This is a genomic window from Candidatus Sericytochromatia bacterium, assembly GCA_035285325.1.
In the GTDB taxonomy this organism is placed as follows: domain Bacteria; phylum Cyanobacteriota; class Sericytochromatia; order S15B-MN24; family JAQBPE01; genus JAYKJB01.
The window spans coordinates 1-56,705 of the sequence record JAYKJB010000084.1 but is presented as its reverse complement, the minus strand read 5'-3'; the positions used below and the strand labels follow the sequence as shown (position 1 = coordinate 56,705).

General features: G+C 68.7%; 35 protein-coding genes and 1 tRNA gene. 19 read left to right on the top strand and 17 right to left on the bottom strand.

The features are described 5' to 3' along the window. From VKP62_11125 to VKP62_11115, 3 genes are all read right to left on the bottom strand, one after another. A partial coding sequence (locus VKP62_11125) for a beta-ketoacyl synthase N-terminal-like domain-containing protein (protein MEB3197744.1) occupies window positions 1-7,925 on the bottom strand: 7,925 nt, incomplete at its 3' end. Between the two features lie 18 nt (window positions 7,926-7,943). Beyond that, window positions 7,944-15,083 (bottom strand): SDR family NAD(P)-dependent oxidoreductase, encoded by a 7,140-nt coding sequence (locus VKP62_11120; GenBank protein MEB3197743.1) that lies wholly within the window; start codon window positions 15,081-15,083, stop codon window positions 7,944-7,946. A gap of 27 nt (window positions 15,084-15,110) precedes the next feature. Continuing rightward, window positions 15,111-16,730, bottom strand: a complete 1,620-nt coding sequence (locus VKP62_11115; protein ID MEB3197742.1) for a PfaD family polyunsaturated fatty acid/polyketide biosynthesis protein — start codon at window positions 16,728-16,730, stop codon at window positions 15,111-15,113. A 213-nt stretch (window positions 16,731-16,943) separates the two neighbouring features. On the opposite strand from VKP62_11115, the gene VKP62_11110 reads away from it, so the two are divergent. Together VKP62_11110 and VKP62_11105 are read left to right on the top strand one after the other, a co-directional pair. Then, entirely contained in the window at window positions 16,944-17,933 is a 990-nt protein-coding gene (locus VKP62_11110; GenBank protein ID MEB3197741.1) for a hypothetical protein, read from the top strand. A gap of 29 nt (window positions 17,934-17,962) precedes the next feature. After that, complete coding sequence (locus VKP62_11105; GenBank protein MEB3197740.1) at window positions 17,963-18,700, top strand: lysophospholipid acyltransferase family protein; 738 nt, start codon at window positions 17,963-17,965, stop codon at window positions 18,698-18,700. A 24-nt stretch (window positions 18,701-18,724) separates the two neighbouring features. On the opposite strand, the gene VKP62_11100 is transcribed toward VKP62_11105, so the two are convergent. From VKP62_11100 to VKP62_11085, 4 genes are all read right to left on the bottom strand, one after another. Further along, window positions 18,725-19,699 (bottom strand): hypothetical protein, encoded by a 975-nt coding sequence (locus VKP62_11100; GenBank protein MEB3197739.1) that lies wholly within the window; start codon window positions 19,697-19,699, stop codon window positions 18,725-18,727. Between the two features lie 233 nt (window positions 19,700-19,932). Further along, window positions 19,933-21,636: a diguanylate cyclase gene (locus tag VKP62_11095; GenBank protein ID MEB3197738.1), complete on the bottom strand. Its 1,704-nt coding sequence runs from the start codon at window positions 21,634-21,636 to the stop codon at window positions 19,933-19,935. 13 nt (window positions 21,637-21,649) lie between these two features. Next, window positions 21,650-22,036, bottom strand: a complete 387-nt coding sequence (locus VKP62_11090; GenBank protein ID MEB3197737.1) for a hypothetical protein — start codon at window positions 22,034-22,036, stop codon at window positions 21,650-21,652. 16 nt (window positions 22,037-22,052) lie between these two features. Then, complete coding sequence (locus VKP62_11085) at window positions 22,053-22,541, bottom strand: hypothetical protein (protein ID MEB3197736.1); 489 nt, start codon at window positions 22,539-22,541, stop codon at window positions 22,053-22,055. A gap of 155 nt (window positions 22,542-22,696) precedes the next feature. Here VKP62_11085 and VKP62_11080 point away from each other — a divergent pair. The 5 genes from VKP62_11080 to VKP62_11060 all read left to right on the top strand — a co-directional run bounded on the left by VKP62_11080 (window position 22,697) and on the right by VKP62_11060 (window position 27,365). Next, window positions 22,697-22,770 (top strand) — tRNA-Val (locus VKP62_11080). 79 nt (window positions 22,771-22,849) lie between these two features. Further along, window positions 22,850-23,590 carry a hypothetical protein gene (locus tag VKP62_11075; protein MEB3197735.1) on the top strand — a complete coding sequence of 247 codons (741 nt, stop codon included), beginning with the start codon at window positions 22,850-22,852 and terminating at the stop codon, window positions 23,588-23,590. Further along, on the top strand, window positions 23,587-25,026 hold the full coding sequence (locus tag VKP62_11070) for a HAMP domain-containing sensor histidine kinase (protein MEB3197734.1): 1,440 nt from the start codon (window positions 23,587-23,589) through the stop codon (window positions 25,024-25,026). The genes VKP62_11075 and VKP62_11070 overlap by 4 nt, the downstream gene beginning before the upstream one ends. 27 nt (window positions 25,027-25,053) lie before the next feature. Then, a complete protein-coding gene (locus VKP62_11065) occupies window positions 25,054-25,509 on the top strand; it encodes a DUF4442 domain-containing protein (GenBank protein MEB3197733.1) in 456 nt (151 codons plus the stop codon). Window positions 25,510-25,649: 140 nt separating this feature from the next. Continuing rightward, the gene (locus tag VKP62_11060; protein ID MEB3197732.1) at window positions 25,650-27,365 is read left to right on the top strand and encodes a protein-arginine deiminase family protein; all 1,716 of its coding nucleotides are present in this window, start codon (window positions 25,650-25,652) and stop codon (window positions 27,363-27,365) included. 110 nt (window positions 27,366-27,475) lie between these two features. Here VKP62_11060 and VKP62_11055 read toward each other — a convergent pair whose 3' ends face one another. After that, window positions 27,476-28,729: a S8 family serine peptidase gene (locus tag VKP62_11055; GenBank protein ID MEB3197731.1), complete on the bottom strand. Its 1,254-nt coding sequence runs from the start codon at window positions 28,727-28,729 to the stop codon at window positions 27,476-27,478. 218 nt (window positions 28,730-28,947) lie between these two features. Between VKP62_11055 and VKP62_11050 the strand changes: the two genes are divergently transcribed. The 5 genes from VKP62_11050 to VKP62_11030 all read left to right on the top strand — a co-directional run bounded on the left by VKP62_11050 (window position 28,948) and on the right by VKP62_11030 (window position 35,021). Further along, complete coding sequence (locus VKP62_11050; GenBank protein ID MEB3197730.1) at window positions 28,948-29,571, top strand: hypothetical protein; 624 nt, start codon at window positions 28,948-28,950, stop codon at window positions 29,569-29,571. Window positions 29,572-29,573: 2 nt separating this feature from the next. Continuing rightward, a complete protein-coding gene (locus VKP62_11045; protein MEB3197729.1) occupies window positions 29,574-31,118 on the top strand; it encodes a deoxyribodipyrimidine photo-lyase in 1,545 nt (514 codons plus the stop codon). A gap of 133 nt (window positions 31,119-31,251) precedes the next feature. Then, window positions 31,252-32,646 (top strand): hypothetical protein, encoded by a 1,395-nt coding sequence (locus tag VKP62_11040; GenBank protein ID MEB3197728.1) that lies wholly within the window; start codon window positions 31,252-31,254, stop codon window positions 32,644-32,646. A 231-nt stretch (window positions 32,647-32,877) separates the two neighbouring features. Beyond that, on the top strand, window positions 32,878-33,474 hold the full coding sequence (locus tag VKP62_11035; GenBank protein MEB3197727.1) for a hypothetical protein: 597 nt from the start codon (window positions 32,878-32,880) through the stop codon (window positions 33,472-33,474). 242 nt (window positions 33,475-33,716) lie between these two features. After that, the gene (locus VKP62_11030; protein MEB3197726.1) at window positions 33,717-35,021 is read left to right on the top strand and encodes a hypothetical protein; all 1,305 of its coding nucleotides are present in this window, start codon (window positions 33,717-33,719) and stop codon (window positions 35,019-35,021) included. A gap of 55 nt (window positions 35,022-35,076) precedes the next feature. On the opposite strand, the gene VKP62_11025 is transcribed toward VKP62_11030, so the two are convergent. The 6 genes from VKP62_11025 to VKP62_11000 all read right to left on the bottom strand — a co-directional run bounded on the left by VKP62_11025 (window position 35,077) and on the right by VKP62_11000 (window position 41,141). Then, window positions 35,077-36,414: a clostripain-related cysteine peptidase gene (locus tag VKP62_11025; protein ID MEB3197725.1), complete on the bottom strand. Its 1,338-nt coding sequence runs from the start codon at window positions 36,412-36,414 to the stop codon at window positions 35,077-35,079. Between the two features lie 199 nt (window positions 36,415-36,613). Beyond that, entirely contained in the window at window positions 36,614-38,035 is a 1,422-nt protein-coding gene (gene purB, locus VKP62_11020) for an adenylosuccinate lyase (GenBank protein ID MEB3197724.1), read from the bottom strand. Beyond that, on the bottom strand, window positions 38,032-38,631 hold the full coding sequence (pyrE, locus tag VKP62_11015; GenBank protein ID MEB3197723.1) for an orotate phosphoribosyltransferase: 600 nt from the start codon (window positions 38,629-38,631) through the stop codon (window positions 38,032-38,034). Before pyrE ends, purB begins: the two co-directional genes overlap by 4 nt. After that, window positions 38,606-39,418 (bottom strand): orotidine-5'-phosphate decarboxylase, encoded by an 813-nt coding sequence (gene pyrF / locus VKP62_11010; protein MEB3197722.1) that lies wholly within the window; start codon window positions 39,416-39,418, stop codon window positions 38,606-38,608. Before pyrF ends, pyrE begins: the two co-directional genes overlap by 26 nt. Continuing rightward, window positions 39,412-40,350: a dihydroorotate dehydrogenase gene (locus VKP62_11005; GenBank protein MEB3197721.1), complete on the bottom strand. Its 939-nt coding sequence runs from the start codon at window positions 40,348-40,350 to the stop codon at window positions 39,412-39,414. Before VKP62_11005 ends, pyrF begins: the two co-directional genes overlap by 7 nt. Beyond that, a complete protein-coding gene (locus tag VKP62_11000; GenBank protein MEB3197720.1) occupies window positions 40,344-41,141 on the bottom strand; it encodes a dihydroorotate dehydrogenase electron transfer subunit in 798 nt (265 codons plus the stop codon). Before VKP62_11000 ends, VKP62_11005 begins: the two co-directional genes overlap by 7 nt. Window positions 41,142-41,586: 445 nt before the next feature. On the opposite strand from VKP62_11000, the gene VKP62_10995 reads away from it, so the two are divergent. The 4 genes from VKP62_10995 (at window position 41,587) to katG (ending at window position 47,465) form a co-directional block, all read left to right on the top strand. Continuing rightward, on the top strand, window positions 41,587-42,591 hold the full coding sequence (locus tag VKP62_10995; protein ID MEB3197719.1) for an amino acid--tRNA ligase-related protein: 1,005 nt from the start codon (window positions 41,587-41,589) through the stop codon (window positions 42,589-42,591). 353 nt (window positions 42,592-42,944) lie between these two features. Beyond that, window positions 42,945-43,514 (top strand): alkyl hydroperoxide reductase subunit C, encoded by a 570-nt coding sequence (gene ahpC, locus VKP62_10990; protein MEB3197718.1) that lies wholly within the window; start codon window positions 42,945-42,947, stop codon window positions 43,512-43,514. A gap of 73 nt (window positions 43,515-43,587) precedes the next feature. Further along, window positions 43,588-45,150 (top strand): alkyl hydroperoxide reductase subunit F, encoded by a 1,563-nt coding sequence (gene ahpF / locus VKP62_10985; GenBank protein MEB3197717.1) that lies wholly within the window; start codon window positions 43,588-43,590, stop codon window positions 45,148-45,150. A gap of 107 nt (window positions 45,151-45,257) precedes the next feature. Further along, window positions 45,258-47,465: a catalase/peroxidase HPI gene (gene katG, locus VKP62_10980; protein ID MEB3197716.1), complete on the top strand. Its 2,208-nt coding sequence runs from the start codon at window positions 45,258-45,260 to the stop codon at window positions 47,463-47,465. An 81-nt stretch (window positions 47,466-47,546) separates the two neighbouring features. Here the strand turns inward: katG and VKP62_10975 are convergent, their stop codons facing one another. Together VKP62_10975 and VKP62_10970 are read right to left on the bottom strand one after the other, a co-directional pair. Next, window positions 47,547-48,137, bottom strand: a complete 591-nt coding sequence (locus VKP62_10975; protein MEB3197715.1) for a M23 family metallopeptidase — start codon at window positions 48,135-48,137, stop codon at window positions 47,547-47,549. Between the two features lie 329 nt (window positions 48,138-48,466). Continuing rightward, window positions 48,467-50,173 (bottom strand): thrombospondin type 3 repeat-containing protein, encoded by a 1,707-nt coding sequence (locus VKP62_10970; protein ID MEB3197714.1) that lies wholly within the window; start codon window positions 50,171-50,173, stop codon window positions 48,467-48,469. 343 nt (window positions 50,174-50,516) lie between these two features. Here VKP62_10970 and VKP62_10965 point away from each other — a divergent pair, with 343 nt between their 5' ends. The 3 genes from VKP62_10965 to VKP62_10955 all read left to right on the top strand — a co-directional run bounded on the left by VKP62_10965 (window position 50,517) and on the right by VKP62_10955 (window position 54,262). Next, on the top strand, window positions 50,517-52,022 hold the full coding sequence (locus VKP62_10965; protein ID MEB3197713.1) for a DEAD/DEAH box helicase: 1,506 nt from the start codon (window positions 50,517-50,519) through the stop codon (window positions 52,020-52,022). 124 nt (window positions 52,023-52,146) lie between these two features. Further along, entirely contained in the window at window positions 52,147-53,211 is a 1,065-nt protein-coding gene (locus VKP62_10960; GenBank protein MEB3197712.1) for a hypothetical protein, read from the top strand. Window positions 53,212-53,314: 103 nt separating this feature from the next. Beyond that, complete coding sequence (locus VKP62_10955; GenBank protein ID MEB3197711.1) at window positions 53,315-54,262, top strand: NAD(P)-dependent alcohol dehydrogenase; 948 nt, start codon at window positions 53,315-53,317, stop codon at window positions 54,260-54,262. Window positions 54,263-54,374: 112 nt separating this feature from the next. Here the strand turns inward: VKP62_10955 and VKP62_10950 are convergent, their stop codons facing one another. Further along, on the bottom strand, window positions 54,375-56,291 hold the full coding sequence (locus tag VKP62_10950) for a hypothetical protein (protein ID MEB3197710.1): 1,917 nt from the start codon (window positions 56,289-56,291) through the stop codon (window positions 54,375-54,377). Between the last annotated feature and the right edge of the window lie 414 nt (window positions 56,292-56,705).

Genomic DNA, 56,705 nt, shown 5'->3' with positions numbered 1-56,705 from the left:
CCGTAGCTGCCCAGGGCCCAGCTTTCCATCACCTGGAAGACCGGTCCGTGGAACATCTCTCCATCCGCGTAGGGCAGGGTCTGCGGCTGCGCGTCATCGGGCGGCAGCCAGGCCGCCGGCGCCTCCAGCCAATCCTCGCCCATCTCGACCGTGGCCGTGGCCACCGGCTCGAACCGAGACAGCACCGGGTTGGGCGCGTCCCACCAGCGGGAGATCGTCACGGCCAAGGTGCCGTCATCCTGCGTCTCCACGGCCCGTCGCAAACGCAGCGTGCCCCCCGGCAACGCCACCCACTTCAGCACCTGGACATTGGTCAGACGCACGACGTGCGCCCGTGGGCGCAACGCCCTGGCCGCCCCGACAATGCGATCGAGCAGCGACATGAAAGGCAGCACCGGCAAGACGTAGGTCGGCTTGTGGTCCTGCAGCCAGGTGTCCCGCTCAGGGTCGAGTTCCTCGTCATCCGGCCCCATCGGGGGGGCGGTACTGACAGGCCCAGCGGATTCCTCTTCGGAATCCGAAGCTGGCTCAGACACGCCCGTGGCGCCTTCCGCGCTTGAGTCCGGGCCGCGCTGGCCGACCGCGAGATCAGTGGGCTCTGCCGCTGCCGCGTCTTCGGCGTAAAGCGACGCGGTGAGTTCCGGGTTCGTTCCCAGTTCCTCGGCAGGTCCGCCCTCTGCCTGGGGAGCATCGGCGGCGAGCCGGTTGCGAGCCACCCGGAAGGCGGCCTCGTCCACCCCGTCGCGCACGGGCGGGGGATCCCCCGCCACCACCCGCATGCCGAGGCCCGTAGCCCCGTAAATGCGCATGCCATCGACCCACAGCCAGCTGTCGGCCACGGCGTAGGCGCCCCGCTCGTCCTCGCCGATGCGGGTGAATTCCAACTCCACCACGACCGTGCGGGCCGTGGGCACGACCTGCCCCCGGTATTTCCAGGTCAGGGCCAGATCCACCCCGATCGACTCGAAGCGCGGGTGGCGCACGCCGGCAGCCAGACCTTTTTCGACCATGGCGATCTGCAACAACTGGATCATGGCCTCGAGCCCCAACGAGCCGGGTTGCACGGGGTCCTGGAAGAAGTGGGCCTTGAAGTACCAGTGGCCCGGATCGACATCCTTCTCGGCCCTGGCCCGGCCGAGGCCCGCCTGGCCCCCCTCCGGCCACCAGCCCGTCACACGGTCCAGCAGGCGCAAGCGGTCGGTGGCGATCGCCGGTGCCCGATAGCGACGGCTCTCGCGCAGCAGGTCCACCCGAAAATCCGACGGTTCGACGAGCACGGCGGCTTCCTCAGGCGTCGGGGGAATCCCCACCTGACTGGCCAGCGCCGCACCGGGGAAGAAACCGAAGACCGTGTTCATCTCGAACACCAGGGCATCATCCTGAGCCGGCAGGGTGCAGCGCACGTCGAAGCCGACGATCACCATGCCGGCGGATTGCGCCGACTTGGTCAAGGTGACCCGGGTGGCCAGGGTGCCATCGTCCGGCGCGAGTTCCCGGCGCAGGGTGCTGGTGCCGTCCAGGTTGCGGAAGAACAGTTCCTGCTCGGCCCGCAATGGCGTTCCCACGAATGACGCCAACCAGCCGCAGGGCTGCAAGGCCGCCTCCAGCAGCACCGCGAACGGCATGGTCGGATGGCCGTTCTCCTGGAAATACCAGGCATCGGACGGGATGTCGTATTCCGCCACGATGGTGGAGCCCAGGCGCGGTTCCCCCAGTTGCCCGTCGAGCGAGGCGATGCGGGTCATGAAATGGTACGGCGGCCCAGGCAGGCGCGGCAGCCGCTTGCCGGCATCGAAGCCTTTGAACTGCGGCCCGAACGCCATGCTCGGTTTGCCCCAGGCACACGCCCAGAGCGAGCGCTGCCCGAACGCGAAGCCGTCCTGCACGGCCACCGCACCGCGGTCGACGACCTCCATGCGGTCTTGTTCGGCCTCCATGGGGAAGCCTGGCACGAGCCGCAAGCCCATGCGACGACAGTGAAACGCCTTCAGGCCATCCACCGTCACCAGCAGGTCGGCCCAGAGCGTCGGGAATTCGCCATCGTGGAGTTCCTCGACGAAGACCTCGTAAACCAGATGCCGGGCAGCCGGCGTGACCTGACCGCGACAGCGCATGTGGTACGTGGCCTCCGGCACCGGTTCGAAGCGCCAGCCATCCTTGTCGAGGCCGAAGCCCAAGGCCGAGAGATACAAGGCCATCGTCTGAAGGGTACCCTCAAACATCAGGGTGCCCGGCATGCACGGATCGTTCTTGAAGTGCCCCTTGAAGAACCAGTCGTCCGGCGTCACGTCGGCCGTGGCGCGGAGATAGCCGCGGCCCCAGGGGCCGCCCTGCGGATCGAAATCGGTCACGGTGTCGAAGAAGCGCATGGCGCCGCCGGACATGCGCGGAGAGCGCACGTGAGAGAGCGCGGCTTCAAAGCCGGCACCGAAGGCTTCGAGCAAATTGCCGTCCGCAAAGGCCTCGATGTCGGCCAGTTCGAAACGACGCTTGCTGGAGAGCGCACGCGGGGCATCGACCCGGCCGCCCTCCGGCATGGCCTCGAGCGGGTCCCACAGGACCCCGCTGGAGCCCGCCAGCTCTTCATCCGTGAAGAAGCCGGCCTGTCCGTGTCGCACGGTCAGACGCGGATGTCCCCCGATGTTGCAGTCGTAATGGAAGAAGAACAGGCGCACGTCGCCTTGCTTGGCGTGACCATCCACGTGAATGTCGTACACCAGGGTTTCCCCCGGTTTGGGCAGGACCTCGTAGCCGGTTTCCGGCGAGGCGTGGTAGGTCAGCTCACATCCCAACAAGCGGTAGACCCGCTCCCCGCGATTGAGGAAGTCGGCACCCAGCCAGGAAATCATCAGCAGGTCGGCCTGACCCGACTCGACCATGATGCCGGCCGGCATGCGGCCCTGATGCAGGTACCAGGAATCCCAGCGCACATCGGTCTCGGTCCAGATGGTGCCGGTCTTCATCGAGCCGGCCTCCCCGCGGATGCCGGTGACCCGGTCGGCCAGCAACAGTGGGGGTTCCGGCATGCGCACCTGGCGATGGAAGCCGTCTTGCTGGGCGAACAAGGGCCCGAACACGTCGGAGATCTTGCCCGAGGCCAGCACTTCGAGCTGTTGCCGGTCGAAGCTCGGGCCGCTGGGCACGTCGCGCTCCGCGCGACCGGCCGGGAGCACCGAGCGAGGCGGGGCCGAGGGCGCCGGCATCGACGCCGAGGAGAGCGAGACGGCGGCCTCGGCGGTAGAGGCAGCCGCCACTGCGGGCTGAGCAGCCGCCGGCTGGGGGCGCACCACCGGGGCGTTGGGCAGGCCGGGGGTCGTGGCCACCCCGCTGGCGGACCCGACGGGCAGGCCCGCAGCAGGCTCGGCCGCAGGCGCGGCGGGAGGGGAGGCGATCGCCGTGGGCGCCACGGGGGCCCGCTCCTCGGGGGCCAACTCGGCGGGCGCCAACGCCGCCGGCTCCGGCGAGGAGACCGGACGGTCGACCGGCAGGGCGGGAGTGGCCGGTGCGTGCCACGCGCCGAGCGACGGTGAAGGGGCCGTCAGCGGCACGGACATCGGCGCAGAAACTGACATCTGGCCGGCCACACCGCCTCCCTGCAGGCGCCGCACCAGCGCCTGGAAGGCCAGGCTCGACTGGTTCAGGTACTGTTGGTGCACGGCGGCCTGCTGGGCCAGCAAGTGGGCATAGGCGACCTGGGCTTCGCGTTGCCGCGCCAGGAAATAAGCATAGGCGGCATCCTGAGCGGTCCCCGTGACGGGAGCCGCCGGGGGCGTGGCGGAGGCGGGAGTGGCGGAGGAAGTCGTTTGGGTCACGTGGGTTCGGGCCTGCATCGGAAGCGGGACGGGCGGGTTCAGGGGCACGGACAGACCTGGTTCAACCAGGCCTCCCGTGGGGCGGGTCGGGGGCGGTTCTCCCCGGCTCGGCGGAAGGTCTTTCGCCACTTGAGCAGCAGGCAAGGACGCGGGGGCCGAAGCGGCCTCCCGGGCGAGCGTTTCGGCTGAAGCGGGCGCCGGCGGGTCGACGGGTGGCACGGCGAGGGGTCGCCCGGCCGAGGCAGCGTCGACCCTGGGCAGTTCCCGGGGAGACCAGTGCCCCAGCACGCTAGGCAGAGCCGGCGCCTGCGGCATGTCGAGTCGGACGCGCCCCTCGCCAGCCGAACGCGGCAGCGCGGACCAGGCCAGCGGGGGGCGATGGGCCAGGAAGGTGATGGCAGGACCTGCAGGCGGCGTGGCGGCGACACCAGTTGGGGACCAGCGCCGGCACAAGGCCGGCCAATCCACCGGCACCCCCGCCGCCAGCAGCGCGGCACAGGCGTTGGCCAGCTGGCGCAGAGAGGGCTGGCTCTGCATATCGAGCGAGACCGCCAGATGCGGGCGGTCGCCCAGAATCTGCCGCACCAGCGGCGCCAGCCCGGCCTGTGGACCGTGCTCGACAAACACCCGCACGCCATCGGCATAGGCAGCTTCAACCAGGGCCGGAAAGTCAATCGTCTTGAGGGCCTGCCCGAGCAAGGCGTCGGCCGCGGAATCGGCCGTGGGTTCGTACCAGCGACCCGTGGCGTGGGTGTAAAACCTCACGCCCGGCACCGGGGAGGTCGGGCGGCGATGCAAGGCCCGCCAGGCATCGGCATAGTGGCGAACCTCTTCGCTGTGGACCGCGACATCGTACTCCAGCGGCAGCGCGACCACCCCACCGAGGGCCGTGATGAGACGACGACAGGCCTCGGGGAGGCCGCCGATGATGACGTCTTTGGGCCCCAGGATGGTCGTCAAGGAAACAAAGGGCACGTCAGGCAACAGGGCGCGCACCTCATCCGCCGTGGCCGAGACGCGCCAGTTGGCCCAGGCGGTATGGGAGAGGCCCATGCCTTGCCAGGCCGTCTGCAGGGTTTCGCAGGCTCCGCCGAGGTGACGGGTAAATACTTCGGCGGCCTCGAATTCCTGGCGCAGGGCTCCCATATCGTGCCAGGCTTCGAACGCGTACAGCGCATTGGTCTCGCCTGAACTCAACCCCAGCGTGGCCTGGAAGGGGATCCCCAACATCCGCCGCGTCACGACCGCATGTGCCTGGGCCAGGGCCGACGCGCCCCACAATTTCTCCAGAGGGGTGATGCCCGTGCGACGCTCATCGAACATCCAACCCGCCGCGTCCCCGACCCCCGGGAAAGCGCCCCGCAGTCCCTCGCCCAGTTCGGGCAAGGCCATGAACAACTCCCGCCCCATGCCGGCATAGGCGCTGGCCGCCCCGCCGAACAGGGCCGCCACCTCCCCGCCGAGGGGAGCCTGCGCGAAAGCGAGGCCTTCGGGCAGCGGCATGCGGGGGGCTGACAGATCCTCCTCGGCATCCAGCCAGGTCAGCGCGCGGGCCTGGCGCTGCGCGAATTCCCGCTCATCCGACGCCACCAGCACCAGACGCAAGGGACCGTCATCCGGCCCGACCGCGTCGGCGGAGGCCGGGGAACCAGCCGCCAAGGCCGCCCGCAAGGCCGCCCGGTGCTGGCCCGCAAAGGTGTACAGACGCGGCAGGGGACGCAGCACGACCGGTCGGGCCGTGGCCTGGGGAACGGCCGCGACCAGGCGCTGGACCCGGGAATCGGCCATGCCCGTCACGGTGACCTGAACCACCGGGTCCTTGGCCGCGAGCAGCGGCACCCCCGGCCCATCGGCCAGCGGGCGCACCCGATGGTGACAGGCGGCCACGGCCGCCGCGACGTGCAGCAGGCCCGACGCCGCGTGCGCGTGACCGAATCGCCGCGTCAGGGCACTCTCCGCCTCATCCAGGGCCAGGCTCCAATCCGGACGGGCCCGGGAAAGTCCATCCGGCAGCACGGCCCAGATGGTATCCCCGGCGGCTTCGGCATCCGCCAGGCGCTTCAGGACCAGCACCACCGCGGCATCACCGGGGCGATGGCGGTCGGGGGGGAGACACGCCTGCGCCGCCCGCGCCTGCACCGGGTCGGTGGCCATATCAACCGCCCCCACCACGGCCATATCCAGTTCGCGAGCCCGCAAGGCCCGACAGGCGAGGTCGAGACCCGCCAGCCCACTGAGTTCCTCGGCCGACACCGCAAAGCCGAGACCGCCCCAATCGAACTGACTGTTGAGCCGGTTGGCCACGACGTTGGGAAGCGTTCCGAGCACGCCGGCGGCCGTCAGAGACGGGCTCGCCTGATCCTTGGCCTCGAGCAGCCAGGCATCGGCGAAGGGCGCCACCTCCCCCCGCCGCACCCACTGGTCGAGCCAGCCTTTGAGCCGCCAACGCAATCCATAACGGGCGATCGCCGGGTCACACTGCATGCCGACGTAGGTGCCGACCCGCTCGCGAGCCACGGGTTGGACCTCGGCCACGGCCTCCTCCGCCGTGGCCAGGACCCACAGCTGTTGCGGCAGGGCAGCCAGCAGGTCCGCCGGAGGAAAGCGCAGCTGGCGGGCGGGCAGTTCAAGCGCCCGGGCCGTCGGGAGCGGTCCTGACTCGCCGAACAGGCCGTGCAAAAAGTCGTCGCGACCGTCGCCATCCCCGACGCGGGCCCCGAGCCCCACCACGGCGATCGCCCCCAGGGGCGGCTGCGGCGCCGGCGAGGGGGCGACGGCCGACTCGTCCGGCTCCCACGCCTCCACCAGCAGGTGGGCGTTGTTGCCCCCGAAGCCGAAGGCTGAGAGGGCAGCGCGTCGCGGAAGCCCGGCAGGCCACGGGTCAGGTTGCTGCAACAAGCGGAAGGGGGTGTCCGCCAGGGCCGGATTGGGGTCATCCACCGGAATTCCGGGCGGACGCAGGCCATGTTCGAAGGCCCCGAGAATCTTCAGCAGGCCGGCCAGACCCGCCACCGTGATGGGGTGACCCAGATTGCCCTTGATCGAGCCGATCGGCACGTCCTGACAACCGGCAAAGACCCGACTGAGCGTGGCCAGCTCGGTCGCATCGCCAATCGCCGTGCCGGTGGCGTGACACTCCACCATCCCGACCGTGCCCGGGGTCCAGCCGGCTTGCGCGTAGGCCGCGATCAGGGCCCGTTCCTGGCCGGCGCTGTCCGGCACGAGCAAGCCGGTGGCACGGCCGTCATTCGACAAGCCGACACCCCGCAAGACCCCAAAAATCCGGTCTCCGTCACGCTGGGCGTCTTCGAGCCGCTTCAAGGCCACAAAGGCCGCTCCCTCCGCGGGCAACAGGCCGTCCGCGGCGCGGTGGAAGGGGCGGCTGCGACCGGTCGGACTGAGCGCTTGCAGGGCCGTGAAGCCCATATGCAGGAACAGGTCATCGGCCCGGTTGACCGCGCCCGCCAGCATGACATCGGCCGTGCCGTCCGCCAGGCGATCACAGGCGAGCTTGATGGCGTAGAGCGAGGAGGCACAGGCGGCATCGAGCGCGATGGCCCCCGCCCCAAGCCCCAGCGCCTTGGCCAGGTAAAGGGCAGGGAAGCCGCTCATGAAACGGTCTTCGGCAGGCGGAGCCGGCAACTCGGCCAGTTCGGCCGCAGCCGGGAGTCCGATCGTGGCGGCCTGCTCTTCCAGCCAGACGCGCTCCGCGAAGGCCGTCAAGCCTTCAGACGGCAGCGACAGGTTGCCCAGCACCGCCCCGACCCGCTCGCGCTGGTCGGCCGCGCCCCGCACCTCACGCAGGGCCTCCCGCCCGGTGTGAAGCACCCAACGCGTCAAGGCGTCGAGGCCCTGCACCTCCGAGGCCGGCACCTCGAAGCCGTGCGGGTCGAAGACCGATTCGAAACCCGTGACATAGCCCCCACGGTCGTGATAACTGCGTTCCGGCGCATCCGAGGCCAGCACCTGTTCCGCCGGCAAGCGCCAGCGGCTGCGCGGGGCTGGTCCGGTCAGCACGCGACCGTGGCGCACGACGTCCCAGAGTCCCTCTGGATTCAACGCACCGGGTAGAACACACGCCCTACCCACAATGGCGATGGGCCGGAACAACATCGTCAGCGCCTCTGCCCTCTACGCCCCAACGGGCTCACCGGCAGCGGCCGAAACAGGCTGCTTGCGTTCCGGCAAGAAATGCATCTCGACCCCGCGCATGTCGGCCACGAGCGAGCCGTCGAGTGTGGCGAAACGGATGTCGGAGAGCGTGCGGTGCTTGGTGACGGATCGGCCGCGCAACTCGACGCGCAATGGCCCCTCGGTCGGCCCCGGTACGTAGCGCCGGAACTCCGCAATGGAGGTGGGCAGCGAGGGCCGCTTGGCCATGTGGTACCCCCAAAGACGCGCCAGTTGCAGCCCGCCGTCGAGCGCGGCCACATCGGTCTGGTAAGACCCTTCGGGCCAACCCTGCTCGGTCAGGCCGACCATGGTCGCCGCCATTCCGTCGCGAGAGACGCCCTCGATCGTCCGCAACACCTGAAACGAGGGACCGTGAAAGAGCATGGCCCCGTACATCTCGTCGTGGCTCCAGGTACAGGCCTCCAGTTCCAGCGGCAGCAACGGCGGAAGGGGCGCCAGGCGGTTGGCCGGGTTGGTCAGGATGGCCGTCCCGCGGTAGAAGGGAGGACCATCGTCGCTTCGGAGTTCCATCTCGATCTCGGTCAGCAAGGCCTGGCCCGCCTCGTTGCAGCGCACGGTGAAGCGATCGCCCCCCACGTGGTAGCGCTCCAGCGGCACGCCCTTCAGCACCTTCAGGTCCTTCAATGCGGAGAAGACCAGGTCCGGCCGCGTATCGACCGCCGCCCGGATGAACCAGTCAAGCACCTGCACCACCGGCAAGACGGGCGAGTCCTGGATCCGATGACCATCCATCTGGGGGTGGCTGCGGTGGTCGAGCAGCACCGAAAGATGGGTGGAGGGGTCCGGCGAGGCCCCCTCCGCCGGTCCGGCGAGCACGATCTCGACATCACCCGGTTCCGCCACGCGGAATTCGTCCACGAACATCTGGGCCCCCATGGCCAGCGGGATCAACGGGACCCCTTGCTTCTCGAAGTGGGCCTTCAATTCAGGCGTCACCATGCCGCCGGCCCAAGGTCCCCAGTTCAGCGACTTCACCAGGCAGTGATTGCCCCGGCGCGCGGCCTCGGCCTGGGCGACCTTGTTGAGCACCTCGTTGGCCATGGCGTAGGCCGCTTGACCGACATTGCCGGTGCGGGCCGCGATCGAACTGAACATGCAGATGGCGGTGATGGGGTCGTCGGCCGTGGCCGCGAGCAAGGCGCGCAGGCCGCCGACCTTGGTTTCGAAGACCCGGTCGAACTGATCGGGCGTGAGGTCGGCGATGAACTTGTCGGCCAGCACGCCCGCCCCGTGCACGATTGCCGTGATCGGGCCGTAAGCCTGGCGAATCGGCGCCAGGGCCGCCTCCACCTGGGTCTTGTCGCGCACGTCGAATTCCAGGTAGAGCGCCTCGGAGCCGGCCCGACGCAGGGCCTTGAGGGTATCGCGCACCTCACGCGCCGCCGTGATCTGGGAAACCTGACGTCCCAGTTCCGCCGGCGTCAGCGGACGCCCCTCCGCCCGGGCCAGTTCCAGCAAGGCCCGCTTCATTTCAGCACCCTCTTTCAGGCCCTTGACGGCCTCCGGTTCGTCGATCAGAGGAGAGCGTCCCAGCAGCACGATCTTGGGCTTGCACGCCCGCGCCAGCGCCTCCAGGGCCACGGCCGTCACGCCACGGGCCCCGCCGGAGGCCAGCACCACCGAGTTCTGATCGATCCAGGGGGCCACCGCGACCACATCGGCGTCGGCGTGGGCCAGGACCGGCACGAAGCGCTGGCCATCGCGTTGCAGGCCCACTTCCAGGTCCGGCCCACCCAGCAAGATCTCATCCACCAGACGCTCCGCCACGGCCTTCGGCGACGCACCGGGTTCCCACAGGTCGATCGCCTTGCAATGGGCTTCGGGCCACTCGTGAGCCGCCGTCTTGACCAGGCCCGTCAGGCCGGCCAACCAGGCCTGCTCCCCGATCTGGCCTCCGAGACCGAAATCGCCGCCCGTGTTCTGGACCGTCACGAAGACGCCCCCCTGCTTGGCGAAGCGAGGCGCCACGGCCCGGGCGATCGCCAGCACGTCACGGTGCAGGGCGGCGGCGGTCTCCGGCCCGGCCTGATCGGTCAGGGCCTGCAGGCAGATCACCAACCCGGTGTCCTCGCCCGGCTCCTCGCCCACCGAAGCCTCGATCCCCTGTCGACCGAGCGCCGCCACCAGGGCGTCGGCCAGCTCGCGGGGGGCCTGGCCGGGGGCGACCAGCGCCGTGCCGCTCACTTCGAGGCGATCGCCCCCCGGGGCCACGTCTTCGAGTCGCAGGACCTGCCGCAGGCCGCCCTGCCCCGCGCGAAAGGCCGAGCCGAAGGGCGAGGCATCACCTGCCCCGTGCGAGGCACGCTTGGCGCGCGACTTGGCAGCCTTGGGGGGGGACACCGAGGCAAGCGCCTGCGCCTCAGCAGGTTCCGAGGCTTCTTCGGCAGAGGGCCCCGACACAGGCGTGTCGGGGCTCTGGAGCGTGACGGCAGGCGGCGTGTCGGCGCCCCGCGGAGTCTGCTCGAGCGGTGGTAGGTCCGGGGGCGGCGCGAGCGCCTCCGGCGGAGAGACGCTCGCCTGAGGCACCAGGGTTCTGACCTCCGCGGGCGAGGCGAGGCCAACCGTCGCGTCCAGGGCGGCCGGCGTCAGCGCCGGCGCCGCGCTCCCGGAGCCCGGGCCGGGGTCCGGCGCCCCGCCGCCCAGCAGGCGCTCAATGTGGGAGACGATCTGTCCCAGGGTCTTGAGGGCCGCCATCTCTCCGGCATCGAATTCCGGCAGACCAGGCAGGCGCTCCTGGACCGCGCCCAGAATTTCCACGCGTTTGATCGAGTCGATGCCGAGGTCCGCCTCCAGGGCCATGTCGAGATTCAGCATCTCGACGGGGTAGCCGGTCTTTTCCGCCACCACCGCCAGCATCAAGGCGGCGATCGCCTCGGCGGAGTGCGCCGACGAGCCCGCGGCCGGGGCCGCGGAAACGGGCGGCGATGCGGGAGCGGACGCCACGGCCGCAGGGGCTGCCCCGCTGCCGGCCAGCCCGCGGCGCATGAAGGCCACGATCTCGCCCAGGGTCTTGAGGGCCGCCATCTCACCGGCGTCGAACTCCGGCAGCGAGGGGACCCGCTCCTGCACGGCCCCCAGAATCTCGACGCGTTTGATCGAGTCGATGCCGAGGTCCGCCTCCAGGGCCATTCCGAGTTCCAGCATTTCGACCGGGTAGCCCGTCTTCTCGGCCACCACCTGGAGCATCAGGCCTTCCAGGTCGGGGCCAGGGGCCGCCACTGCGGCGCCATCCGCAGCGGGCAGCGGGGCGGCGGGCAAGTCAGTGGTCACTTGCAAGCCCGCGACGGCGGCAGGCGCGACAGCCGGCGAGCCCCCCAGGCCCCGTCGCATGAAATCGACGATCTCCCCGAGGGTCTTCATGGCCGACATCTCGCCGGCGTCGAATTCAGGCAGACCCGGCACGCGCTCCTGCACGGCGCCGAGAATCTCGACGCGCTTGATCGAGTCGATGCCGAGATCGGCCTCGAGGGCCATTCCGAGTTCCAGCATCTCGACCGGGTAGCCGGTCTTGTCCGCCACCACGGCCAGCATCAGCCCTTCCAGGTCGGGCAAGGGCGCGGCCACCGGGGCAGCGGCCGCGGGCGCAGCAGCGGGGGGAGCAGCCGGCAGGGCCGGCGAAGGCGATACGGCAGCCACCGGCAGGGCAGGCGCGGCCACGGCCGGCGGCACGACCCGTTCCGGAGTGGGGGCGGGCGCCACCGCGGCCGGCGGGCTGGCGGGAGCCACCGCAGCGGCGGGCAAACTCGCCGCGACGCCGCCCGGCGACACCACCGAGGGCGAAGCCGCAACGGCCGGCGGGGCAACATGCGCGGCCCAGGCCTCGGGCGGCACGGGCGGCACGGCAAATGGCACCGCGGGCATGGCCGGCATGACCGGCAGACTGGGCGCCCAGTTGGCCGGTGCCACAGGTTGACCCCCGAAAGCCTGGAACGAGGCTTCGATCGAGCGCATGTAGGCGAGCTGGGTTTGCACCAAGGAGGCTTCCATCGCCCGCAGATACGCCTGGTGACTTTCCGCCAGCGCGTGCTGGTACATCGCGAAGGCGGTGAGGGCGGGATCTTGGGACGAAGGGGTATGCGTCATCGGGTCGCTCACACTGGGCGCCGCGGCTGGGGCGGACACCGGAGGGGAAACGGGAGTCGGAGGCGGGTCGAAACGTTCAGGTTGCTCCGGATTGGGAGGCGGCAACGCGGCGGCTCCGCCCGGCGGAGGATACACCTTGCCGTAGTTGGTGCCCGTGATGGGCAACGCGAAGGCAGGCTTTTTCCGCGCGCGGGGGTCGACCGGCACGGCAAAGCCTTCCCAAAGCGGCATGTAATCCATGGAGGAGCCCGCCACCGCCAGCTGACCCAAAGCATGCCACAGGGCCGTCACGCCGGAAAGGCCGCGGCGGTCCGTGGCGATCGCCTGGTGCGGGCGCCCCTTGAGAATCTCGGAGACCAGGCCCGTCAGAACCGCCCCGGGGCCAACCTCCAGGAAGACCCGCGCACCGGCCGCGTACATGGCGTCGATCATCTCCACGAAGCGAACGGACTGGGCCAGCTGCGACGCCAGCAGCGCCCGCTGCCCTTCGGGGTCGGCCTTCGGGTAGGCGGCCGCCTCGGCATTGCTCATCACCGGCAAGGAGGCGGGACGGAACTCGATGCCGGCCAGGAAATCGGCGAACGGCTTGGCGGAGGGGGCCACCAGCGGCGAATGAAAGGCCGTCGCCACAGGCAAGCGCCGGGCCCGCAAGCCAGCCGCCTTGAGCTTGGCCTCGGCCTGCACGATGGCCTCCTGGGGTCCGGAGAGCACCACCTGGCGGGGCCCGTTGTCATTGGCCACCACCACGGGCAAGCCCCAGACTTCGGTGTGCTGACGCAGTTCAGCCGCCGAGGCAACCACCGCCGTCATGGCCCCCGGGCTACCGCCCTCGGCGGCCGCCTTGGCCATCAGTTCCCCGCGCCGCCGCGCGATCCGCAGGGCGGCCCGTTCCTCGACCACACCAGCCGCCGCGAGCGCCGTGACTTCCCCGAAGGAGTGGCCGCCCACGCTGGCCGGCCGAAGCCCGGAGGCCCGCAGCAGCGCCAGCGTCGCGAGGCTGGCAGCGCCCAGCGCCGGCTGGGCCCATTCGGTGGCCGTCAAGCGCGCCTGCTGCGCCTCCCGATCGGCATCGTCGAACACGGGAATGGGGAAGGCCACGTCGTGCAAGCGCTGACTGGGCTTGCCCGTCAGGGGGTCCAGCATCTCGATCGCGGCCGCCTGATCCCAGACCATCCGCGCGCGGTCAAAGGCCATGGCCAGGTCAGCTCCCATGCCCACGTACTGGCTGCCCTGTCCGGGGAACAGGAAGGCCACAGGGCCTGCCGCGGCCCCCACCCCGTAGTAGACGCCTGCGGGATTCGCGAACGGGCTGTCGGGCGCCGCTTGAATGGTCTCTCTGGCCTGCGTCAGCTTGCCCTGGAGTTCCAAGGCATCCGCGGCGACCAGCGCCAGGCGGTAGGGCTTGTTCGCGTCGTAGGTGGCCTGCGTGCGATGCGCCAGAAAGCGCACGATGCCCTCTGCCTGAGCGGCCTCCACGGCCTCACCGGACAGCAAGGCCTCCGCCGCGCCCAGCAAGGCCGTCGCGGAATCCGCCGAGAGCAGTACCAGCTCGGTCGGCAGGGTGCGCATGCGCGGCGCGGATTCGGCTGAGCCGCGATATTCTTCGAAGGTGACGTGGAAGTTGCTGCCGCCGAAGCCGAAGGAACTGACGGACGCCCGGCGAGGATGGTCCTTGCCACGCACCCACGGCCGGGCTTGCGTGTTGATGTAGAAGGCCGTTTCAGGCAGGTTGAGCTTCGGGTTGGGGCGCTCCACCTTGATGGTGGGCGGCAGCACCTTGTGGTGCAGGGCCATGATGGTCTTGAAGAGACTGGCTGCACCCGCCGTCGCCTTGGTGTGCCCGATCTGACTTTTCACGGAGCCCAGCGCGCACCACTGCCGGTCGGCGCGGCGCGTTTCATCGAACACCATCTGCAGGCCGCCGAACTCAGCGGCGTCGCCGGCCTTGGTGCCGGTGCCGTGAGCCTCCACCAACTCGACGGTGTCGGGGCCGTACCCCGCGCTGTCATAGGCGCGGCGCAACGCCTTGGCCTGCCCTGCGGACAAGGGCGCGTACACGCTCAGCGCGCGGCCGTCGGAGGAACTCCCAAGCCCCTTGAGGACGGCGTAGATGCGGTCACCATCGCGTTCCGCGTCTTCGAGGCGCTTGAGCGCGATCATGGCCAAGCCTTCTCCCAAGATCGTGCCATCCGCCTGGTCCGAGAAGGGACGGCAGTCCCCGGTCGGCGAGAGCGCCGGCGTCTTGGAGAAACACATGTACATCGAGATGTCGTTGAAGGTGTCGACCCCGCCGGTGATGACCATGTCGGAGTGGCCCAGCACCAGTTCATTGATGCCCATCGCCAGGGCCGAGAGAGAACTGGCACAGGCCGCATCGGTGACACAATTGGTGCCACCGAGGTCGAACCGATTGGCGATCCGCCCTGCGACCACGTTGCCCAGCAAGCCCGGGAACGACGATTCCTGCCAGGGCACGTAGGAATCGGCCATCTTCTCCGCCAAGGCCTGCACCTGGCTTTCGGGCAATCCACCCTCCCGCATGGCCTTGACCCAGATCGGGCGTTGGAGGCGGCTGGCCATCTCGATGAAGAGTTCCTGTCCGCTGGTGACCCCGAGGATCACGCTGCAGCGCTCCTTGTCCATCGACGCGAACTGGCCGCGCGTGGCATCGTCCAGCACCTGCTTGGCCACCAGCAACGCCAGCAGCTGCGAGGTATCGGTGGCGGGCAGGATGCTCGGGGGGATGCCGAACTCGACCGGATCGAAATCGACGGCGGACAAGAAGCCCCCCCGCTTGCAGTACGTTTTGTCCTTGGCGCTGGGGTCCGGGTCGTAATAATCGTCGACCAGCCAGTGGGATTCCGGGACGTCCCCGATCAGGTCACGCGCCGCGAGAATGTCACGCCAGAACCCCTGGGCATCGGACGAGCCAGGGAACAGGGCGCTCACGCCGACAACGGCGATCGGGGGCATCGTTTGGGGAGACCGGGGCATGGGGGTGGTTCCTCGAGATCGAGACGGTCAGGCCGTCAACGGCCGGGGCCTGTAATGGAAAGCAGCGGGGGGCACCGGGGCCCCGAAGGTTCGAAGCTGTTGGGCCCGCGTCACCACGGCGGCCCCTTCGAGCAGGTTGAGTCCGATCTGGGCCACCGTCCGCGCGGCCGGGTCCTCCAGGAAGGTCCCCTTGACCCACGTGTTGAAGGCCCCCATCGCGGGGCCGCACCAGATCTGGTAATCGAGCTTGCGTTCGGGCAGACCGGCGATCGCCCAGCGACTCGACTGGCCCAGATACCAGCGAAAGACGAGCGCCATGCGGTGTTTGCTGTCGCGTTCGGCCCGGGTCAGCTGGACCGGATCACGCAGGGTGAAATAACGCTGACACTCCGCCCACACTTCCGCCAGGGTTTGCTGAAAGACATCTTTCTCCAGTTTGGCCCGCATCTCCGCGGGAATCGACTCCAGGCTATCGTGGGCGGTGTATAGCTCGTACAGACGCTGGGCCCGCGAGGCGAACATGGTTCCCTTCTTGAGTACCTGAACCTTGACGCCGAGTTCGAACATGTCGCCGGCCGGACACATGATCACGTCGGCCATGTCTGCCTGAGCCAGCAAGCGCCGGGCCATCTCGGACTGGCCTGCCTCGACCGCACTCTGATTGACCGAACCTGTCATCACGTAGGCGGCCCCGTATGAAAAGGCTGCGGCCACCGCAGAAGGCGTGCCGAGCCCCCCGGCCGCTCCGACCCGAATCGCGCGGGGATAACCCCGCTGAGCGGCCAGTTCATCCGCCAAGGCCCGGATGGTGGGGAAAAGGGCTCCCAAGGGGCGATTGTCGGTGTGCCCGCCGCTGTCGGACTCGGCCGTCAGATCCTCCGCCACCGGCAACTGCGCGGCGAGGGCGGCCTCCTCGGGTGACAGGGCGCCGCGCGCGACCAGGGCCTGCAGCATGGCGGAGGGCGCAGGCGAGGCGAAGGCCCGCGCGGTCTCGGCCCGAGAGATCTTGGCGAACACGTGATTGGGGCGCACGATCTGGCCCGTGGCGTCCACATGGATGCCGGTGTAGGCGTAGCGGACGATCGCCGGGGTCAACCCCATGAAGGCCGAGGCGGAGACCCGCTTGACCCCGTGCGCGAGAAAGATATCGACCGTGCGCTCTTCCAGCGCCGGTTCGTGCAAGGAATGGATCAGGTTGGCCCCCCAGGAGGGGCCGTCAGGGCCCAGTTCAGCGGCCAAGCGTTGCACCGATTCCTCGATGCGGGCAGGCGAAAGGCCAGCGGCCCCGAAGAATCCCAGCATGCCGGCCTTGGCCAGAGCGAGCACCATCTCCACCGAGGCGATGCCATTGGCCATTTCCCCGCCGATGTAAGGAAACCGAACGCCGTGGGCCTCGTTGAAGGCGCGATCGCCGATCCACTCCGGCCACAGCGGCGGCAAGGTGCCGAGCCAGGCGTGCTCCGTGCTACGTTCGCCGCTCAACTCGCCGCCAAAGGCGACCCCCACGGCGCCGGAAGACGCGTGTTTCAGCACGTGTAGCGGTTCGCGGATGCGGGTCACCGCCTGGGCCAGAGCGCCTGCATCGAACTGCGGCGATTCGGCGCCAGCGATCCAGCCAGGCGAGGTGTGAGGAGGAGAGATGATCATGGTCTTACACAGGATAGGGAATCGCGCGGCTTCTCTCAAGTCGGGCGCCCATCCGGGGCAAAAAGCGCGGTCACGCCTGCCTGCCGGGGGGAGCACGCCTCCCCGGGGGCACTCGCCCGGACTTAATTAAACATTGCTTAACCAAAAATAAAAATGAAATTTACCGTGCAGCTCGGGCTCGCTGGCGATAGGACAGGAAAAGGAGCGTGCCCAATGCCCCCATCCATCGCGTCTCGCGTGGCCCCTGTGCCAGCCCCCATCGTCGCTTCACGGCGTGTCAGCGGCCCGCCGCCCTCGTTCCCGCCGACACCCGATCAGCAGCCGGATCAACGGCCGCTCGGCGCGCCAGGGGCCGTCTCCGCAGACAAACCTTCGACGGCGGGGGCGAAACAGCAAGCATTGGCGGCCGTGATGGGAACAGCCTATCGCTTGATGGTCCACCTGCCTTGGCTGAACCGCTGGGTGGGAGAGGTCAGCGGGGCGATCGTGAAGGCGCGGTTCAATCCGCCTGCCGACAAGCCGGAGGGTCCCTCCCCCGCCCCGTTGGAAACCGCAACGATCGAGTCGGCGCGCCAGATCATGGCCAGCCACTTCAAACCTCGGGAGGGCAAGGTCGTGATTGGCATTTCGGGCGCCGGCCCGGAAACGGTTCACTGTTTCGTGGTCTCCGGAGTCAAGGCCGATGGGCGCGTGAGCATCACTCAGGCCCTCGCCCAGTATGGCGAGGTGGAGGCCTATCGGGGAGTCGGAGGGCTGGTCCGACGCGCCATGGACCGCCTGATGGGAAACCAGGCACGGGAGATGCGGGGCGTCGTGGAGGAAGACTGGAACGAGTACGCCCGCCGTTCCCAGCGCAATTCCGTGGTGCTGTTGGAGCTGGACGCCGACCCCGCCCGTGTTCAGGCCGTGTTGCAAGAACTCAAAGGCCTGGTCGGCCGTCCCTATGACCGCACCTTGCTGGCCGCGGCCCCAGCCACGCGTGCCTCGGAAGCCGCGATGTACTGCACGGAAGTCTCCTCCTGGTTCATCAACAAGTTGCGTCCCGGTACGGTCCGGATGTCGAAGGTCTCGGGTTACCCCGTCTTTCAGGTGACCGACCATATGAAGGCGACGGAACTCCACGGGGGCCCGTTGCGGGTCCTGTACAATGGCCAAGGTCGGCTGGACGTGGCTGCGCTCGACCCCTTTCCCAAGGACCGCTGACCAGGCGCGTCCTGCACCGGTTCCGCCCATTGCCCCTCATCTGTCGCCTCGCCGGCTCCCTGCGTATCTACTCGGTCCTGACGGCCCTGGCTCTGTTGGGCTTCCCGCCCATCATGCTGGTCATCAGCGTGTGGCCGCGCGCGCGCGCCTGGGGCTTCATTCAGGGCGTGTTCGGTCTGGCCCTGCGCCTGGCCGGCATCAAGGTGCGGATTGAGGGGCTGTCGCACCTCCCTCGCGATCGGGCGGCCCTGTACATGGGAAACCACGTCAATTGGCTGGATCACCTGATCCTGGCGACAGCCCTGCCGAGCCCGCTGGCTGGTTTTGAGAAGACGGAGAATTTCAAAATACCGATCTACGGGCCCATGATGCGTCGCTGGGGCAACGTGGAGGTTTCCCGCCGCAAGGACCCTGAGGAGGCCAGGAGGGTGGCCCAGGAGGCCAGCCGTCGTCTGGCCGAAGGCTGCAATTTTCTGGTCTTTCCGGAGGGCACGCGCACGCGCGACGGACAGCTGGGGGCATTCAAAAAGGGCGGTTTCCATATGGCCATCGACGCAGGCGCCCCGATCGTACCTTTTGCGTTTCAGGGGGCCGCCGCCATCATGGCGACCGGGCGCTGGTGGACCTTCCCGGGGACGGTGGTGTTGCATTTTGGAGCGCCGATTGACCCTGCGGACTACGGCAAAGACACCCTGGAGGCCCTGAGTCAGACCACCCGCCAGGCCATTGAAGCCTTGCTGGCCACGCCCTCCCATGCGACGGGCTAGATCCGTGATGTTCCGCGCCCGACCTCAGGGCACCGGCACGCTGGGCGGGGCCGCCTGCGGCGGGACCAGGCCCAGCGGGAGCACCTCAACCGTGCCGGGGGCCTCGAACGCAGCGGGCCACTGAACGGACAGGGTCCGATCGGTGGTTTCCGTCGGCAAGGTTTCGTAGGTCGTTTCTCCCTTTCGGAAGCGCAACATTACTTCGTCCCGCCGCTGCGGCATGGACTCCCCCTGCAACACCCCCTGGCGATTGCCGGTCGAGGCCCACGCCAACGATTGCGGCACCCCAAAGGCCGTGGTTCCGGCAATCAGGGCGTGGGTGGGCGAAGCATCCAGCCCGAGGGTCTGGACGGTGACGGTCTCGACCTGAATGCCACCCGGCGTTCGCCCATAGGCCGTCATGTTGGCCACCCCCGAAACGGACACGCCACGGCGGACGCCTTTCAGCGTGACGGACCAGAAACCATCCTCATCGGCACGCGCCGACCAGTTGCCCACCTCGGTGAGGGAGTCCACCAGCCGAACGGTTCCCCCCGGGAGCGCGGCCCCGCGCGGGTCCGTCACGATTCCCGCCAGCGCGATGTTTTCCTTCTCGCCTTCGCCAGTCAGGGCCAGGGGAATGAGCGGAAGATTGACTCGCCCCAGTCCGGTCAAGGGATTGGCGCGGAACGAGACCACCATCGGGTGGGCCTCGGGAGAACGAAGCGAGACGCGATGCAGCCCCGTGCCGACCCGCTCGAACCCGTAGTAGCCGGCCCCGTCGGTGACCGTCCTGATCCCCCCGTCGTCCAGCCAGACCTCTACCCCGGCGGCTGCCTGGAAACGCTGGCCGTCGAAACGTCCCACCTTGCCGACCAGTCGGCCTGGCGCGAGCAGTTCCCCCCGTCGCGCTGCCGCGTACTGGCCCTCCGGCGCGCTCAGCACCGTGGGCGTGAGAATGATGACGTTGTTACCCCGTCCGCTGCGACAGCCGGCGATGTGGAGGGCGACTGCAAGCACGCACAGGCCCACCCCGCCTGAACGGAGCGCGCGCAAAAGCCAGCTACAATCGAGGAGACGAGGGTCGGGCACGGGTCCTTCCGGCCAAATCAGGCAGCGTCACCGGGCGGCCACGGAAGGAAAACTTCTCGCGACCTGAACCGCCCCATCGACCTTATACCCAATCTCCTCCGGCGCCCTTCGCCCGCATCGCCCGCCGCCGGGACATCCGCCCACCGGGAGGCACGCTGCCGTCACGCCTCTGCGCCGGCCAGACTCAACTGGGACAAGGCCGGATCCTCCTGCAGCACCCGCAAGAAGAGGTTGACCAGTTCAGGGTCGAACTGGGTCCCCGCGCAACGGATCATTTCGGCCTGGGCATCCTCAGGCTTCCTGCCGTTCGAAAAGGTGTAATCTCCCCGCAGCATCGCATCGTAAGAGTCGCAGATGGAGAGAATCCTGGCCCCCAGTGGGATATCTGACCCCTGCAAGCCTTCCGGATAGCCCGTGCCATCCCAGCGCTCATGGTGGTACAGCACGGCCTCCAGCAAGCCGGAGAAGGTACTGAACTTGGCCAGCAAGGCCACGCCACGCGCCGGATGCTCGCGCATCGCGCGCCAGTCGTCCTCATCCAGAGCGCCCGACTTGAAGATGACCCGTTCCGGCACGCTCATCATGCCGACGTCGTGCAACAAGCCGGCAATCTGAAGGGCTTCTTGCTTCTCGGGAGGCAAGCCGATCACCTCGCCCATCCGTCGCGCCAAGACTCCCACCGTCTCGGAATGGCCATACATCAGGGGAATGCGGGCCTCAATGGCCGAGGCGAAGGCACGTGCCAGCGAATAAAACAGCTCGTGTGATCCCTGACGCGGGGCCCCGATCGCGTTGACGGCCTCCACGGCCGGCCCCTGCGCCAGCACGACCCGGTTGCGCCCCCCGTTCTTGGCGGCATACAGGGCCACATCCGCGCGTTTGATCAGGTCCTTGGGCATGACGTCCTGCTCCAGGCGGCAAGCCACCCCGATCGAAGCGGTGACCTTGATCGTGCGCGTCTCGCTGATGGCGAAGGGCATGCCCTCGAGTTGCTTGCGCAGGCGTTCGGCGAGATGGTAGGCCGCGTCTTCCTCCGTGTTGGGCAGGATGATGGCAAACTCCTCGCCCCCGTAACGCGCGACCAGGTCGTACTTGCGCACGCTGTCCTTGAGCATGGCGGCGGCCGCCTTCAGGACCGCATCCCCCGCCGGATGCCCGTGCGTGTCGTTGATGGACTTGAAATGGTCCAGGTCGAAAATCATGAAGCTGAGCGAGGTGCGATGGCGATCGCTGGCGGCCAATTCTTCGGCCAGCCGTTGCTGGAAGAAGTCGTGAGTGGCCAGCCCCGTCAAGCCATCCGTACGGGCACTCTGTGCCTCACTGCCCAGATTCTCCAGGGTCAGGCCCGACAGTTCCATCAGCATGTCGACCCGGTTGCGAGCGTCGAGGCTGTTCGCGCAGACGGTGGCGTGGCGAGTGAGCAACGCCAACAAGGAGGAGCCACTTTCCAGAGGGACCTCGTCGGGCGCGAACACGAGGGCGATCGCGAGACGCTCGCCCCCTGGCAGGCCAAAATGCGAGACCAGCGCGCCAGGAGCCTCGGTGATCACGCGCGGCGCGTGCGCGGCCCCCTCCCAAACGGCCGGGCTTTGCAGCGGAAAGTCACACGATTGCGGCATGAAAGGACTGGCACGCAACTTGCCCCGCTGATCGAACACCAGGCCGTCCTGAGCCGACAGCAAGCTCATGGCCTGATTCAGCAGGGTATTCCAGATGCCCCTCAGCGAGCGCTCTTCGCGGTCACGAAGCAACTCTTGCTCGGCGGCGGCGTCCAGCGCGTCGAAGGCGGCAGGGAGGCCCGTATGAGACCCACCGCTGGCGAGGCCCGGCGCTCCATTCGTGGCATCATCGGCATGCTGCGTCAAGGGGCTTCCTTCCTCAGACGGCCACGGTGACCACCGTCTTCGGCGCCAGATAGGTCAGCGCTTTCAGACTGGTTTGCTGCCACGTCACGCGGCTGCTGTAAACAAATTTGATCCGGTACTTCTGCTCCTCGTCCAGTTCGGTTTGGCGCATGATCCACTTGATCAGGCTCTTGATGCCGCTGGAATTGAGGAAGGAGAGTTCGGTGAAATCCGCGCTGACTTCTCGCACGCCAAGGGCCACGAGTTGAAGGTGGATCCCCTCCAGCGCCGGGTCCATGAACGCGCCCGGATCCGCATCATCGATTCGCCCTGAAAAGCGGACCAGCGGGTTATCTTCGGGGCTTTCCACCGTAATCTGCACCTTGTCGCTGCGATATCCCAAATTTGCAAATGCGTTCATGACTCACCTATGTCCCTCAAGCGGCCAGGGGAAATTCCACCCGCATCGTCACCACGTCGTCGTCGATGCGCATGTCGAGGTTGCAGCCCGTTTCATAGCGAATCCGGGCCAGACCGAGTTGACTCCCACCTGCTTGCGGGTTGTCGGCAATGCGCTGCATTTTCATCAGATAGGCCATCAGGGGATCCCCTTGGCTGATCTCTTGGTGCTGACTCCGCAGGGTTTCCAGTTGATCCCGCTGAGCCCGATTGCGGACCTCCAGCACGAAGGTCTGGCCTTCTAGGATCCGGAAATCCAGGGACACATTGTCTTCCTGCGACGCCGAATACTTGACGGCGTTTTCGAGCAACTCCTGCGCCGTCATGGAGACCTTGTCCGCAATGTCCTCGTTGCCAAGCTGCATGTTGCAGAAACTCGCCACCATGATGCGGGTCGAACTGACGTAGCTCCACAATTTGGGCGAGAAAGACACGGACACCCCGTAGGTTGCAGCCAGCTCCACCATCTTGGTCGACGATCCTCCTGAGCCACCCACGCGGCCGACAGGCCGTGCCGCTCGCAGCCAAACCGCGGGCATTATACCCAACCCGCCAGTTGCAGCACGAAACAGAGGCCGCCTTGTGGGACACCAACAGACCATGGTAAACAATGGGGAGATGCGGGCGTATAGCTCAGTTGGTTAGAGCGCCACGTTGACATCGTGGAGGCCACTGGTTCGAGTCCAGTTATGCCCACCTCCCCAAGCGGAACCTGTCCTAAAGAGATGGGGCCGCTTTTTTCATGGTCCGCTCGGCGGGGTATGATGCCGGTATCGTGGCGTCCAGGCAGATGTTGAAGCGTGTCGGTATTGTGGGCCTCATCCCATTCCTGGCGATGGGGGGTTGGGGCACGCCCGCCTTCGCTTCAGGCCCCTATCTCACGGACGATGCGTCCCTCACGACCGTTGACACCGCTCAGTTCGAGGCCTGGATGCGAGCGGGTCGAAATGGCTGGGAGACCTGGATTCTCCCCGCCACCAGGATCGCCCCCAATCTGGAACTCACGCTCGGCAGCGGAACGGAGCGCGGCGAAGACGGTGGGCTGGAAGCCGATTACGTGGCGCAATTGAAAACCCTGTTCCGCGAAACCCGCCCCAACGACTGGGGTATCGGTCTGGCGGCGGGGGGAACGGTCGGGGCCGACGGTCGTCCGGCAGGGGGGCCAGCAGGCGGGTTTTACGCTTACATTCCAGCCAGCCTCTCGCTTCTCGACGGCCGAGTACTGGGTCACCTCAACCTGGGCACGCTCTACGACTCCCGCCAGGCCAACCCGTGGAACGGGACCTGGAGCGTGCGGGCAGAGGGCGTCGCCCTGCCGGACCTGATCGAACTGAGCGCCGAGTGGCACGGGGATATGCTGAGCCTGCCCTACTACCAAGCCGGCGTGCGCTACTGGCTCGCGCCCCCTGGGACCCGCCTCGACCTCACGGTGCTGGGTCAAGCCAACCGTGACGTTCAGATTTCGCTGGGCATCAGCCTGTTTGAAGTGATTCAGCGCAAGGGCCCCCAACGGTGAACGAGTTGCAGTTGCTGACCTGCTTCAGCCTGGCCTGCCTGCTCGGCCTGCTGCCTGCTGCCGTCAAATTGGGCCAGAGCGCCTCGCGGAACCTCCATCCCTGGCTGGGCACCCTGCTCTGGGCCTACGGTGGAAAAGTGGCCCTGGTGCTCTGCCAGTTGTGGGTCAGTTTCCACGGCCGTGAAGACGGCATGTCGTATCTCGAGTTCATTCTGGCCGCCTGGGTGGCGTGGCTGTTGTTGCGCGCCTCGGAGCTGGTCCAGGGCACGACCACCTTTCGAATGGGACCCGTTTTTCTGGCTGCGGCAGCAGCCGGCGTGTCAGCGGCGTGGTTTTTCAAGGCCGTGCCGTTCACGGTGGCGTGCTTGCCGAGCCTGGGAATCTATCTGCTCGCGCACCTGGTCTTCGGCTGGCGCCTGGTTGCGGGGATGCGCCGTGGGGAAAGCCTTGCCCTCTCGCGGTGGGGCTGGGCCTTCTGGCTCTACGCGGCCTGGACCGGCGTGGCCCTGCCTGCGACCTTTCACACCCGCTGGTACCTGATCGGCTACGCGGGCGAGGCCTGGCTGCAAGCCGTGATCCTGGTCTGGCTGGTGGCGATCCTGCCAGACCTGACCCCCGGTCAAGCAGGCCGGGACCAGCGCAGCAAGCCCGGTGCCCCCGGTGAATGGCGCACGCTGGCTGCTCTGTTGGCGCAGGAACTGCGCACTCCGGTGGCGGCCATCAAAACCGGCGCCTATGTGGTCAGCAACACGGCTCGCACGCGCCTCAACAGCGAGGAAGCCGAGATGCTCGGCATGGTCCAGGCCCGCTCCGACTCGGTCCTGCGGATCCTCAGTGAAGCCCAGGACCTGATCAGAATCCTCGAGGATCAGGCCCGCTACGATCCGCGGCCGGAAAATCTGGTCACGGTGTTGCGCCAGGTGTGCAGCCAGGCCCAGAGCAACCTGCGGCGGCGTGGCATCTCCCTGGCCATCACCTTGCCCACCGTGCCCTTGTCGGTCGACCTGGATCGGGTGCGCATGCAACAGGTGCTGGAAACCCTGCTGGGGTGGTCCAGTCGCACGGCTCCGAACGGCGGCAACCTGTCCGTTCGACTCGGCTCGGTCGGTGAATTCGCGGTGCTGGAAATCGGCGATGCGGGTCCGTTCCTCACGAGCGAGCAGATTCGCTGGATGTATGAGGGGGGTCCGCTGCTGGAGGCCGGGGTGCTGGTCCCTGCCGACGGGGTGGCCTTTCGCGTCGCGCGTCACGTGGTGGAACAGGGCCACGGAGGCTTGCTTGGCATCGCCAGCGAGCCGGACTCCGGCACGACCTTCACCTTGACCCTTCCCCTGCTGATGGCGGTGCCGAACGCGGACGCCTTGCTCGCCTCTTCGGATGAGGCTGCCCCCAGCGAGACCACGGCCGGCCCGTGGCAGGAAGTGCTCGGCCGCTGAGGGTCAGGACGCGAAAGGAAGCCAGCGATGGCGGAATCGTGGCACAGCATCTGGTTGCGTTGGCGGTTCAACTGGTTTCCAGCTTACCGGGCAACCGGGGGGCGGATTCGCTACGTGGCAGCCGACTTCAGTGAGGTGCGCGTCGAGCTCGGTTTGAACCGACGAACCCGCAACTATCACGGCACGATCTTTGGCGGCAGCATGTACGGCGCCCTGGACCCGATTCACGCGATCATGCTGATCCAGCGCCTGGGACCCGACTACCGGGTCTGGGTCAAGAGCGCCCGCGTGGAGTTCCTCAAACCAGGCCGGGGCATGCTCCACGCGACGTGCCGGATACCCGACGGTGAATGTGATCGCCTGCGCGGCCTGCTGCAGGAGACGATCAGCGTCGAGCCCAGTTACGAAGCGGAGCTGAACGATGCCCAGGGCACGCCACACGCCCGCATCACGGTCACGCTGCACATTCGACGCGCCGGGTGAACAGGGCCGGCCCCAGGCCGCGGCTCACCATATTAATCATGCGTTAACCTTTTATTGATGTTTTGACGACCTTCCCCCCTCCCACAACCGTCCGAAAATGATTACGCTCGTGTGAGCATCGTCACGCGAAAGGTACCCTCGTGTTCGGCCGGATCTCCGAATTGAAGCGGATTTCCACCCTGGTGGCCTGTTTCGGGCTGCTCCTCGGCGGGTGCGCCGGGCGAGCGGGTTTCGCGGGGTCCGTCCTGCCCGTGGGCGCGTTTGCGGCCCTCCGCAGCGAGGGGCCGCTGGTACTCTGTGGCGACACCAACCGGGATGGCCAGATCGACGAGGCGGACCTGTCGGGACGTCACGCCTGGAACTGGTCCCAGGGAGGCGCCTTCGTGATCGCCAACCTGGATGACGACGACCGCGACGGTCGCCCCGACGCGGCAGACCTGCAGGTCAATGGCCGGGGGGACGAGAACGACCTGGCAAGGGTGGCCTTGCGCTGCCTCCCCCCCCCGGGCAAGCAGGGACTTCGGGTGACGGTGAGCCTGGCGGACGTCCCAGTCGACGGCCCCAGCATCCGTTTGTTTGCCCGCGAAGCCAACGGGTGGCGACCGCTGGACCCCCGCGAATCGCTGCCGGCCGGCAACTTCGAACTGGGGCTGGAAAGCACGCGTTTTGCCGCCCGCAACTGGAACGGTGAAGCGACGCTGCGCGCCGAATTGCAAAGCGAGACGGGGCAGGTGTTGGCCAGCGATCGCGTGCGCCTGCGCGTGGCGCCATTCCTGCTCTTGCCCAACACCGCCCGAACGCAAGCCCTGTACGTGTCGACCGGCCACCCTCGCTATGAGAACGCGGCCTTCCGGGAGGGATTGGCCAAGGTTTGCGGGGCCACGAACGTCCGCCTGGTCACCCACACCACCTCTTCCTGGAAGGAGATGTGGATGCAGGACACCATGGAGGTCGGCTACACCCAACTGCCAGGGCAGGCGCCGCAGCACGTCGTGCTGGGTGGCCTGCGCGGAGCCGACTCCTTCGGGCCCAGTCTGCTGGGGCCGGACACGGGCTACCTCCAGGTAGGCAGCTACCGGGGCATCCGTGACGGCATCGACGACTGGGCGGACTGGATGGGCAACCTGGAGGTGTCACCACCGGTGCCGGGCTACCCGTTTGGACGCGTCTTCTATGGCAAGAACACGGATACTGGAACCACCTTGCATCCAGAGGTCGTGGCATTTCTGGAAGCCCAGCAACTGCAAGCCCCCTTCTGGCTGGATACGGGCTTCCTGACCATCAAACACGTGGATGAGATCGCCAACTTCCTGCCCGGACCGGACGGCCGCCCGCGTTTGCTGCTCGCGGACACGCGACGCGCCGAGCAATTGCTGCCAGGCGAATCTTGGCCCTCGAATGCGTCGAACCAATCGCGCCTGGACAAGGTGCTGCGGGGAGGTAGCTATCCGGATGGAACGCGTGCGCGCGGGTTACTGACTGAATTGAACCTGTCGGAAGACCAGGTGGTGCGCCTGCCCGTCAGTTACGAGGGAGGCCACAACGTCTGGTCGAACCCCGTCAATTCCATTTACCTGAACGGCGTGGCGGTGACCGGCGCCCATCGTGTGCCGGAGCGAATCGCCGAGGACATCGCCGCCTCGCTCAAGCAGGCCGGAGCTCGCAGCGTGCAGTTCGTGGACGACCATCGATACCAGGACAACTACGGCAACGTCCACTGTGCCACCAACACCCACCGCGCCCCGCTGGTGAAGGACTTCGCCACCTGGCTGCCGCGCTGGCAGGCCAACCGGGGTCTTGCGGGCGGGCCCGTTCCCCCAGGCACGGCTCAACCACGCCAGCGACCAGAGCAATAAACGCGACCGTCCTGCGGCCGGGGCAAGCCCGTCCGGAGCGGTGAGATGAAGGCAGACATACCCTGGGCGTCCGAACGAGCCAGCCGCCAGGCGAAGGCTCGATGGATGACCTAGCGGCTCAGGCCAAGCGCGCCGAGCAGATCGACGCGACCGCGACCGGCATAGGGATCCATCCCGGTCTGAACGATGTCTTTGGCCGTGACATACAGCCGTTCGATCACCTGCTCACGCGACCAGCTGGGATGCTGGCTGCGCAACAGGGCCGCCGCGGCGGTGACGTGGGGGGCTGCCATCGAAGTGCCCCGCATGATCCGATACCCGTTGCCGAGCGCCAGCGGGTAGGTTGAAAGAACCCCTTCTCCGGGAGCAGCCAGATCGACCCAGTCCCCGAAGGTTGAAAAACTGGCCCAACCGTCGATGTCGTTGCTGGCGGCCACGCCGACCGCGAGGGGCTCGGCGCCTGGATACTTGGGCTCGTTGTTGCCGGAGTTGCCGGCCGCCGCCACCACGATCACATCCTTGTCGGCCGCGTAGGCCAGCGCGTCGGTCATGGCCTGGCTTTGCATCGGACTGCCCCAGCTGGCGTTGATGACCTTGGCCCCGTGGTCCACCGCCCAGACGATCGCCGCGGCACTGGCCCCTGAAGTGGAGTGACCGAAGTTGTTGAAGATCCGGACCGGAAGGAGCTTACAGCCTGGCGCCAGGCCAGCGATTCCGACGCCGTTGTTCACCCTGGCCCCGATCACCCCCGCGACGTGGGTGCCATGGCCGTAGCCGTCCACCAGGCCGCCCGGACCCGCCACCTTGCCCGTCAGGTCCCAGCCCTCGAACGCCTGCCCCATCAGGTCGGGATGGCTGACATCGATGCCGGAATCGATCACCGCCACCAGCACCTCGGGCCGACCGGGCTGGGCCCGCCAGGTGCGGTCCGCCCCGAGCAAGCGCCAGGCGTACTGGGCCGGCAGCAGAGGGTCATCGGGTCCATCCGCCCGGCTGGTCAAAGGCGCCTGGGGCGACGTCACGTGACGCCCGGACGAGGGAGGCAAGCGCAAGGAGGACTCAGGTTCCAGCCAGGCGACCTGCGCGTCACGGGCCAGCGAGGCCAGCTCCCCCCCGCCCATGCGATGCATGTTCAAGCCCAGAGCAGCCAGGTGGCGAACGCCGTGCCGGCGGGCCCACGCCTGCGGCGACTGCCCGGCCTTCAAGCGAACCAGGAAGGTCCCATCTTGCGAGCGGGCGGCCAGCGCCGAGGAATGCGGCGGAACAGCCACTCCCGGCGCGTGTGCACAGCCCGCCCCCGCCAGCATCACGGTTGCGACAAGCGAAGCCAGCAGGGAACGCTGTTTGGTCCGAACGAGCGACATATTCACCCCAGGCGGCGCTAAAAATTTGGTTAAGGCAAGTTAATCATAGCACGAAGATCTCAATAGACCGGCGTGAGCGCAAGCCTCCGCTCGGAGGTGCCAGACTTGCCCTGCGTGGAACGGAGTCCGAGGTCTCAACGGCGCCGAATGACATCGGCCCTGCATCAAAGCGAATGAGCACGGGTATGCGACCAACAGGTTCATCACAGGGCCCCCCCATGCGCATTGACCGCCCCGACGCCCCAAGCCACGTGCCCTCTTCCGCCCCCAGTTCCGCTGCGATGCGCGACGAGGCGGGGCCGTCCGTGGCGTCCGACAGCCTGACCCTGGGGGAGGCCTTCGAGCAGGTGGCTCCGGAGCGCAAAGTCCGTGCCGCCGGTGCCGCCGACACCCTGACGGGCGCTGCCGTGCGGGCGGCCCAGGGCAAGGCCGTTCGTCCCGGCCTCATCACGGCGGTATTGAATAGTCGGATCAGCCAGGCGCTGGCCTCCAGCTTGACCTGGCTCGGACCCGGCAGCCGTCTCGCCAGTTCGCTCGCGAATTTCGCCACGCGCCTGCGGGTCATCCCCGTGGTGTCGGCCGTGACGGGCACCGTGTTCGCCACCCACGACACTCAGACGGCGCTGCGCGAGCAGCACAGCCCCCAGGTTTCGCTGACCGGGAAAACCCTCAACTGGGCGCGAGTCGCCGCGGGTTGGGGCGGCGTCGGGCTGGGCGTGGTGTCCGTCGGTGCGGGCCTGCTGGGGGCCGCTCCCGCCCTGGTGGCCGGCACGGCGATCGCCGCGGGGGTGGTGGGCTTGCTGGGGCTGGCGGCCGGGCTTGCGCGGGCCCGGCTGGGGTAACGGTGCAGCTCGTCTGGTTCAAACGCGACCTGCGCATCCTGGATCACGCGCCGCTGGCGGAGGCCGCCCGACAGGGCCCCTGCCTCGGGCTGTTCGTGTTCGAGCCGTCCGTCTGGCGTCAGCCCACCATGGACCGGGCCCACTTCGACTTCGTCCTCGCCTCACTGATCGAGCTGCGGACCCGCCTGGAAGCGCTGGGCGGGCAGCTGGTGCTACGCCTCGGCGAGATGGTCGAGGTGCTGGAGCAGTTGCAGGCGACCCAGCCGATCACGGCCCTCTACAGCCACCAGGAAACCGGCGATGCCGTGACGTTCGCCCGCGATCGGGCGGTGGCCGCCTGGGCGCAGCGGACGGGCATTCCCTGGCACGAATTTCGACAGAGCGGGGTGATTCGCCGCCTGCCGAGCCGCGACGGCTGGGCCGAACGTTGGGAATCGTTCATGCGCAGCCCGGTCATCCCGGCGCCCCGCGAGCTGAAACCGCCGAGCGGGTTCGAATTGGAGCGAACCGACTTCCTGCGAAGGCTGGGAGAGGCGGCCCCGATCGCGCCTGACGACCTCGGCGTGGCCGGCGCCTCCCGCCCACTCGCTCAGGACGGCGGGATGCTGGCGGCACAGGCGCTGGTGCGCAGCTTCCTGCAGAGCCGAGGGCGAGACTACCGCCAGCGGATGGGCCAACCCGAGCCTGCCGCCGAGGCCTGCAGTCGCTTGTCGCCCCACCTGGCTTGGGGCACGATCTCGGCGCGCCAGGCCTACCACGCCGCCCGGGCCCGCCTGGCGGAACTGGAGTCGCTGCCCCGCAGCGAGGAAAATCGAGCCTGGCAGGCTTCGCTGGCGAGTTTCGAAGCGCGGCTCGCCTGGCGCTGCCACTTCATGCAGAAGCTGGAAGACGAACCGGCGATCGAACACCACAACATGTGCCGGGCCTATGACGGACTGCGGGAAGGTCACTTCGACGAAGATGCCTTCGAAGCCTGGAAAGCGGGGCAAACAGGATATCCCCTGGTGGATGCCTGCATGCGCGCCGTGGCCGCCACCGGCTGGTTGCCCTTCCGGATGCGCGCCATGGTGACGGCCTTCGCCGCCTACGACCTCTGGCTGCCCTGGCAACGGCCTGCGGCGCATCTGGCGCGCATGTTTCTGGACTACGAGACCGGCATCCACTACGCCCAGATCCAGATGCAGTCAGGCACCACCGGCATCAACGCGCTGCGCATGTACGATGTGACCAAGCAGGCGCGCGACTGTGATCCGGACGGCCACTTCATCCGGCGCTGGGTCCCGGAGCTGGCTGAGCTGCCGTTGGAGCACCTGCACGCCCCCTGGGAATTGCCACCGCTGACGCGCCTGCTGGTGGGGGGTGGCCCCGCCTATCCCGCGCCGATCGTGGATCGCCGCGCGGCCGTCCAGCGGGCGCGAGCGGGCTTCGCAGCGGTGAGAGCCCGACCGGAGACTGCGGCGGCGGCGGCGGCTGTGCTCGAACGACACGGCAGCCGCCGCTCCGGGGATTCCCGCGTGTTTCAGCCCGGCAACCGGCCAAAAACCTGAGGCCTCTCTTTCTCGTGGGTCGAAGGCCTTGGCGTGAGAGCTGTCGGGCGGGTGACGGGACCATCACGTCCTCGGTCGAATTTTCGGGTACAGAATACTTGGTGGCCCGCTGCCCCTGCTGAAGGTTTTACACGTGACCCATTCCTCCTCCCCGTCAGGCGCCTCAGGCCCCTCCCCCGCGCGCCAGCCCGGAAGACCAGGCGCAGCGGACCCGAAGGTCGCGCGAGACCTGGCGTCGGCCGGGCGCGGCCTGGAAGCCTTCGGGCGGGGCGCCGACCACTTCGTCCGCTCGACGCTGGCGCAGGGCGAGAAGCTGGCCGGTGAGCACGAGGCGGCGCGTTTTGCCTCGGGGGTGGCCCACGCGCTCACCACGGTGGTCACGGGCACGCTGGAACTGGCGGGCGCAAGTCTGCAGCTGGCCGAGGAGAAGACGCGTCAAGCGGCTGGGCAGGCCATCCAGGCCATCGTGGACAATCCGGTCGCGGTGGCCCAGCAGGTCTGGAGCGAATTCCAGGGCGCCTTTCAGCGCGACCCGGCCCGCATGTCCGGCGAGGTGGTGGGCAGCCTGCTGCCGATTGGCGCGACCTTGAAAGCGGCCGGAAAAATCGGGCGTCTCGGGCGCGTCGGCCAAGCCGCGCGCAAGGCTGACCAGGTCGCCGATGGCCTGCGCGGGATCGAGGCGGCGAGCCGCGCGGCGGACGCGGGGCAGGCCGCACGGATGGCGAGCCCCTCGCAGGGTGTGGCCGCGGCCGCCCGGTCGGCCCGCGGGGCAGAGGACGCGGCTCGGCTCGCCAGGGTCCCCGCCCCAGGCCCTCGCATCCTGACGCAAGAAGCCTTGGATACGCTCAACCGGGGCGTCCAACCCCTGACGGACCTCGGCGCGATGACGGCGCGGGACAAGGCCTTTGCGGCGCTCTATCGCGACCCGGACCTGCAGCGCGCCACCAGCGAGGCGGTCACGCAGTGGGTGATGGGTGGCAAGGACCAGCTGCCCCTGCGCGAGGCCTTCGCGGCGCTGAAACAAGGCGGTGACCACCCCCTGCGCGACACCCTGCAAAAACTGATGGACACGCGCGAAGCCCGCTGGGACCGGCTGGCGGCGCGACACGGCATCGAGCGGCCCAGCCATTTCCGTTTGTATCGCGGCGTCCAGAGCGAAAACGCCATGGAAGAGCTGGTGCGGGCCTGGGAAACGCCGGGCAAGAAGGGCCTGCAACTTCAGCACCACAGCGTGAATTCCTGGTCCACCAACCCGTCCGTGGCCCGGGATATGTTCGCGTCCGGCGGGGAGGTGGCGGTGGTGTATGACGCCGACGTGCCCTTCCGTCGAACCATCGCCGACAAATGGGTGGATGGGTCCGGCTTCCTGCAATGGACCCCTGATCAGGACGAGGTGATGGTGGCAACCCACGGCCTGACGGTGCCGGCCAACCGGGTCCAGGCCGTCTACCAGGGGCAGCGTTACGGCTATGAGCAACGAGAGGCGCTGATCGCGGCCTGGCGCGCCACCCATCCGCGTCAGCCCTGATCGCCCAGCGCCCCGGCACGCTCGTGGCAAGTTGGTTCTCGTCCGACTCCCTGCCTGGCGTCACGTGACGCAGCTGCCTCGCTCCTGTGACGCGGCCGCGCGTGAGCGGCCGCCCAGCATCCTGAAACCGGCTGGCAAGGGGGCTCACGCCTGCCAATTCTGCTTGGTTTGAAACCGGTTTGGAACCCCGCCCCCCGACAGGTGAAATATCCCCCTGATGAGGATTCTCGCTTGCCCTCCATTGCGCCTGTGCCCGCGATCCCAGCACTCCCGCCCACACCACCCGCCCCCCCCCTCGCGGCCTGGCCCCAACCGCCCATTGCGCCCCCCCTTGCGCCATCGCCCCAGCCAAGGTCGCTTCAGGGGGGCGATGCCTGGTCGCCCAGCTTCGCCCCTTACCCCGCCGTGCCCGTGTCGCACGTGGCCCACACGGCACCTGAGGCCTGGTTCTGGGTGCGGGCACTTCGTGATTTTGCGCCCGTCACGGCGGGCGCAGGCTTGCTCGTGGGCGGCCTGATCGGTCTCGTGGCGGGGGCTCCGGCCCTGGGGGCCGCCTGGGGCGCGTGCATTCTGACGGGCATTCCGGGCGTGGCGCTCGCCGCCGAGCGGATCCGCCATTCGCTCGGGCACCTGTTGCGAGGCGATGGCCTGGGACCGCGCCCCTGGGAGGGCGTCGTCTTTGTCGCGAGCGTGTTGATGCCGACGGCTGCCGTCGCGCTCGGCACTGCCATGGCGGTCGGAACCGCCGGGGCCGCCTTCGGCGGTTTCGCGGCGGCCGGCGTGCTGGCATTGGGCGGACAGCTCTACGTCCGCTTGAAGTACCGCTGAACCGTCCAGCCGCAGTGGCGAGCTGGGCTGCCACACCTACCGGCTCGACACCCAGACGTTCGATACCCTCCCGTTCTGCGGCCGGGGGCTGCCGGGAGGCTCCCCAGGCATCGCAGGCTCGGAGCTGGGAATCGCCCCTCCGTCCCCTTGAGAGTGAACGCGATGGAAGGGGCATCGCGGGCCGAAAGCCCCACGTGGTCAACGGGTATGAGGGAGGGCAGCCCCGTTGAGAGGTGCGAGCCATGTGGAACCCAACCGTCCGCCTTGCTGCGGCCTGCGCACTGGTGGCCAGTTGCAGCCCTGTGCGCGAGCTGCCCGGCCCTGCGCCCGTCTCGCCCCAGACCCTCGCTTCGGAGGCTCTCCTGCTGGTTCAGCCCCCCAAGGGCCCCCATCGGGTGCTTCAGGGCAGCGTGCGACTGGATGCTCGTTATGCCGTGGCACAGGCTGGGGCCCGTCTGATAGGAGATGCGACGGGTTCCTATGTCCAGGTCGGCGGCTCGGTCGTGTCGAACGGCTCCGGCAATCTGATCGCCAACCACGGCGCAGGCATCATTTCCGACGCTGGCCAGCGCTACCGGCTGACGGCTCAAGTCGCGGGCGCAGACGTACTGCCCCTGCCGGGAGAGCTGTTGCCTGGGGCGGGCGTCACGGTCTCCGTGCGCTCGCTCCTGACGGGGGCCCCGATGGCGTTGGGCAGCACGCCGGACGATTTGCCCGTGAAGGCATTGTGGACCGACCCCAAGGGACAGTTCACGCTCTACCTACCTCCTCACGAGGGAGGCATCGTGGTGGAGGCGCGCGTGCAGGAGGCAAGCGGCAAGCGGTCGACGGATCCGGGCCTGACCTATGACCTGTGTCCCCCTCATGGGGCGTCCAGCGTCGCCGTGGATGAGGACAGCGCCGCCGTCTGTCGCTTGCTGTGGCTCTCGCTGTATCACGTCCTGCGAGACGCCCTCAGCGATGCCCCGGATGGCCTGCACCGGCGCGGCGTGCTGAAGGGAGCTCCAGCATTCGAGCGCCTGGCGATGACGGCACGCGGCGCCGGCCTCGTCAGCGCCAGGGAAGACGAACGTGACGCTGTCGCCGCCCGTTGCGCGGAAGCCCTGGTGGGCGGGACCGATCCCTGGCGCGTCCCCGTGACGGAAGCGGGGGGAACGCCGGCCATGGAGGCCCTGCTCGGCCTCATTCGCGACACGCGCGAGGCAGCCACGGAACGGTGGCGACGCGATCCGGCGGTATTCTCGACCTGGCCGACCTTGGCGTCGGCCAACGCCGCCAGAGAGAAGGGCACGCCCAACTGGGAGATGCTCAAGCCCGCCGACCTGAATCGTTTCCTGACCGACACCTACCTGGCACGCCAGTTGCCTCGCCCGGACCTGGCGCCGCTCTTGGGCAGGGAAACGGGAGCCGATGCCACCTGGCGACAGGCTTTGGATGCGTTGCTGCGGTCTTATGCCCGTGACATCGAAGCGGATCATCACCAGCAGGGAAGCCGGTTACGCCAGCTGATCGAGAGCTGGCGCGCATGGGAGAAGACAGCCCCCTGAGGGAGAACGACGCGAGCGAGCAGGGCGACCGCAAGGTCGCCAAGGCGGCCCGCGATCAGCGGTAAGCCTTCAGGAAGGTCCGCCAGGCCCGATCCGCGAAGCGCACGCGCGCCGGCTGATCATACATGACGTTGTAGCGCTGGGCGGGCGTCGGGAAGTAAAGCACCGCGCCGGTGGCGCCATCGAAATTCGGCGTCGTGTGATGCTCCCGCAGCACCGCCTGCCCGAGGGCTTCGCGGGTCACGGCAGCCGCCTGGGACACCTCAGGGTCCTTCACGTCACGTTGCACGCGCTGCAGGAAGTCACCCAGATCGGCGCAATCCTGATTGTAGAAGCGCCGGGTGCGCTGACGAGCCTGCTGGAAGGCTTGTTTCTGCGCCGGCATTGCCCGCAGCGCCGCCGCCACGAAGGCGTCCAGGGCCGGCAGCACGGTGCCGTTGAAGCGCGGCACATCGATGACGGACAGGGTGACCTCCTTGCGGTCAAGCTGGTAAGAGCGCGCAAAGGCGTCAACCAGGGCGTTCGAGACCGCCAGTGGGCTGCGGTCAGCCAGGCGCGCCCAGCGCTCGAACCAGCCCTCGTAATCCCAACCGGTGCCCGGGATGAGGTGTTCGGAGGCGATGTAGAGGCCGGCCAGACCCTCCAGCTGGTAAACCAGCTCCCCGTGGCCCATGAGGCAGGCATCGAAGCTCACGATCTCGGCCGCCCGCCCGCGCGCCGCCTTGAAGGCGGCACAGAGTCCGCTCAGGTCGGCGGTTTCCAGGTTGCTCCCATCATCGTCCCAGCCGAAGCCGAGGGTCAGCGGGTTGCCGCCCCGCCGAAACAGGCCGCTGCCGTGGTCCCAGAAGGTGATCATGGTTCGCGGCCCACGGGCCGCGCGGGCCCCCCATTCCAGAAAGCGCTGCACGGTCGCGCGATCGCCGCTGTTGATCTCGCCGGAAGGCGGCACGATGGCCGGCAGGTCCAGCTTCTCCGAGACGATCGTGTCGTTGTAACCGCCGGGGTCTCGCCGGATGCGATAGACGGCCGAGTCGCCGATCTCCATCCCGTCGAACAGCACCAGCACCTCCAGCGAGCCATCGCTGGGCAGGGCGGCCTCCATCTCGTTCAGGTCGCCCACGCCGAAATCGTAGAGGTCGTTATCGGCGGCCAGATGCACCAGCAGGGTCCAGGCCGGGCTGCCGCTCTGAGACCGCAGCGCGCCCTCTCCAGACACGATGGGGAGGCGGCCCGGCGCGCGACGCGCGTCGGCGGAGCGAGGCGCCTGGGCGGCTGCGAGCCCCTGCGGCGATCGCCCGGCCGGCAGAGGCTGCACGGCGCGCCCGCAGGCAGCGGCCGAAAGCCCCAGGCCGAGAGCCATCAGCCACGAAAGACAGCGAGACGAACGAAACACGATGCCACCCTTTGCGCGACCGCAATTGATTAAGAATCAGTAAAGCGAGCGTCTCATTCTAACCCTGCCCTCGCCAGGTGGGCGACGTTCCAGGCCCGTCAAAGATTAACAGGAGGTTAAGCCAGGCTTCCACTGACCCCCATCTGTGGGATCGGGCAAGGGAAGGGCAGGCCAAGCCGAGCCAGCACCAGGCGGCGCCTCAAGCGCCGACGGCCGTCTCCGCCAGCCAGGCCTCGGCCTCGGCGATCGCCAGGGCCGCCAGGCGCGGCGCCTCGCCCACGAAGGTGTCCGGCGTGAGCGCCCGCAGCCGTTCCTGCAACGCGGGCGACGCCCCACTGCGGACCAGAAATTCGTGCAGGTCGGCCAGCGTGATGCGGCTGCCGCGGGTGAGGTCTTTGAGCGCCTCGTAGGCCTCGGCCTGCCCCTCGGCGCGCAGGGCCACCTGGTAGGCCTCGGCCAGCACCTCCGGGTGCGCCTGCAAGGCGGCCGCCAGAGCCTCCGGGGCCGGCGCGAGCTTGCTCAGGCCGCGCTGGGTCATGCGCACCCCCAGCAACAGGTGCCCCCAGGCCACGCCCATCGCGCGTTGCACGGTGCTGTCCGAGAGGTCCCGCTGCAGGCGACTGACCGGCAGCTTGCGGGCGCCGTGTTCGAACAGGGCGATCGCCAGGCCCAGGTTGCCCTCGCTGTTCTCGAAGTCGATCGGGTTGACCTTGTGCGGCATCGCACTGGAGCCGGTCTCCCCGGCCACCGCGCGCTGCACCAGCCAGCCGTCGGAGACGTAGCGCCAGAGGTCCTGGTCCAGGTCCAGCAACACACTGGCCAGGCGCTTGGCGGCATCGAACCAGGCCGCCAGACCATCATGCGGCTCGATCTGGGTCACCACCGGCACCGGCGTCAGCCCCAGGCTGCGCACGAAGGCGTCCGAAAAGGCGGGCCAGTCGACCGCCGGGTAGGCCACCGCCACGGCCCCGAAGGTGCCGGTGGCGCCGGCCAGCTTAGCGGTCGCGGGCACCGCGGCGAGGGCGCGGGCGGCCCGCACCAGACGCCCGAGAAAGACCCCGAATTCCTTGCCCAGGGTGGTGGGCGTGGCCGGTTGCCCGTGCGTGCGGGCCAGCATCGGCAGCGCGGCCGTCGTGCACGCGAGTTCACGCAAGCTCGCCACCAGATCGCGCAGGGCAGGCTGGATCACCTCCAGCAGGGCACGCCGGGTGAGCAGCGCCCAGGCCAGGTTGTTGACGTCCTCGCTGGTCAGGCCCAGATGCACCCAGCCGACCCGCGCCCGCAAGGTCGGGTGGGCTTCCAGACGCTGGCGCAGGTACAGTTCGACCGCCTTCACGTCGTGGTTGGTCTCGCGTTCGATCGCCTTGACCGCCGCCGCTTCGGCCTCCCCGAACTGGCCCGGCAAGGCCGCCAGCCAGGCCTGCTCAGCCGGGCTCAGCGTCTCACCCAACGCCCCCAGCAGCGCCTCCAGATAGGCCACCTCCACCGCCACGCGGGCCTGGATCAGGGCCGCCTCGGAGAAGCAGGCCCGCAGGGGCGCAACCAGCTGGCGGTAGCGCCCGTCCAGCGGCGACAGCGCGAACAGCTCGGCGGCCGGGAGCGCACCCGGGGCCCCACTCATCGCGCCGGCTCCACGCTGGCCTGCGGACGACTGCCGGGCTTGATGACCGGCTCCCCGGCCCGACAGGCCGGGCAATCGGCCGGCGCGAAGGTCGGCACCGACAGCGCCAGCAGCGCCTGGCAGGGCGCATCCAGGCCCCCCGCTCCACCGCGATCGACCAGGCAGGCATAACCGACCACCTCGGCCCCGAGCGCCCGCACGCAGGCCGCCGCCTCGGCCGCCGACCCCCCGGTGGTGATGACGTCCTCCACGATCAGCACGCGCTCCCCGGGGGCCAGGGTGAAGCCGCGGCGAAGCATCATGGCGCCCTCCACCCGCTCCGTGAAGAGCGCCCGCACCTGGAGGGCGCGCGCCAACTCGTGGGCGATGATCACGCCACCGAGCGCCGGTCCGACCACCACGTCGCAGGGGGTTTCCATCTGACGGGCCAGCGCCTCGGCGGCCCAGGCGGCCTGCGGTGGGTGCTGCAGCAGGCGCGCGCACTGCACGTAGCGGGGGCTGTGCAGGCCGGAACTGAGCGCGAAATGGCCCTCCAGCAGGGCCTCCGTCTGTAGCAGGCGCTGCGTCAGTTCAGCAGCGAACGGAGAAGATGGCATCTTGCAGCCTCCTGGCAGCGGCCTCGGCCGCTTCGGCAAAGTCGGTGCCCGAGGAAGCATACAACACCTCGCGGGACACATTGAACAGGACCCGCTCGCCCAAAATAGGCGCCAGCGCGGCCAGGTCTCCGCCCTGAGCGCCAATGCCCGGCACCAGCAGCCACTGCCCGGGCACCCGCGCCCGGATCGCCGGCACCACCTCCGGGCGGGTGGCACCGACCACCAGCCCGACCGCGCCCGGCTGACCATCCAGCTCGCGGGCCAGCTCGGCCACACGCAGATAGAGCGGCACGCCCGCGGCGTCCTGGCGATCCTGCAGGAACGCCGCGCCGGGGTTCGAGGTGGCCGTCAGCACGAAGGTCAGCCGGTCGGCATAGGCGACAAACGGCTGCAGGCTGTCCGGCCCCATGTAGGGCGAGACGGTGACGGCATCGCCGCCCAGCTCCTCGAACAGGGCCCGGGCGTACATGCGAGCCGTGTTGCCGATGTCGCCGCGCTTGGCATCCAGGATCACCGGGATTTCAGCCGGAATGGCAGCCAGCGTGGCCTGCAACGCCTGCCAGCCGGCAGCGCCCCAGACCTCGTAAAAGGCCAGGTTGGGCTTGTAGGCCGCGGCCCGCGAACGGGTCGCGGCGATGATGGCGCGGTTGAAGGCCACGATCGCCTCCACGCCGCTCCCGAGCCCTGGCGGCAGGCGTTCCGGATCGGGGTCAAGGCCGATGCACAGACCCGCCCGCACCTGGGCCAGCCGGGCATCGAGTTTTTCCAGGGTCGAGGGCCTCACCATGTCGGAACCTCCTCGGGGAAACAGGCTTCCAGGCGATCGCCGCCCCCAGCCCGCAGCCAGTCCGCCAGCTCCTGGGCCAGGCGCCCGGCCAGACCGGGCTCCACGAAGCTGCCCGTGCCAACCTGAACGGCCCGCGCCCCCACCGCGAAGAAGGCCAGCACGTCCTCCAGGCTCGCCACCCCCCCGATGCCGATGATCGGCAAGCGGCAGGCCCGGCGGGCCTCCGCCACGCAGCGCAGGGCCAGCGGGCGCAGGGCCGGGCCCGACAGCCCGCCGCGCAGCAACTCCGCCGTGAGGCGCCCGTCAACCAGGCGCGGGGTCACGGCCAGCCCCGGCAAGGTGTTGATGGCCGACAAGACGTCCGCCCCAGCCGCCTCGGCCGCGCGGGCAAACTCACCCACGTCGTCGGCACGCGGGGCCAGCTTGACCACCAACGGCAGGCGCGTGCGCCGCCGCACGGCCCGCACCAGGCCTTCCAGCACCTGCGGGTCGCGGCCGAATTCGATGCCCCCGTGCGTCACGTTCGGGCACGAGACGTTCAGTTCCAGGCCCAACAGGCCGGGGGCCTCGTCGAGGCGCTCGGCCATGGCCTCGTATTCGATCAGGCTGGCGCCCGCGAGGTTGGCGATCGCCGGCAGATCGGCGGCCTGCAGGGCCGGCAGCTTCTCGGCCAGGAAGGCCTCAAGGCCCACATTTTGCAACCCGATGCGGTTGAGCATGCCCGCCTCGACCTCGGCCCCGCGCAGTCCGGCATGCCCGGGCCGCGGCAGCGGGCTCAGGCCCTTGGTGAAGACCGCCCCGACCCGCTTGAGATCGAGAAAGGGAGCCAGCTCCAGGCCATAGCCGCAGGTGCCGGAGGCCAGCGTGAGCGGGGAGCGCAGGCGCAAGGGGCCGAGCGTCACCGCCAGGTCGGGCTGCAGCGCCGTCACCATGCCAGCCGCTCCGCGTCGAAGACCGGTCCCTCGCAGCAAACCCGCTCGTAGAAAGGCCCCTCCCCCTCGCCTCGCACCGGCACGACACACAGCAGACAGACGCCTATACCGCAGCCCATGGGGCGCTCCAGCGACACCTCACAGGGCACGCCGGCCGCGGCCGCCGCCTCGGCCACTGCCCGCATCAGGCCATCCGGGCCGCACGTCAGCACCCGCTGCGGCGCAAAATCGCGCAGGATCGTCGGCAGATCATCCACCACGCGCCCCCGCCGGCCCTGGCTGCCGTCCTCGGTGTAAAGCGTCAGGTCGACCCCCCAGGCGGCCAGCGGCGCGTCGTTCACCGCCTGGTCGGCGCTGCGGAAGCCGAACAGGGCCCGCAGGCCGAGCCCGGCCTGCGCCGCGTGTGTTTCAGCAAAATGCACCAGCGGCGCCACCCCGACGCCACCGCCCACCAGCAGCACGCGCCCTGGCCCCGATGGTGCCGAATACGGCCGGCCGAGCGGACCCAGCCAATCCAGGCGACTCCCCGGCGCCAGACCCGCCAGCCAGCGCGTGCCCCGCCCTTTGGCGCGCACCAGCAGGGCCAGCTGGTCACCCGCGACCCGGTAAATGCTGAACGGACGCCGCAGGTAGCCGTCGCCGACCCGCAGATGCACGAACTGACCGGGTTGTGCCTGCGCCAGGCCCGGTGCCTGCAGCCAGATCACGAACACGTCCGGGCCGTGAAAGGTCAGGCGCATGACCTGCGCCGAGCCTTGGGCGGGAGCCAGGGACAGGGCGGCGGGGCACATAGCCGGGGATTGTCCGGGGCGCGGTCGCGATCCGTCAAGCCGAAGCCTGGGCCGCTCCACCCGAACGTGGGACGAGGATTTTGAGACGGTCGCGTCGCATCCACGCGCCTGCCGCCCCGAGCGTCGCCCAGAGGGGTCCGAGAATCGCCCCGATCCGTTGGTCATCAGCGCCTTTCAGGCACCCCGCACGGAGCAACCGTTTACAAGTGATGACGCCCTGCGGTAGGCTGCCGTCGATGCAGCCGACGGGATCCAGCTCCAGCGCTAAACAGCCTTCACCAGCCCCCTTAAGCGGGGATTGGCGAGGGCCGTTCCTGGCCGAGATGCCCCGTCGGGGGCTCAGTTCCCCGTTTCCCATGGCCTTTGGCCCCTGAATTCCGAACCCTTTGGGGGTTCGGCTTTTTTTTGCCCGGATTTCGTGTCTGAGCGCTTGAAAGGAGTCGCCGTGACCGCCACCCTTCCCTTGCCTGTCGCCCGCCCTGAAAACTCGCTGGAGCCCTGCTCGCCGCGCCGCGCCGCCCTGATCCGCATCTGGGCCGCGATGTTCCGTGGGGCCCGTCGCTACGTCGAATCGCAGGGTTTCATCGGCGTCCACAACGTGCCTGAAATCGTCGGTGTGACCGGCGCCTGCGAGAATGTCGACACCCTCTTCAAGGTCGATTATTTCGGCAAACCGGCCTACCTGGCACAGAGCGACCAGCTCTACCTGGAACTGATCACGCCGGTGCTGGGCAAGGTCTACGCGGAAATCCAGAGCTTCCGGATGGAGCCCGAGGCCGATGACCGCCACCTGTGCCAGTTCGCCCTGTTCGAGATCGAGCACCTGGGCAACCTCGACGAGCTGATCGGCCACCTGACGGGCATCGTCCAGGCAGCAGTGGGCGAAGTCCTCGCCACCTGCGAACAGGAATTGCGCAGCCATTTCGGGCGCGACACGGCAGCCCTGCGCGCCCTGGCGTTTCAGCGCATCACCTACACGGAGGCGGTCGAGGCCCTGCAGGCGGACTTTCCGGGGCTGGCCTGGGGCGATGACCTGAAAGCGAACCACGAGCGCCGCCTGACCGAAATCTACGGGCCCTGCTTCCTGACCCACTACCCGCTGCCGATCAAGTTCTTCAATATGAAGCAGAACGCCGAGGATCCGCGCGTGGTGAACTCGACCGACATGCTGTTGCCCTTCTCGGGCGAATCGGCCGGGGCCGCGGAGCGCGAGCACGATCACGCCACGATCGAGCGGCGCCTGAAGACGAGCGCCATGTATGAGCGGCTGATCGCGCTGGGTGGCAAGGACGAGGACTTCGCCTGGTACCTGGACGCGCACAAGGACCGCGAGATTCCGCTTCACAGCGGCGCGGGCGTGGGCATGGCCCGCGTGGCCCAGTTCATCTTGGGCGTCTCGGACATCCGCGAGGCGGTGCCCTTCCTGATCAACCGCGACAACCTGCTCTGAAGGCGAGCGCCGCCGCTTCCCGGAAGGTCGCTCACCGAGCGCGGCAACAGCCTTCAGAGACGAACGTCGACCCCATTCAATGAAAACGCCGCCGTGCCTGACACGGCGGCGTTTTCTGATGGCACCATCTGGAATCCGAGAGGCAGCTGGCGCATCGTCGAGGGGTGGCCTGCCCCGGCAGCGGGCCGAGGCGCAGGCAACAGAGATTTGCCAGGAATTTAACGTTCCGGCCGGCCCTCCGCCGCGAATTTCCCCTTGACAGGCACCCTCCTTGTGACTACTCTACATTTAAAATGATTCTAAATCATTAGCCTTTCTGTCGTTGCCCCTTACCCTAGCAAGGAGAACCTGTCATGAACAAGACTCCCATCAACACCGAGGTGTTGCCCTTCCGGGCGCAGGCCTATCACAACGGCGCCTTCGTCGAGGTGACGGAAGCCAACCTGAAGGGCAAGTGGTCGGTGGTGTTCTTCTATCCCGCCGACTTCACCTTCGTCTGCCCCACCGAGCTGGGCGACCTGGCCGACCGCTATGCCGAGTTCCAGAAGCTGGGCGTGGAGATCTACGGCGTCTCGACCGACACCCATTTCACGCACAAGGCCTGGCACGACGCCTCGGAAACCATCCGCAAGATCAAGTATCCGCTGGTCGGTGACCCGACCGGCACGATCACGCGCAACTTCGGCGTCATGATCGAGGAGGCCGGGCTGGCCGAGCGCGGCACCTTCGTGATCGACCCCGCGGGCAAGATCCAGATGGTCGAGATCAGCGCGGGCGGCGTCGGCCGCGATGCCGGTGAGCTGCTGCGCAAGATCAAGGCGGCGCAGTACGTCGCCTCGCATCCGGGCGAGGTCTGCCCCGCCAAGTGGCAGGAAGGCCAGGCCACGCTGGCGCCCTCGCTCGACCTGGTTGGCAAGATCTGACGACCCGCCGGCCTCCCGGCAGCCTGCCGGGAGGCCGACCGCCGTCCGCACGAGACCGGAAGGAGGTCCCGTCATGCTGGATGCCGCCCTGCAGGCCCAACTCGCGGCCTACCTGGAAAAGCTGCGTCACCCGATCGAATTGCTCGCCGCGCTGGATGACAGCGCCACGGCTCAGGAATTGCGGGCGATGCTGACCACCATCGCCGGCCTCTCCCCTCAGGTGAGCTGGCGCGAGCAGACGGGCGCAGTGCGGCAGCCGGGTTTCTCGGTGGCCCGCCCCGGCGAGGCCCCGCGCATCCACTTTGCGGGCCTGCCCACTGGACACGAATTCACCTCGCTGGTGCTGGCCCTGCTGCACACCGGGGGCCACCCGCCCAAGCTAAGCGACGACCAGGTGGCGCGCATCCAGAGGCTGGCCGGGCCCAAGCAATTTGAGGTGTTCATCGCGCTGTCCTGCCACAATTGTCCCGACGTGGTGCAGGCGCTCAACACGATGGCGGCCCTGAACCCGGAGATCCAGGTGACCATGGTCGACGGCGGCCTGCACCGCGAGGAGGTGGCAGCCCGCGACATCATGGGCGTGCCGGCGGTGTTCCTGAACGGGCAGCCCTTCAGTCAGGGGCGTACCTCCCTGGAAGAAATCCTCGACAAGCTGGACGGCGGCGCCGCGGAGCAGGAAGCCGCCCGGCTGTCGCAGGAAGCCCCCTTCGACGTGCTGGTGGTGGGTGGCGGTCCGGCCGGCGCCGCTGCCGCCATCTATGCGGCCCGCAAGGGGATTCGCACCGGGGTGGTGGCCGACCGCTTCGGCGGGCAGTTGCTCGACACGGTCGGCATCGAAAATTTCATCTCGGTCAAGCACACCGAAGGCGAGCGCCTGGCCCGCTCGCTGGAAGAGCACGTCCGCACCTACGACGTGCCGGTCTTCACGGCCCAGCGCGCCGAGGCCCTGGAACCCGGTCAAGGGCTGCACACGGTGCGTCTGGCCAGTGGCGCGGCCCTGCGCGCCAAAACGGTGATTCTGGCCACCGGGGCGCGCTGGCGCGAATTGCAAGTGCCGGGCGAGAGCACCTATCGCACCAAGGGCGTGACCTTCTGCCCCCACTGCGATGGCCCGGTCTTCCAGGGCAAGCGGGTGGCCGTGGTGGGGGGCGGTAACTCTGGGGTGGAGGCGGCGATCGATCTGGCCGGCCTCGTGGCCCACGTGACCCTGCTAGAATTCGGCGAGGCGCTGCGGGCCGACGCGGTGCTGCAGCAAAAGCTGCACAGCCTGCCCAATGTGACCGTGTTGCTCAACGCCCAGACGACCGAGGTGGTGGGTGATGGCCAGCGCGTGACGGGGCTGGTCTACACCGACCGCAGCCAGGGGGTGAGCCACCGCTTGGAGCTTGAAGGCGTGTTCGTGCAGATTGGCCTGGTGCCCAACACGGCCTGGCTGAAGGACACGCTGCAGTTGAGTCGCCACGGGGAGATCGAGGTGGATGCCCGCGGGCAGACCTCCGTCCCCGGCGTGTTCGCGGCCGGGGACTGCACCACCGTGCCCTACAAGCAGATCATCATCGCGATGGGCGAGGGCACCAAGGCCAGCCTGTCGGCCTTCGACCATCTGATCCGGACCTCGCTGCCGCAGGCGTCGTGACGCCCTCGCCGGCGTGGGCCTTTCCGCGCAACCAATCTGGCACCCACAACGGTGTGGATCCAACCAGGCTGTGGTAAACCACGGAAGTGAAGAGGAGGAATCATTCGATGGTCAGACGAACGCTGTTGGCAGTGGCCATTCTGGCCGGCACGGTCAGCCCGCTGGCGCTGACGCCCCCGGCCCTGGCCCGCACCATGACGGTGCAGGACTGGTGGCCTGAACGCCTGGATCTGGCGCCCTTGCGTCAGCATTCGGCCGAGTCGAACCCGCTGGGAGAAAATTTCGATTACGCCAAGGAGTTCAAGAGCCTCGACCTCGCGGCCGTGAAAAAGGATCTGCGTGCGCTGATGACCCGCTCGCAGGACTGGTGGCCGGCCGACTACGGCCACTATGGCCCGTTCTTCGTGCGCATGGCCTGGCACGCGGCCGGCACCTACCGCAGCGGGGACGGGCGTGGCGGCGCCGACGGCGGCCAGCTGCGCTTCGAGGCCCAGAACAGCTGGCCCGACAACACCAACCTGGACAAGGCGCGCCGCTTGCTCTGGCCGATCAAGCAGAAGTACGGCCGCAAGATCAGCTGGGCCGACCTGATGGTGCTGACGGGCAACGTGGCGATGGAGTCGATGGGCTTCAAGACCTTCGGCTTCGCCGGGGGCCGGATCGACCAGTGGGAACCCGACATGGTGTACTGGGGCCCCGAGAAGGAGTTCCTGGCGGACCAGCGCCACAAGGGCGATCGCCAGCTCGAAAAGCCGCTCGGCGCGGTCCAGATGGGCCTGATCTACGTGAACCCGGAAGGCCCCAACGGCAACGGCGACCCGCTGTCGGCGGCCCGGGACATCCGCGAAACCTTCGGCCGGATGGCCATGAACGACGAGGAAACGGTGGCGCTGATTGCGGGCGGCCACACCTTCGGCAAGGCCCACGGCGCGCATGCCCCGGCCGGCAACGTCGGCCCTGAACCGGCCGCCGCGCCGGTCGAGGCGCAGGGCTTCGGCTGGCACAACCGGCGTGGCAAGGGCAACGCCGAAGACACCGTCACCAGCGGCCTGGAAGGCGCCTGGACGGCCGCCCCGACCCAGTTCACGATGATGTACCTGAACAACCTGTTCGGTTTCGACTGGGTCAAGACGCGCAGCCCGGCCGGCGCGCTGCAGTGGATTCCGGCCAACGGCCAGGCGGCCGGCACGGTGCCGGACGCCCACGTGGCCAACCGGCGCCATGCCCCGGTCATGCTGACCACGGACCTGGCCCTGAAGGAGGACCCCAGCTACCGCGTGATCGCCCAGCGCTTCCAGAAGGATCCGAAGGCCTTCGAACTGGCCTTCGCCAAGGCCTGGTTCAAGCTGACGCACCGCGACATGGGGCCGCGCACCCGCTACCTGGGCCCCGAAGCGCCCAAGGAAGTGCTGAACTGGCAGGACCCGGTGCCGGCCGTGAAGCACCCGCTGGTGACGGCGCAGGACGTGGCCCAGTTGAAGGCCAAGATCCTGAAGTCGGGCCTGACCACCGCCCAGCTGGTCAAGGCGGCCTGGGCCTCGGCCTCGACCTTCCGCGACACCGACTTCCGCGGCGGCGCCAACGGGGGTCGGGTGCGGCTCGATCCGCAGCGCGGCTGGGAGGTCAACGACCCGCAGGAGCTGGCCACCGTGCTGAAGCGCCTGGAGAGCATCCAGAGCGCCTTCAACAAGGCCCACGCCGGCAAGCAGCAGATCTCCATGGCCGACATGGTGGTGCTGGGCGGGGCCACGGCGATCGAACAGGCCGCCAAGAAGGGCGGCGTGACGGTCCAGGTGCCCTTCAAGCCCGGTCGCGGGGACGCGGTCCAAACCCAGACGGACGTGCGCACCTTCGCCTACCTGAAGCCCACGGCGGACGGCTTCCGCAACTACTACACCAAGGACAGCCGCCTGTCGCCGGCCGAGATGCTGGTGGACAAGGCCGACACGCTCTCCCTGACGGTTCCCGAAACCACCGTGCTGGTGGGCGGTCTGCGGGTGCTGGGCGCCAACAGCGGCAACAGCGCCCACGGCGTCTTCACCGCCCGGCCCGGCACGCTCTCCAACGACTTCTTCGTGAACCTGCTCGATATGTCCACGAAGTGGTCGAAGTCGGCCAGCGAAGGCCTCTACGAAGGGCACGACCGCAAGTCGGGCAAGCGTCGCTGGACCGCGACGCCGGTCGACCTGATCTTCGGCTCGAACTCCGAACTGCGGGCCGTGTCCGAGGTCTATGCCGCCAACGACGGGCGCGAGAAGTTCGTACGGGACTTCGTGGCGGCCTGGTCCAAGGTGATGGAACTCGACCGGAACTGACCCCCGGAACCCGGACAACCGGTGCCGCAGGCCCCCTTGCCCAGACAGGGCGAGGGGGCCTTGGTTCGTTCCTCTGACGGGCTATTGATCGGCCAGTGAGTTCAGCAGCTCAGGCCGGTTGGACTCGAAGTGCAGGTGCGGGCCGGTGGTCCAGCTGCCGGTGTTGCCGCACGCGCCGATCTGGTCGCCTCGCTTGTAGGCGCCGCCCGGACGCGCCGCGCTGAGGTGACTGTAGCTGGTTACCAGACCATCCGCGCGTCGGAGTTCGAAGGTGATGCCGTGGGTGTGGCTGGTGCGGGCACCGCCCTGCCCGTCGTGGGCCGCCCGCACGGGAGTGCCGACGTTGCAGGCGATGTCGAGGGCGGGGTGGCCTGGGCGCACGCCCTGCGTGATCACGCCCGGCATGGGGCGCAACAGGCGCTGTTCGGAGGGCGGCGGGTTGGTGACCCGAACGCGGGGGAACTGCCAGCGGCGCAGCAAGCGGGCCCACAAGGGCAGGCGATCGCGGCCCGTCAGATCCTGGGAAACGGGTTCAGAAGGCCGGCCCGCCGGCGCAGCGACCAGCGACGCGACGCGGGCCACCGGCACGGTTCCCGCTCCACTCGCGGGGGCCGTGCGGGGCGAACGGAGCGAGGCCTGAGACGCGGACGCGCGGGGCGCAATGGGGTTCAAGCAGCATACCTCATGGACGCGGGGCCACCTGCAGGGGGCCGGGTGGGGCTGAGGCGTCTTCGTCGGCGGTGGTTTCAGGCCGGTTACGAGTTCTTCACGTCAGGTTAATTTAAGTTTAACCTCAGCGAACCCGCCGGCCGGCGCACGAGGCCTCGACGCAGGGGCTGTTCGGCGGAGGGCACCAGCGAGAACGAAGGAATGAATGGGCAACTCAGGTTCAACAGCAACTTTTATTCGAGCAGCAAGCTGTCAACGCCCATCGGTCCAGGCGACGACTTGAAGGAGGCGCCCACCGGGCCCGGGAGGCGCCTTTCCAGAACGCAAGAGCCTCAGGCCGGCTCGGTGTCTTTCTCGCCCTCATCCGGCTTGCCGACGATCGCGCCATCGTCGTCATCGGCGTTCCGACCGGCGATTTCCGACGGTGCCCCCTCATCGCCCGGCTGGTCGTCTTCCACGTCCGGCACGCCGTCTTCATCCGCGTCCGCCGCGGCCTCGCCCTCATCGGGCGCGCTGGCCAGCGTGCCGTCGCCATCCGGGTCGGTGTCATAGGCATCCCCGACGCCGTCCCCATCCGCATCCGGGCCCTTGGCCTCGAGGGCGTCCGGCATGCCGTCCTCGTCGCGGTCCCGGTCCTGCGCGTCCGGGATGCCGTCATTGTCGTTGTCGGTGTCCTGGGCATCCGGGGTGCCGTCGCCGTCATCGTCGGCATCCTGAGCATCCGGAATGTAGTCGCCATCGCGGTCGTCACGGTACTTGCGCGCCCAAGCCTTCCAATCGACGTTGGCGGCAATCTCCCGCACGTTGGAATCCTCGGGGGCGGGGTCAACGGCATCGGCGATGCCGTCGCTGTCGGTGTCGGCGGCTTCCTGGGCATCACGCACGCCGTCGTTGTCGTCGTCGCCGTCGCGATCATCCGGCACCCCGTCATTGTCCTGGTCGGCGTCCACGGCGTCGGCGACGCCGTCGCCGTCGTCATCGCTGTCCGCCTCGTCCGGCAGGCCGTCCTCATCGAGGTCGAAGTCGAAATCCTCGAGGTCCGTCGCGTCCTCGACGCCGTCCCCATCGTCATCGGTGTCCTTCGCGTCGGGGATGCCGTCGCCGTCGTCATCCTGATCGAGCCGGTCGGGAAGGCCGTCGTTGTCGTCGTCATCATCCCGCACGTCGCCCGTGCCGTCGCCATCATTGTCGTGGTTCTCAGCGGCGTCGTAGATGTACTGGCCCTGCTCCCGGTCATCCCCCACGCCGTCGCCATCGTCGTCCCTGTCGGCGAAGTTGTTGAGGCCGTCGCCATCCGAGTCGATCTGCTCCAGGGGGTTCTGCTGCGAGGTGTCGCCCTGAATTTCACCCAGGTCGTAGACCTCGCCCGGCGCGAGCTCCATATAGGAGCTTTCGGTGGCCCCGTTGGCGGTCGCCTCCGCCTGCTTCAGGGTGATGCCGACGTGGGCGCCGCCCATCGTCGGCCAGCGCAAAAACCTCGGGACGTCCGCGACGCCCTGGAGTCCGTCCCGCTTCCTGGCCCCGGCCTTCAGCCCCATGGCGAGGCGGAAGATGCCGTGCCGCGGGTTCATGCCGGGCCGGTACATCGGGTCGACCAGACCCTGGGCATCCGGACCGGGCAGGTAGAACGGATGGCGGCTGAGGTTCATCCCGGCGAGCTGGAACGCGGCGCCATCCGTTTTCACGGGGGGTGGGGCGAACGGGATCCTCGCCACGAAGCGCCCGGAAGGTAACCAATCGAAGAAATTGCGGCGCCCCTTGCGGTCGCTCAGGAAGGCCAAGGGCCGGGCCATCCCGGCCAACTTGTAGTTCATGCCGCCGGCCGCGAGCAGCCCGGTCACGACAATGACCCCGGGCTGGGCTGCGAGGCCCTGAGGAACAGGGCGAACCACCGCAGGCGCCGCCTGGGCGCCGGACGCGCCCGCGTTGGCGGGAGCCTGAGGGGCGATCGGAGCGCCGCCCGCGCAGCCGGAAACGGCAGCGGCCAGCGCCAGGGCCGTGGCCAGGCAGAGGGGGCGGAACAGGGTGGGCCGGGACATGGACATTCCTTTCTCGTGGCGTGGCCGACGCGCGACCACCTGGCTCCCATACCCTGGGTGGGGGGCGAAAATGACAAGGGCCTGCTGAAGTCAGGTATTTCCTGCCCGAGGCCAGCGCCTCAAACGCCGGCCCCTCAACCCCGCGCGCTCGCGCCCCGGGCCTCGCCGTGGTACGCTGAACCTCAGGGGCCTCCCAGCGCACGTCGTCGGCAGGCCCCGGAAGCTGCCCCCTGCGTCGGCCCTACCGCCCACGCCAGCCGCGACGGCAGTTCCACTTCCGGCACCCGCCCCGGGTGCCCCCGGGAGGCCTGCGGCCGCCTCCCCAACCCAGCCAGAGGCACCCTTGTCAGGTTTCAATCAATTCGAACTGCGGGCCACCACCACGGTGGCCCTGGATGCGATGGGCATCCATACCCCCACCCCGATCCAGCAGCAAGCCATCCCGCCGCTGCTGCAGGAACGCGACGTGATCGGCCAGGCCCGTACCGGCTCCGGCAAGACGCTCGCCTTCGCGATTCCGCTGGTGGAATTCATCACCCCCCGTGAACCGCACGTGCAGGCCCTGGTGCTCTGTCCGACGCGGGAACTGGCGGTGCAGGTCGGCAGCGTGATCGACGCGATCGGCAAGCCGGCCGGCATCAAGACCGTGCTGGCCTTCGGCGGGCGGGCGATCGGCCCCCAGGCCGAGGCGTTGCGGCGCGGCGCCCAGGTGGTGGTCGGCGCGCCCGGCCGCGTGCTGGACCTGATGCAGCGAGGCGACCTGGACCTGCGCCACGTTCACTACTTCGTGCTCGACGAGGCCGATGAGATGCTCGACCGCGGCTTTGCTCCGGCCGTCGAGCGGATCATGGGCAAGCTGCCCCGCAAGCGTCAGACGGCCCTGTTCTCCGCCACCGTGCCGCCCTGGGTGCTGCAGACCTGTGAGCAGCACCTGCGCGCGCCCGTGCGGGTGCAACTCGACACCGAGCCGCGCGAGCAACCCGACATCGAACACCGCGTCTTCCAGGTGGACGCGACGCCCAAGCTGGAAGTGCTGCAGCAGCTGCTCGACGGGCGGGGACCCGGTTCGATCATCGTGTTCGGGCGCACCAAGCACGGCGTCAAGAAGCTGGCCAAACAGCTGGAAGCCAAGGGTTACCCGGTGGCCGCCTTGCAGGGCAACCTCAGCCAGAACGCACGCGACCGCGTCATGGCCGAATTCCGCGACGGGGGCGTGCCGATCCTGCTGGCCACCAACGTGGCGGCACGCGGGCTGGACGTGGACCATGTCGACCTGGTGATCAACTACGAACTGCCCGAAACGGCCGAGCTGCTGACCCACCGGGTGGGGCGCACCGGCCGCGCCGGTCGCAAGGGCGTGGCCGTGACCCTGCTCGGCCCGGAGGATGGCGACAAGTGGCGCCAGTTGCAGAAGGGCATGAAGCAGCGGCTGACCACGACCCCCTGGGCAGCCGAGTCTGGCACGACACCCCCGGCAGGCGGCGATCGCCCGCAACCCCCTTCCGCCCGAGCCGGCCAGGCCCCCCGCGACCCCGCGGACCCGCAGCGCCAGGCTCAAGCTCCACGTCCGCAAGCCAACGCCCCGCGCCACGCCCAAGGCCCACGCCCGCAAGCTGACGCCCCGCGCCAGGCCCAAGGTCCACGTCCGCAAGCCAACGCCCCGCGTCACGCCCAAGGTCCACGCCCGCAAGGCGACGCCCCGCGCCACGCCCAGGGTCCACGCCCGCAGCCCTCCGCGGCGCCACAAGGCGGATCGAGCCGGACAGCGGGACAGCCTGGCGGCGAGGGCCGCCTCGGGACCTCCAGCGGTGGCGCCCGTCGTCAGACCGGCGGACCCCGCCGGCCCTGAGCCAAAACGGCGGCTTGCCACCCCGACGGGGGTGCGTTACGATGGCGCCGCCCGGGCCTACCGGGCGGCCTCGCGCCTCGCTGATGCTCGGTGGCAAGCCTATCCTTGCCTGGAAGGAGCCTTCATGACCGCCCGTTGCCTGCTGCTGGCGATCGCCTGCGGCCTGCTCGCGCCAGCCCCTGTCCTGGCCACGCCCGACGTGGTGGCCCAGCTGCCCTTCCTCGGCCCGGATGAGGAGACCATCGCGGACTTCGAGAAGGCCAAGGCGATGCTGGCGGCCTACGAAAAGGGGGTGGCGGAGCCCCTCAGCGCGCGGAAATGCCGACAACTGGCCAATGAGCTCAACAGTCATCTGAGCGAGATGCAACCGAGCGGCCGACACTGCCGCGAGCACCCGGATTGGAACACGATTGCCCCGCGGGCGGAAGCCGCCATGGCCTGGGTAAACTCCGCGAACCAGACGCTGATCGACCACCACCCTGCGCTCGGCTTGAAAACGCCCGCCGACATCAAGCTGTACGAGGCGATCGACCAGCGCGCCGCCCTGAACCGCGCCGACACCCCCGAGCAGATGGTCGCGGCCATCGCGCGCCTGTCGGCCCTGAGCGACAAGCCTGCCGCCAAGGCGATGGTGGAGCAATACCGACGCAACGAGGCGGTCGGCAAGGTGAACGAGGCCCTGCCGGAATTCCTCGCACTCGTGCAGGAGGACCACGTGCGTCTGGCGAGGAACGACGAGCCGTCCGCCCGCGCAGACGGCGAGGCCCTGTCGCGTCGCGTGCGTTGCCTGCTGGCCCTCGGGGTCAAGCGCAGCACCCTGGTGACCCTCTCGGAGGATCCGCTCACACCCGAGTCGGCAACGCTGGACGCAATCCTGACCACCGCCAACCTGCGGGCCGCCGGTCGGCCCGCGACGGACGCCGTCAGCAAGGCTGCGCGCGCGGTGGAACTGAAGGTCGAAGGCGTGGCGGCCGTGAGCCGCGCCTTCCAGTACGAGCACACCCGGGGCAAGCCCAAGGCCATGGCGGTGTTCGCCGAGCACGGTCTGCCCTCCTTTGCCCGCAGCGGCCCGAACGGGACGGAGCAATGGGTCTACCGTTACAGGCGCGAAGGCATTGACCGGGCCAAGACGCTGACGCTCTCCAGCAAGGATGGCAGCCTGTTGCGCATCGAGAACCGTTTCGAATGAATCGGGTGCCTCCCCGGAGCCGACGCCTGCCGGCCTGAAGCCCCATTCAGGCTGTGGTAATCGGTGACCGGAGGAATGGACCAACCGGAGGAACCCCGTCTAGATGCGCGCTGTCTGCTATTCCCGCTATGGAGGCCCCGAGGGCCTGACCCTGGTCGAGCGCCCGCTGCCCACCCCGGGCAAAGGGGAGGTGCTGCTGCGCGTGCACGCCGCCGCCGTCAACCCGGTCGACTGGAAACTGGCCAGCGGCGCCTTTCGCTTGCTGTTGCCGCAGCGCTTTCCCGTGGTGCCGGGCATGGACGTGGCCGGCACGGTGGAGGCGGTGGGCAAGGGGGTGACCACCCTGCGTCCGGGCGATCGCGTCCACGGACGCCTGGACGGCTCCGGCGCCTGCGCGGAATTCGCCCTGGCCAAGGTCGACATTCTGGCCCCGATGCCGGCCGGCATGACGATGGCCGAGGCCGCGGCCCTGCCGCTGGCCGGCATGACCGCGCTGCAGGCCCTGAGAGACGCCTGCCGCTTGCCGATGGCCAATGCCAGCGCGCGCGTGCTGGTGGTGGGAGCCTCCGGTGGGGTGGGTCACCTTGGCGTCCAACTGGCCAAGGCCACCGGAGCCTGGGTCGTGGGGGTCTGCAGCGGGCGCAACGTGCCCTTCGTCCAGGGTCTCGGCGCTGACCTGGTGCTCGATTACACCCAGCAGGACCCGTATGCGGGTCAGGCCCCCTTCGACGTCGTGCTGGACTGCGTGAGCGACAATCCGGGCGAGTTCATGCCGCTGCTGACGCGCCACGGTCACTACGCGGCCGTGCTGCCCGGCCCGCGCGTGATCGCACGCTCGCTCTTGAACGTGCTGGGCGGACGTCGCGCCCACGCCATCATGCTGCGGCGCAGCGGCCTCGACCTGCGCAAGCTGGATGACTGGTGGAGCCAGGGCAAGCTGCGCGTGGCGATCGACGGGACCTTCCCGCTCTCTGATTTGCCCCAGGCCTGGGCGCGCTCGATCAGCGGGCGCACCGTCGGCAAGATCGTGGTGACGGTGCAGGCCGAGTAGCCGCCGCGCCCAGGGCCAACCGGGGTGAGCATTCAAGCCAGCATGAACAGACCCGCGGGAGTCCCCAAGGCGTTCCTGGCGTCACGTGACGCCGCGAGGCCTCAGCGCAGCGTCAGCGCCGGCTCACTTGTCCCGCAACCAGGGTCACTTGATCGCCCTTCACGCGGCAAACGATGCCGCCGTCCGCCAGGTAGACGCTGCCATCTGGCCCCGAAATCCAGCGCGGCCAGCTGCCCATCCGGATGCCAGCGGGCAAGCTGCCATGGGGCTCCATCACAGCACCATCCAGGCCGACCCGCTCAATTCTGCCGCTGCTCACGCGCCAGGTGCTGGAACTGCCTGGAGGTGCGCCTTGCGGGGTCAGGGATTCCTCGCCGCGGGTGGGGCCGAGCAGAGCTCCCGTGCTGGAGACCTCCCAGGACCAGGCCCGCAGCTTGACGGCGGGCGGAGGCTGCCCTGCCTGAGCCAGTTGCCACCGCAGGGTGGGAAACCCGATGGATTTTTGACGCGCGGGCGCAGACGTCCAGACCGTCAGGCGCGCGCCAGGCCCCAACGCCAGGGCTTGCGGGTCTCCCCCTTCGAGCGCGTCGGGGGCCCAGCTCACCAGGGTCTTGCAGCGGCCTTGGGCATCACGCCCCAAGATGGCCAGACGATTGGTTTCCGAAGCCTTGACCACGGCCAGCACCCGACCAGCGGCATCCAGCACCACCGGACCGACCGGCGTGACGGCGACCTCGTCGGCCGGACTTCCATCCGGCGGCAGGACCAGGGCCCGCTGCCCGGTTCCCAGTGCCGTCGCCAGTTGACCGGCGGGAGTCACTCGCATCACCAGCGGCGGGCTCAGGGTGGTCAGCGCAAGCGTGCCATCGGAGGCGATCGCCAACCCGCCAAATGGCCACAGCGGGAAGGCCGTGGCCGACTGGCCGAACCCCAGGGCCTGCCGTTCGGCATCCAGCACGGCCCGGCGAATGGCGTCGAGGGCCTCACGCAGGGCCTGGTCCTCCGCCAGCCACACGTCAATGGCGCCCAGCAGGGTCGCACGGGTCAGGGTTGCCACGCGCGGTTTGGTCGCCCAGACCCGGGTGATCGCCGCATTCGCCGGGTCGAGCAGGGGGGCGGTCAGGGCTTGCAAGGCCACGTCCGGACGCGCCTGATTGCCGACCAAGCGCGCCAGCAGATAAGTGCCCAGTGCGCCGGTGGCTTCCGCGAAGCGCAGGTTGTTCTGCCCTGGTCGTACGACCCAGAAGAGCTGCTCGTCGGGGGCCTTGACGATCGCAGGGTCCACAAAGTTGGCCGCGAGCCAGGTGGGCTTGACCACCTGCAAGCCTTGCCACCGGAAGGTGCCGGCTGTCTCCACCGCGGTGCTCAGTTCGGGCTTGGGGGTGGGGTCAAGCTCCCCCCACGTCAGTTGCTCACCATCTGGAGCCCGCCACGACAGTAGAGCCCGGGAAGGCGGATAGACCGTGCTGAATAGCTGGCCCGAGAGACTGGCGGACGCGACGGTCGAAAGAAAAGCGGGGGCAGATCCTCCTGGTCCCCGCGCGTTGGGAAAGGCGTTGGTGCCTGGTTCTTGCCAGCCGTTCAAGGCGGCGCCGTTGTTGCTGATCAGGCTGCCGCCAAGGTCTGAGACGATGCCTGTATTGAGCCGCCAGAGAGCATCCTCGGCGGGCCACTGGACCCCGGTTCCGCGATCCGAGATGAGCGGCCCCCTGTGGTTGCCTGGGTCGGTCTGAGGGGAGGGCGCCACGTCGCTGGGTGCCAGGCCGGCCTGCGGAACGGTCGGCACGGGGGCACTGCCAATCGGCGCGGCCGCGCGCGGCTCCAACAGCGCCCCCGTCCCATCCGAACGCCCGTCCTGGGTGGCAGAGGTGGGGGGCGCATCGCCATTCCCGCGCGACGCCGGCGCTTCGGGTCGGCGTCGCGCACTGCCCATCGTCTCCAGTTCGCGCAGCGATTCGGGAGGCAAGGCACAAGCGGCCAGCCAAAGCGCCGCCAGCGGGACACTCAGGCTGGTTCTGGACGCTGGCATCTCACAAGTCTCCGTTCACGGCAGCCGGCGGAGCACGCGGGCGAGCGAGGCGGAATGGGATCAACGGCGGCCCCGCAGGGGCTGACGAGGACACGCCGCGGCTCATTGTAACGCAGTCTGCGGCCAGCCGAACATCACTGCACGGCGCGCGTACCCTGCCAAACAGGCCCGTGACACGGTCAGGCCGGCCGGCACTTGCCAGCGAAGAATGAGACCACGCCGAACCGGGTAAGAAATAGGGGTTCAGGATTGAAAGTTCACGGAACACGCTGAGAGGGAGAGAGACGTTGAGACAAGCAGGTTGGAGTCGTTCTTTATTGCTGGTGCTGGCTTGCACGCTGGTCGGATGTCAGACAACCACGCCACCAGCCGGCAGCACGCTGCCAGCGAGCGCGACCTCGCGCCCGGCGGCCG

Excerpts from the sequence above, each read along its gene's own strand:
- VKP62_11120 (MEB3197743.1), bottom strand. The coding sequence starts at position 15,083 with ATGCCCCGGTCTCCCCAAACGATGCCCCCGATCGCCGTTGTCGGCGTG.
- VKP62_11115 (MEB3197742.1), bottom strand. The coding sequence starts at position 16,730 with ATGATCATCTCTCCTCCTCACACCTCGCCTGGCTGGATCGCTGGCGCC.
- VKP62_11110 (MEB3197741.1), top strand. The coding sequence starts at position 16,944 with ATGCCCCCATCCATCGCGTCTCGCGTGGCCCCTGTGCCAGCCCCCATC.
- VKP62_11090 (MEB3197737.1), bottom strand. The coding sequence starts at position 22,036 with ATGAACGCATTTGCAAATTTGGGATATCGCAGCGACAAGGTGCAGATT.
- VKP62_11085 (MEB3197736.1), bottom strand. The coding sequence starts at position 22,541 with ATGGTGGAGCTGGCTGCAACCTACGGGGTGTCCGTGTCTTTCTCGCCC.
- VKP62_11065 (MEB3197733.1), top strand. The coding sequence starts at position 25,054 with ATGGCGGAATCGTGGCACAGCATCTGGTTGCGTTGGCGGTTCAACTGG.
- VKP62_11055 (MEB3197731.1), bottom strand. The coding sequence starts at position 28,729 with ATGTCGCTCGTTCGGACCAAACAGCGTTCCCTGCTGGCTTCGCTTGTC.
- VKP62_11050 (MEB3197730.1), top strand. The coding sequence starts at position 28,948 with ATGCGCATTGACCGCCCCGACGCCCCAAGCCACGTGCCCTCTTCCGCC.
- VKP62_11030 (MEB3197726.1), top strand. The coding sequence starts at position 33,717 with ATGTGGAACCCAACCGTCCGCCTTGCTGCGGCCTGCGCACTGGTGGCC.
- purB (MEB3197724.1), bottom strand. The coding sequence starts at position 38,035 with ATGAGTGGGGCCCCGGGTGCGCTCCCGGCCGCCGAGCTGTTCGCGCTG.
- pyrE (MEB3197723.1), bottom strand. The coding sequence starts at position 38,631 with ATGCCATCTTCTCCGTTCGCTGCTGAACTGACGCAGCGCCTGCTACAG.
- pyrF (MEB3197722.1), bottom strand. The coding sequence starts at position 39,418 with ATGGTGAGGCCCTCGACCCTGGAAAAACTCGATGCCCGGCTGGCCCAG.
- VKP62_11005 (MEB3197721.1), bottom strand. The coding sequence starts at position 40,350 with ATGGTGACGGCGCTGCAGCCCGACCTGGCGGTGACGCTCGGCCCCTTG.
- VKP62_11000 (MEB3197720.1), bottom strand. The coding sequence starts at position 41,141 with ATGTGCCCCGCCGCCCTGTCCCTGGCTCCCGCCCAAGGCTCGGCGCAG.
- ahpC (MEB3197718.1), top strand. The coding sequence starts at position 42,945 with ATGAACAAGACTCCCATCAACACCGAGGTGTTGCCCTTCCGGGCGCAG.
- ahpF (MEB3197717.1), top strand. The coding sequence starts at position 43,588 with ATGCTGGATGCCGCCCTGCAGGCCCAACTCGCGGCCTACCTGGAAAAG.
- katG (MEB3197716.1), top strand. The coding sequence starts at position 45,258 with ATGGTCAGACGAACGCTGTTGGCAGTGGCCATTCTGGCCGGCACGGTC.
- VKP62_10970 (MEB3197714.1), bottom strand. The coding sequence starts at position 50,173 with ATGTCCCGGCCCACCCTGTTCCGCCCCCTCTGCCTGGCCACGGCCCTG.
- VKP62_10960 (MEB3197712.1), top strand. The coding sequence starts at position 52,147 with ATGACCGCCCGTTGCCTGCTGCTGGCGATCGCCTGCGGCCTGCTCGCG.
- VKP62_10955 (MEB3197711.1), top strand. The coding sequence starts at position 53,315 with ATGCGCGCTGTCTGCTATTCCCGCTATGGAGGCCCCGAGGGCCTGACC.
- VKP62_10950 (MEB3197710.1), bottom strand. The coding sequence starts at position 56,291 with ATGCCAGCGTCCAGAACCAGCCTGAGTGTCCCGCTGGCGGCGCTTTGG.